Origin of the sequence: Streptomyces cucumeris, from assembly GCF_024295805.1 — a bacterium.
GTDB classification, from domain to species: domain Bacteria; phylum Actinomycetota; class Actinomycetes; order Streptomycetales; family Streptomycetaceae; genus Streptomyces; species Streptomyces cucumeris.
Genome location: NZ_JANCLX010000035.1, coordinates 1 through 57,065, shown reverse-complemented (window position 1 = coordinate 57,065; position 57,065 = coordinate 1). Strand labels below are relative to the sequence as shown.

General features: G+C 72.1%; 50 protein-coding genes (1 of these 50 running past the window's edge). 21 read left to right on the top strand and 29 right to left on the bottom strand.

Annotated features, from left to right (window positions below; all coding sequences use genetic code 11):
• On the bottom strand, positions 1-874 hold the 5' portion of the coding sequence (locus tag NMK44_RS34535; RefSeq protein ID WP_254750614.1) for an ABC transporter substrate-binding protein. The gene continues 407 nt to the left of window position 1, outside the view; only the first 874 of its 1,281 coding nucleotides appear in the window; the start codon lies at positions 872-874; its stop codon lies off the left edge, out of view.
• A 174-nt stretch (positions 875-1,048) separates the two neighbouring features.
• On the opposite strand from NMK44_RS34535, the gene NMK44_RS34530 reads away from it, so the two are divergent.
• The 3 genes from NMK44_RS34530 to NMK44_RS34520 are packed head-to-tail and all read left to right on the top strand — an operon-like array spanning position 1,049 to position 4,676.
• A complete protein-coding gene (locus tag NMK44_RS34530; RefSeq protein WP_254750612.1) occupies positions 1,049-1,567 on the top strand; it encodes a PadR family transcriptional regulator in 519 nt (172 codons plus the stop codon).
• Positions 1,564-2,361: an ABC transporter ATP-binding protein gene (locus NMK44_RS34525; protein ID WP_254750610.1), complete on the top strand. Its 798-nt coding sequence runs from the start codon at positions 1,564-1,566 to the stop codon at positions 2,359-2,361. Before NMK44_RS34530 ends, NMK44_RS34525 begins: the two co-directional genes overlap by 4 nt.
• Before the next feature lie 5 nt (positions 2,362-2,366).
• Positions 2,367-4,676, top strand: coding sequence for an ABC transporter permease (locus NMK44_RS34520; protein WP_254750608.1), 2,310 nt, complete (start codon positions 2,367-2,369; stop codon positions 4,674-4,676).
• Positions 4,677-4,860: 184 nt separating this feature from the next.
• On the opposite strand, the gene ygfZ is transcribed toward NMK44_RS34520, so the two are convergent.
• From ygfZ to NMK44_RS34505, 3 genes are read right to left on the bottom strand one after another with little or no spacing between them, the layout of a single operon-like run.
• Complete coding sequence (gene ygfZ / locus NMK44_RS34515) at positions 4,861-5,826, bottom strand: CAF17-like 4Fe-4S cluster assembly/insertion protein YgfZ (protein ID WP_254750606.1); 966 nt, start codon at positions 5,824-5,826, stop codon at positions 4,861-4,863.
• 9 nt (positions 5,827-5,835) lie between these two features.
• Complete coding sequence (locus NMK44_RS34510) at positions 5,836-6,333, bottom strand: Fur family transcriptional regulator (RefSeq protein WP_254750605.1); 498 nt, start codon at positions 6,331-6,333, stop codon at positions 5,836-5,838.
• A 31-nt stretch (positions 6,334-6,364) separates the two neighbouring features.
• Entirely contained in the window at positions 6,365-6,928 is a 564-nt protein-coding gene (locus NMK44_RS34505; protein WP_254750603.1) for a heme-binding beta-barrel domain-containing protein, read from the bottom strand.
• A 294-nt stretch (positions 6,929-7,222) separates the two neighbouring features.
• Between NMK44_RS34505 and NMK44_RS34500 the strand changes: the two genes are divergently transcribed.
• Positions 7,223-7,588, top strand: a complete 366-nt coding sequence (locus NMK44_RS34500; protein ID WP_254750601.1) for a DsrE family protein — start codon at positions 7,223-7,225, stop codon at positions 7,586-7,588.
• A gap of 21 nt (positions 7,589-7,609) precedes the next feature.
• Here NMK44_RS34500 and NMK44_RS34495 read toward each other — a convergent pair whose 3' ends face one another.
• The 7 genes from NMK44_RS34495 to NMK44_RS34470 form a co-directional block, all read right to left on the bottom strand.
• Positions 7,610-7,867 (bottom strand): DUF3099 domain-containing protein, encoded by a 258-nt coding sequence (locus NMK44_RS34495; RefSeq protein WP_176181506.1) that lies wholly within the window; start codon positions 7,865-7,867, stop codon positions 7,610-7,612.
• Between the two features lie 149 nt (positions 7,868-8,016).
• Entirely contained in the window at positions 8,017-8,304 is a 288-nt protein-coding gene (locus NMK44_RS34490; protein ID WP_201881375.1) for a DUF1416 domain-containing protein, read from the bottom strand.
• Between the two features lie 32 nt (positions 8,305-8,336).
• Positions 8,337-9,176 (bottom strand): sulfurtransferase, encoded by an 840-nt coding sequence (locus NMK44_RS34485; protein ID WP_254750599.1) that lies wholly within the window; start codon positions 9,174-9,176, stop codon positions 8,337-8,339.
• A gap of 158 nt (positions 9,177-9,334) precedes the next feature.
• Positions 9,335-9,415: a putative leader peptide gene (locus NMK44_RS42810; protein ID WP_362448143.1), complete on the bottom strand. Its 81-nt coding sequence runs from the start codon at positions 9,413-9,415 to the stop codon at positions 9,335-9,337.
• Between the two features lie 252 nt (positions 9,416-9,667).
• Positions 9,668-10,354 (bottom strand): LmeA family phospholipid-binding protein, encoded by a 687-nt coding sequence (locus tag NMK44_RS34480; RefSeq protein ID WP_254750597.1) that lies wholly within the window; start codon positions 10,352-10,354, stop codon positions 9,668-9,670.
• An 84-nt stretch (positions 10,355-10,438) separates the two neighbouring features.
• Positions 10,439-11,935 (bottom strand): hypothetical protein, encoded by a 1,497-nt coding sequence (locus NMK44_RS34475; RefSeq protein ID WP_254750595.1) that lies wholly within the window; start codon positions 11,933-11,935, stop codon positions 10,439-10,441.
• Between the two features lie 10 nt (positions 11,936-11,945).
• Positions 11,946-12,221 (bottom strand): MoaD/ThiS family protein, encoded by a 276-nt coding sequence (locus NMK44_RS34470; RefSeq protein ID WP_254750593.1) that lies wholly within the window; start codon positions 12,219-12,221, stop codon positions 11,946-11,948.
• Positions 12,222-12,341: 120 nt separating this feature from the next.
• Between NMK44_RS34470 and NMK44_RS34465 the strand changes: the two genes are divergently transcribed.
• Positions 12,342-14,084 (top strand): ABC transporter ATP-binding protein, encoded by a 1,743-nt coding sequence (locus tag NMK44_RS34465; RefSeq protein ID WP_254750591.1) that lies wholly within the window; start codon positions 12,342-12,344, stop codon positions 14,082-14,084.
• Positions 14,085-14,157: 73 nt separating this feature from the next.
• The gene (locus tag NMK44_RS34460; protein ID WP_302888964.1) at positions 14,158-16,113 is read left to right on the top strand and encodes an ABC transporter ATP-binding protein; all 1,956 of its coding nucleotides are present in this window, start codon (positions 14,158-14,160) and stop codon (positions 16,111-16,113) included.
• 34 nt (positions 16,114-16,147) lie between these two features.
• Here the strand turns inward: NMK44_RS34460 and NMK44_RS34455 are convergent, their stop codons facing one another.
• Positions 16,148-17,029: an alpha/beta hydrolase gene (locus NMK44_RS34455; RefSeq protein ID WP_254750585.1), complete on the bottom strand. Its 882-nt coding sequence runs from the start codon at positions 17,027-17,029 to the stop codon at positions 16,148-16,150.
• A 268-nt stretch (positions 17,030-17,297) separates the two neighbouring features.
• Between NMK44_RS34455 and NMK44_RS34450 the strand changes: the two genes are divergently transcribed.
• The 5 genes from NMK44_RS34450 (at position 17,298) to NMK44_RS34430 (ending at position 22,664) form a co-directional block, all read left to right on the top strand.
• Positions 17,298-18,092: a response regulator transcription factor gene (locus tag NMK44_RS34450; RefSeq protein WP_254750583.1), complete on the top strand. Its 795-nt coding sequence runs from the start codon at positions 17,298-17,300 to the stop codon at positions 18,090-18,092.
• A gap of 24 nt (positions 18,093-18,116) precedes the next feature.
• Entirely contained in the window at positions 18,117-19,136 is a 1,020-nt protein-coding gene (locus NMK44_RS34445) for a LacI family DNA-binding transcriptional regulator (protein ID WP_254750581.1), read from the top strand.
• A 137-nt stretch (positions 19,137-19,273) separates the two neighbouring features.
• Positions 19,274-20,377 (top strand): S1C family serine protease, encoded by a 1,104-nt coding sequence (locus NMK44_RS34440; protein WP_254750579.1) that lies wholly within the window; start codon positions 19,274-19,276, stop codon positions 20,375-20,377.
• Between the two features lie 119 nt (positions 20,378-20,496).
• Positions 20,497-21,237 carry a response regulator transcription factor gene (locus NMK44_RS34435; protein WP_254750577.1) on the top strand — a complete coding sequence of 247 codons (741 nt, stop codon included), beginning with the start codon at positions 20,497-20,499 and terminating at the stop codon, positions 21,235-21,237.
• Positions 21,234-22,664, top strand: a complete 1,431-nt coding sequence (locus NMK44_RS34430) for a sensor histidine kinase (protein WP_254750575.1) — start codon at positions 21,234-21,236, stop codon at positions 22,662-22,664. Before NMK44_RS34435 ends, NMK44_RS34430 begins: the two co-directional genes overlap by 4 nt.
• Before the next feature lie 5 nt (positions 22,665-22,669).
• On the opposite strand, the gene NMK44_RS34425 is transcribed toward NMK44_RS34430, so the two are convergent.
• The 3 genes from NMK44_RS34425 to NMK44_RS34415 all read right to left on the bottom strand — a co-directional run bounded on the left by NMK44_RS34425 (position 22,670) and on the right by NMK44_RS34415 (position 25,326).
• Positions 22,670-23,980, bottom strand: a complete 1,311-nt coding sequence (locus NMK44_RS34425; RefSeq protein ID WP_254750573.1) for an LmeA family phospholipid-binding protein — start codon at positions 23,978-23,980, stop codon at positions 22,670-22,672.
• Positions 23,981-24,118: 138 nt separating this feature from the next.
• Entirely contained in the window at positions 24,119-24,379 is a 261-nt protein-coding gene (locus NMK44_RS34420; protein WP_254750571.1) for an RNA recognition motif domain-containing protein, read from the bottom strand.
• Positions 24,380-24,495: 116 nt separating this feature from the next.
• Positions 24,496-25,326, bottom strand: coding sequence for a class I SAM-dependent methyltransferase (locus NMK44_RS34415; protein ID WP_254750569.1), 831 nt, complete (start codon positions 25,324-25,326; stop codon positions 24,496-24,498).
• Between the two features lie 422 nt (positions 25,327-25,748).
• On the opposite strand from NMK44_RS34415, the gene NMK44_RS34410 reads away from it, so the two are divergent.
• Positions 25,749-26,438, top strand: a complete 690-nt coding sequence (locus NMK44_RS34410) for a M23 family metallopeptidase (protein WP_254750567.1) — start codon at positions 25,749-25,751, stop codon at positions 26,436-26,438.
• Here NMK44_RS34410 and NMK44_RS34405 read toward each other — a convergent pair.
• On the bottom strand, positions 26,432-27,025 hold the full coding sequence (locus NMK44_RS34405) for a TetR/AcrR family transcriptional regulator (RefSeq protein ID WP_254750565.1): 594 nt from the start codon (positions 27,023-27,025) through the stop codon (positions 26,432-26,434). The genes NMK44_RS34410 and NMK44_RS34405 overlap by 7 nt on opposite strands.
• A gap of 161 nt (positions 27,026-27,186) precedes the next feature.
• Here NMK44_RS34405 and NMK44_RS34400 point away from each other — a divergent pair, with 161 nt between their 5' ends.
• Positions 27,187-28,791 (top strand): MDR family MFS transporter, encoded by a 1,605-nt coding sequence (locus NMK44_RS34400; RefSeq protein ID WP_374215383.1) that lies wholly within the window; start codon positions 27,187-27,189, stop codon positions 28,789-28,791.
• An 88-nt stretch (positions 28,792-28,879) separates the two neighbouring features.
• Here NMK44_RS34400 and cseC read toward each other — a convergent pair whose 3' ends face one another.
• The 5 genes from cseC to NMK44_RS34375 all read right to left on the bottom strand — a co-directional run bounded on the left by cseC (position 28,880) and on the right by NMK44_RS34375 (position 33,364).
• Complete coding sequence (gene cseC, locus NMK44_RS34395) at positions 28,880-30,178, bottom strand: two-component system sensor histidine kinase CseC (RefSeq protein ID WP_254750563.1); 1,299 nt, start codon at positions 30,176-30,178, stop codon at positions 28,880-28,882.
• A 3-nt stretch (positions 30,179-30,181) separates the two neighbouring features.
• Positions 30,182-30,889: a two-component system response regulator CseB gene (gene cseB / locus NMK44_RS34390; RefSeq protein WP_254750561.1), complete on the bottom strand. Its 708-nt coding sequence runs from the start codon at positions 30,887-30,889 to the stop codon at positions 30,182-30,184.
• Between the two features lie 9 nt (positions 30,890-30,898).
• The gene (locus tag NMK44_RS34385; RefSeq protein WP_254750559.1) at positions 30,899-31,519 is read right to left on the bottom strand and encodes a hypothetical protein; all 621 of its coding nucleotides are present in this window, start codon (positions 31,517-31,519) and stop codon (positions 30,899-30,901) included.
• Positions 31,520-31,593: 74 nt separating this feature from the next.
• Positions 31,594-32,205: a SigE family RNA polymerase sigma factor gene (locus NMK44_RS34380; RefSeq protein ID WP_254750557.1), complete on the bottom strand. Its 612-nt coding sequence runs from the start codon at positions 32,203-32,205 to the stop codon at positions 31,594-31,596.
• A gap of 235 nt (positions 32,206-32,440) precedes the next feature.
• Positions 32,441-33,364, bottom strand: a complete 924-nt coding sequence (locus tag NMK44_RS34375; RefSeq protein ID WP_254750555.1) for an HhH-GPD family protein — start codon at positions 33,362-33,364, stop codon at positions 32,441-32,443.
• A 239-nt stretch (positions 33,365-33,603) separates the two neighbouring features.
• Between NMK44_RS34375 and NMK44_RS34370 the strand changes: the two genes are divergently transcribed.
• Positions 33,604-34,440: a hypothetical protein gene (locus NMK44_RS34370; protein WP_254750553.1), complete on the top strand. Its 837-nt coding sequence runs from the start codon at positions 33,604-33,606 to the stop codon at positions 34,438-34,440.
• A gap of 67 nt (positions 34,441-34,507) precedes the next feature.
• On the opposite strand, the gene disA is transcribed toward NMK44_RS34370, so the two are convergent.
• Together disA and radA are read right to left on the bottom strand one after the other, a co-directional pair.
• Positions 34,508-35,566 carry a DNA integrity scanning diadenylate cyclase DisA gene (gene disA, locus NMK44_RS34365; protein WP_254750691.1) on the bottom strand — a complete coding sequence of 353 codons (1,059 nt, stop codon included), beginning with the start codon at positions 35,564-35,566 and terminating at the stop codon, positions 34,508-34,510.
• A 248-nt stretch (positions 35,567-35,814) separates the two neighbouring features.
• Positions 35,815-37,239: a DNA repair protein RadA gene (gene radA, locus NMK44_RS34360; protein ID WP_254750551.1), complete on the bottom strand. Its 1,425-nt coding sequence runs from the start codon at positions 37,237-37,239 to the stop codon at positions 35,815-35,817.
• Positions 37,240-37,451: 212 nt separating this feature from the next.
• Between radA and NMK44_RS34355 the strand changes: the two genes are divergently transcribed.
• Entirely contained in the window at positions 37,452-39,257 is a 1,806-nt protein-coding gene (locus NMK44_RS34355; protein WP_254750549.1) for a BACON domain-containing protein, read from the top strand.
• Positions 39,258-39,318: 61 nt separating this feature from the next.
• On the opposite strand, the gene NMK44_RS34350 is transcribed toward NMK44_RS34355, so the two are convergent.
• A complete protein-coding gene (locus NMK44_RS34350) occupies positions 39,319-40,170 on the bottom strand; it encodes a DUF3109 family protein (RefSeq protein ID WP_254750547.1) in 852 nt (283 codons plus the stop codon).
• A gap of 83 nt (positions 40,171-40,253) precedes the next feature.
• On the opposite strand from NMK44_RS34350, the gene NMK44_RS34345 reads away from it, so the two are divergent.
• From NMK44_RS34345 to ilvD, 4 genes are all read left to right on the top strand, one after another.
• Positions 40,254-41,183, top strand: a complete 930-nt coding sequence (locus tag NMK44_RS34345) for a Ppx/GppA family phosphatase (protein ID WP_254750545.1) — start codon at positions 40,254-40,256, stop codon at positions 41,181-41,183.
• A 162-nt stretch (positions 41,184-41,345) separates the two neighbouring features.
• On the top strand, positions 41,346-42,191 hold the full coding sequence (locus NMK44_RS34340; protein ID WP_254750543.1) for a sugar phosphate isomerase/epimerase family protein: 846 nt from the start codon (positions 41,346-41,348) through the stop codon (positions 42,189-42,191).
• On the top strand, positions 42,188-42,808 hold the full coding sequence (locus NMK44_RS34335) for a TetR/AcrR family transcriptional regulator (RefSeq protein WP_254750541.1): 621 nt from the start codon (positions 42,188-42,190) through the stop codon (positions 42,806-42,808). The genes NMK44_RS34340 and NMK44_RS34335 overlap by 4 nt, the downstream gene beginning before the upstream one ends.
• A gap of 186 nt (positions 42,809-42,994) precedes the next feature.
• Positions 42,995-44,845, top strand: a complete 1,851-nt coding sequence (gene ilvD / locus NMK44_RS34330) for a dihydroxy-acid dehydratase (protein WP_254750539.1) — start codon at positions 42,995-42,997, stop codon at positions 44,843-44,845.
• Between the two features lie 36 nt (positions 44,846-44,881).
• On the opposite strand, the gene NMK44_RS34325 is transcribed toward ilvD, so the two are convergent.
• Both NMK44_RS34325 and NMK44_RS34320 read right to left on the bottom strand, forming a co-directional pair.
• Positions 44,882-47,044 (bottom strand): serine/threonine-protein kinase, encoded by a 2,163-nt coding sequence (locus NMK44_RS34325; protein ID WP_254750537.1) that lies wholly within the window; start codon positions 47,042-47,044, stop codon positions 44,882-44,884.
• Between the two features lie 79 nt (positions 47,045-47,123).
• On the bottom strand, positions 47,124-49,400 hold the full coding sequence (locus tag NMK44_RS34320) for a serine/threonine-protein kinase (protein WP_254750535.1): 2,277 nt from the start codon (positions 49,398-49,400) through the stop codon (positions 47,124-47,126).
• Between the two features lie 146 nt (positions 49,401-49,546).
• On the opposite strand from NMK44_RS34320, the gene NMK44_RS34315 reads away from it, so the two are divergent.
• On the top strand, positions 49,547-49,861 hold the full coding sequence (locus NMK44_RS34315; RefSeq protein WP_254750533.1) for an SH3 domain-containing protein: 315 nt from the start codon (positions 49,547-49,549) through the stop codon (positions 49,859-49,861).
• Positions 49,862-49,883: 22 nt separating this feature from the next.
• Here NMK44_RS34315 and NMK44_RS34310 read toward each other — a convergent pair whose 3' ends face one another.
• Both NMK44_RS34310 and NMK44_RS34305 read right to left on the bottom strand, forming a co-directional pair.
• On the bottom strand, positions 49,884-52,148 hold the full coding sequence (locus NMK44_RS34310; protein WP_428849369.1) for a serine/threonine-protein kinase: 2,265 nt from the start codon (positions 52,146-52,148) through the stop codon (positions 49,884-49,886).
• Between the two features lie 210 nt (positions 52,149-52,358).
• Entirely contained in the window at positions 52,359-53,939 is a 1,581-nt protein-coding gene (locus tag NMK44_RS34305; protein ID WP_254750529.1) for a SulP family inorganic anion transporter, read from the bottom strand.
• A gap of 894 nt (positions 53,940-54,833) precedes the next feature.
• Here NMK44_RS34305 and proC point away from each other — a divergent pair.
• The gene (gene proC, locus NMK44_RS34300; protein ID WP_254750527.1) at positions 54,834-55,643 is read left to right on the top strand and encodes a pyrroline-5-carboxylate reductase; all 810 of its coding nucleotides are present in this window, start codon (positions 54,834-54,836) and stop codon (positions 55,641-55,643) included.
• A gap of 1 nt (position 55,644) precedes the next feature.
• Here proC and trpS read toward each other — a convergent pair whose 3' ends face one another.
• The gene (trpS, locus tag NMK44_RS34295) at positions 55,645-56,664 is read right to left on the bottom strand and encodes a tryptophan--tRNA ligase (protein ID WP_254750689.1); all 1,020 of its coding nucleotides are present in this window, start codon (positions 56,662-56,664) and stop codon (positions 55,645-55,647) included.
• Positions 56,665-57,065 lie beyond the last annotated feature (401 nt).

Here is a 57,065-nt window from a genome sequence, read left to right as displayed (position 1 = left end):
TCCCGGCGACGGGCGAGGACGGGGCGTTGGCCAGTGAGTACACATAGGGCCAGTTGCGCAGGAACAGCAGCCGGCCGTTCTGGAACGCCCGCCGCGACTCCTCCTCCTTGTAGCGGAGGGCCTCCTTGGGTATCCAGCCGTCCCGCACCCCGCCGGTCAGGAAGTCCAGCGCCCGGCGGGTGGCCGCGGAGTCCACGGTGACCTTGGCGCCCTCGTCGCCGAGGATCGTGCCGCCCGCCGACTGCACCGCCTCGGTGACATTGGTGGTCAGCCCCTCGTACGGCAGGAACTGGCCCGCGTAGCCGTCCAGCCCGTGGGCCGGGGCGGCGGTCTTGGCCAGGCGTCTGAGCTCGGCCCAGGTCCGGGGCGGTTTCTCATGCTCCTGGGCGAGCACGTCCTTGCGGTAGTAGAGCAGCGCCGCGTTGGTCACATACGGCACCGCGCGCAGCCGCCCGCCGAAGGTGGCGGTGTCCACCACCGGGGGCAGGAAGCGGTCCAGCGGGAAGCGGTCGGCGTTCAGCGGGGAGATCCAGCCCGCCGCGGCGAACTCCGAGGTCCACGCCACGTCGATGTTGAGCACATCGAAGCGGTCGCTCCCGGAGCGCAGCCCGCTGACCATCTGCGCGCGCACCTCGTCGGCGGCGTCCGGCAGCTCGATCAGCGTGACCTTCTCCGCCGGGTGCTTGCGGTTCCAGCCGTCCAGCACACCGCGCAGATAGCTGGTGAGATCACCGCCGGTGACCAGGGTGATCGGTCCGCGGCCGCCCCCGTCGGCGGCCGTCGGCGCTCCGCCGGGACCCCGCGCGCCCGCCTGTCCGGCCACCAGCAGGGCGGTGACGAGGAGGGTTCTGCCGGCGGCGTGTGTCCACCGCATCGGTCCCTCCTTGCGCGCGCGTAACCGGTCGGATCCGGAGACCGGCATCCGGCCACCTGTATACCTGTTAGGCATGCGGGATACTAGACGTTGCAGGAAGATACAAGGGCGATCCGGCACACAGTCGGAAATGGTCCCTAACGGACATGTACGGCACGGCTGAGGAGGGCAGGGGTGCGGCTCCCTCTGCTGGCGCTACTCTCGCGCGGACCGGCCCACGGCTACGAGCTCAAGCAGGCCCTTGAGAAGCTCCTGGGCTCGGCGTACCCTCAGCCCAACATCGGACAAATCTACGTCACTCTCAACCGGCTCCAGAAGTCCGGTCTGATCGAGGGCGAGGATGTTGCCCAGTCGACCCGGCCCAACAAGCGCATCTACCGGCTCACCGACGCCGGACGCGAAGCGTTGGCCCTATGGTTCGAGGAGCCGACGGATGAGCCGCGGGTACGGGACGAGTTCTTCATGAAGCTCGCCCTCGCCCCCCAGACCGGGGACGTCGACCAGATCGGCCTGATCAACAAGCAGCGCCGGCACTATCTGAATGCCATGCGCGACCTGTCCAAACTGGCCGCGGCCGAGGAACGGGACAACAGGATCCCCCAGCTCCTCATAGAGGGAGCCATGCTGCACCTCCAGGCCGACCTCGACTGGCTGGAGCGCTGCCAGGAGGACCTGGAGGAGGAGCAGAGATGAGCCGCGAGCAGTCGAGCCGCGAGGAGTCCCCGCGCGCGGCCGGGCCGTCCGCGGACTCGATCGTGCGGGCCGAGGGCCTGGTCAAGACCTACCGCACCGAGGGCGCCGCACCCGTCGAAGCGGTCCGCGGGGTCGACCTCCATGTCGAGCGCGGTGAGTTCGTCGCGGTCACCGGCCCCTCCGGAGCGGGCAAGTCCACCCTGCTCCATCTGCTCGGCGGCCTCGACCGCCCCGACGGCGGCTCGCTCTGGCTGGACGGGAAGCAGGTCGACTCCTACAGCGAGGCCCGCTGGGCGGTGCTGCGCCGTAAGAAGATCGGCATCGTCTTCCAGTTCTTCAACCTGGTCTCCAACCTCACCGTCGCCGACAACGTGGAGCTGCCCGCGCTGCTGGCCGGGTCCACCCCGCGGCAGGCCAGGGCGGGCCGGGAGGAGCTGCTCGCCGAGCTGGGCCTGGCGGGCAAGGAGCAGAGCATGCCCGCCGAGCTGTCCGGCGGTGAGCAGCAGCGGGTCGCCCTGGCCCGGGCCCTGGTCAACACCCCGAGCGTGCTGCTCGCCGACGAGCCCGCGGGCAGCCTCGACAGCAAGGGCACCCGCGAGGTGCTGCGGCTGCTGTCCCGCTTCCACCAGCGTGGCCAGACGATCGTGCTGGTCACCCATGACGCCCGGATGGCCAGTGCCGCGGACCGCGTGATCAGCTTCTTCGACGGCCAGGTCGTCGACGACGTGGCGCTCCAGGGCGGCGGCGGACGCCGTGGCGGCGGGGTGGCCGACGTCCTCGAGCTGAAAGGCTGACCGGGGTGCGGGCCACCCTGCGCTGGGCACACGCCGATCTGCGGGCACACCGCGGCGCGGCCCTGTTCACCGTGCTCGCCACCGCCGGGATCATCGTCTCGCTGCTGCTCGCCAGCGCCTTCTTCGCCTATGCCGCCAACCCCTGGCAGCGGGTGTTCACCCAGTCCTCCGGCGCCCATGTGTGGATCCACACCCGGGCCACCGCCGACGCCGGTTCACTGGCCGGTCTCGACGGGGTCGAGGCCGCGTCCGGGCCCTTCCGCACCGCTCGCGCCACCCTCGAACACGGCGGTGCCCGCGCCTCGCTGGAGCTGCGCGCCGCCGGACCCGAGGAGCCGGACACCGCCCGGCCGCTGATCACCGGTGGCCGCTGGCTCTCCTCGGACGCGCGGGACGGCATCGTGCTGGAGAGCTCGGTCGCCCACGCCCTGTGGGCCGAGCCCGGTGACGCGCTCACCGTCCGCGCCCCCGGCGGCAAGGCCCGTACGCTGCGGGTCGCGGGGGTCGCCGAGTCCGCGGAACCGCGCTACGACCCCGGTGAGACCCCCGGCGTGGGCTGGGTGCTGCCCGGCGCCCTCAGCTCCGTCGAGACCCGCCCGGACCACCTCGGCCAGGCCATCGGACTGCGGTTGCAGGATCCGACGGACACCGACTTCGCGGTGCAGCGGGTGGTCACCGAACTCGGCGCCGAGGAGGTCACCGGGGTCTCGCTGTGGCAGCGGGCCCGCGCCGAGGCGGTGGGCGACGACCGGCTGGTGGGCCAGTTGCTCGGCCTCTTCGGACTGGGCGCGCTGCTGGCCGCCGCGCTGGCGGTGGGCGGTGCGATCACCACCCGGGTCCGCGGTCATCTGCGGGACATCTCGGTGCTCAAGGCGATCGGCTTCGCCCCCGGCCAGGTGGTCCGGATGTTCCTGGTCCAGCACCTGGGCCTGGCGCTGCTCGGCGTGGTCTGCGGCGCGGTCCTCGCCGAGGTGCTGGGACCGCATCTGCCCGGCCGTATCGGCGAGGCGGTGGCGCTGTGGCAGGCGCTCCCGGAGCACCGCTGGGCCCCGTTCGCCGTCATGGGCGGCGCCCTCGTCTTCATCGCCGCGGCCACCTGCCTGGCCGCCTGGCGCGCGGGCCGGGTTCCGCCGGTGCCGGTTGCCCGCGCCGCCATCGACCCCGGACGCCGGATGTCCGGCACCACCCGGCGGGCCCTGGGCATGCGGCTGCCGCCCGCGCTGGTGCTCGGCTGGCGCGGCGCCTTCCAGCGTCCGGTGCGCGCGCTCGCGTCCGTCGGACGGCTGGCGCTGCCGCTGCTGCTGATCACGGTCGCGGTGGGCACCTGGACCACCCTGGACCGGTTCGAGAGCCACCCCGAGAAGATCGGTCTGGCCGCGCCGCTCGCCGCCCGCGGCGAGGGGCTCTCCGACGCCCGGATCCGCGCCCTCCTCAGCAAGGACCCCGAGGTCACCGCCGTCTACCCGGGTACCGAGACCGAGGCGCTCGTCCCCGGCCAGACCGGCATGATCACCCTCCAGGGGCTGGGCACCGACCGCCACCCCTACCCGTTCTCCGTCGCCGAGGGCCGTCCCGCCCACGGCGAGGACGAGGCGGTGGCCGGACAGGGACTGCTGGACCTGCTCGACGTCGAGGTCGGCGACTGGGTCCGGATGACGGTCGGCGGAAGCCCCCAGGTGCTCCATATCGTCGGGCGGAGCATAGAGCCCGAACAGGGCGGCCGGGTGATCTCCACCTCGGTCGACACCCTCCGCGAACGCGATCCGAAGCTGGAGCCGGACTTCTACCATCTGGCGCTGCGCCCCGGGGCCAGCCCCGAGGCGGTCAGCGCCTCGCTGGCGGACACCTCGCACGGCCGTCTGGAGGTGCGGGAGATCCCCAACCCGGCCGACCGGCTCTCCGCCGTGCGCGGGGTGAGCCTCGGCCTGATCGCGGTGCTCGGCCTCATCGGTCTGGCCGAGCTGTCGACGACGATCGGCGCCGCGGTGCGCGACCGCCGCCGCGATCTGCTCGCGCTGCGGGCGATCGGGCTGACCCCGCGCCAGATCGCGGCGGTGATCGTGGCCGGGACCGGCTTCACCGCACTGGCCGCGGCGGTGGCCGGGACGGTGATCGGGACATTCGCCTCCGGCTGGATGATCGACCTCCAGGGCCGCAGCAGCGGGATGGGCGCGGGAATCGCGGAGGCGCCGCCGCTGGGGGTGCTGCTGCTGATCGGTGCCGGGGCGGTGGCCGGAGCGGTGGCCGCGGCGGCCCTGCCCGCGGCCCGCGCCGCCCGCAGCCGACTGGCGGACACCGCAAGCGACGTCCTCTGACAGACGCCGGCCCCGCCGCACCTGCGGACGCGACGGCGCGAGGACCGCATCCGCGCGAGGACCGACACGCTCAGCCACGACACGCCCCTGTAGGGGCGCGGGGAACTGCGCGAGCAACCACGACGCGGCCGCAGCCAGAAGACGACCCCCACCGCGCTCGCCCCACCGCGCCACCGCGGACGCGCTACGGCTCGACGACCACTTCCTGCGCCGCCGCCGTCGTATCCGCCAACAGCTCCGCATCCACCGGAACGTTCCGCTTCACCAGCGCCAGCGCAATCGGCCCCAGTTCGTGGTGGCGGGCCGAGGTGGTGATGAAGCCGAGCTGACGCCCCTCCTCGCCGTCGGCGGCCAGACGTATCGGCGCACCGTGGCCGGGCAGCTTGACCTCGCTGCCGTCGAGGTGGAGGAAGACCAGCCGCCGCGGCGGTTTGCCGAGGTTGTGCACCCGGGCCACCGTCTCCTGGCCGCGGTAGCAGCCCTTCTGCAGGTGCACCGCGGTGCCGATCCAGCCCAGCTCGTGCGGAATGGTTCGGTGATCGGTCTCCAGCCCCAGCCGCGGCCGCCGCGCCTCCACGCGCAGCGCCTCGTACGCCAGCGCGCCGGCCGCCGGACCCGCGGCCGCCGCGAAGGACTCCAGCCGCTCCCGCGGCAGGAACAGATCACGGCCGTGGGCGGTCTCCCGGACCACGGTGTCCTCGGGGGCCTCGGTGATGCTCCCGGCCGGGAGGTGGACCACCGCGTACGCGTCGGTGCGGTCGGCGATCTCGACCCGGTAGAAGAACTTCATGCTCTCCAGGTAGGTGATCAGATCGCCCTGGCTCCCGGGCTCCACATGGGCCCAGGTGGTCTCACCGTCGTCGACGAGGTAGAGCGCATGCTCGATATGGCCGTGCGCGGAGAGGATCAGGGCTTCGGTGGCCTGGCCCGCCGGGAGTTCCTGGACGTGCTGGGTGAGCAGCAGATGCAGCCAGCTCAGCCGGTCGGAGCCGGTGACCGTGACCACCCCGCGGTGCGAGAGGTCCACGAAACCGGATCCGTCGGCGAGTGTGCGCTGCTCGCGGAACAGGTCGCCGTAGTGGGCGGCGACGCCTTCGTCGGGGCCCTCGCCGGGGACGGCGCCGGGCAGCGACAGCAAAGGGCTCTTCATGCGCTCAGCCTACGACTTGGCCACTCGGCCCTTGGCGGAGTCACCGGAGCCCGGCCCGGAGCCCGGCCCGGAGCCCGGTCCGGGGCGCTGCTTGGCGGTGCAGTCGGCGCACCGGCCGAAGATCGCGAAATGCTTCATATCGGTGTCGAAACCGAAATCGCTCCGCAGCCGCCGGGTGAACGCCTCGGCCACCGACACATCGGCCTCGATCACCTCCGTGCAGTCCCGGCAGACCATGTGGATGTGATGGTGCCGGTCGGCGAGGTGGTACGTGGGGGCGCCATGGCCCAGATGGGCATGGCTGACCAGGCCCAGCTCCTCCAGCAGCTCCAGCGTGCGGTAGACCGTGGAGATGTTGACGCCGCTCGCGGTACGGCGCACCTCGGTGAGGATGTCGTCCGGAGTGGCGTGCTCCAGGTGATCGACTGCTTCCAGCACGAGCTGACGCTGCGGGGTGAGCCGGTAGCCGCGCTCCCGCAGATCGGTCTTCCAGTCGGTGGTCGCCACGAGCCCAGTGTAGGCGGGGCCCGGTGGAGGCTCAGCGGAAGAAGGCGATCCCGTCGTCGGGCAGGTCCTTGAGGTCCTTGGCCCACTCGCGCGGGTCGACGACCTTCTTCAGGTGCGCCGACATGTACGGCCGCAGCTCGACCTCGGGGGTGGCCTTCTCGCCCACCCACATCAGATCGCTGTTGACGTAGCCGTAGAGCCGCTTGCCGCCCGCGTAGGGCCCGGCGGCGGCGGTGCGCGCCACGGCGTCGGTGGCCAGGTCGATCTGCGGCTTGCCGTCGGCCAGCTCGCCGTACCAGACCTCGACGATGCCCTGGTCACGGCACATCACGACCTCGACCTTGCGGTCCTTGTCGATCCGCCAGTAGCCGGACTCGGACTCCAGCGGACGGACCTTCTTGCCCTCGGAGTCCAGCACCCAGGTGTGCGAGACGTACTCGATGAAGTCGCGCCCGTCGTGGGTGAAGGTCGCCTCCTGGCCGAAGTTGCACTTCTCGGCGCCCGGGAAGTCCGAGACACCGGCGCCTTCCCAGTTGCCCAGGAGGAAGACGAGCGGCACCAGGTCGGGGTGGAGGTCGGACGGAATCTCGATCATGGGCTCAGGCGATCTTTCGAGGGCGGTCGGTGACGGTGGTGCGGAGAGCGCGGATCAGCGCTGGCCCTGGAACAGCTTCTTCCAGGTGAGTGCGCAGAAGCCAAGGGTGGCGACGGCGACCAGGATCATCAGCGTGGTGAAGACTGCCTCAAGCACGGGCGCGCTCCTCGAACGGCGTGTGTCCCCCGGCTCCGCGGGCGGCGGAGGGACGGCGGAACGGATGACGGACCGGTGCCGAGTCTAGTCGGCGGTCCGGCGGCGGGCGTCGCGAGGCCCCGAGCCTAGGCTTGCCGTATGGCGAAGAAGCTGGTGATCAAGGTGACGGCGGGCGCGGACGCGCCCGAGCGGTGCTCCCAGGCGTTCACGGTGGCGGCGGTGGCCGTGGCGAGCGGGGTGGAGGTCTCGCTGTGGCTGACCGGTGAGTCCGCGTGGTTCGCGCTGCCGGGGCGGGCGGCGGAGTTCGAGCTGCCGCACGCGGCGCCGCTGCCGGAGCTGATCGAGGGGGTCCTCGCGGGCGGCGGCACCCTCACGGTGTGCACGCAGTGCGCGGCCCGCCGGGACATCGAGGAGAAGGACCTGATCGAGGGGGCGCGGATCGCGGGCTCCCAGGTCTTCGTGAGCGAGATCATGCCCGACGGAGTGCAGGCGCTCGTCTACTGAGCCGGTCAGCCGGTCAGCCGGTCAGTGGCGGTGGTTGTGCTCGTCCAGCTCCCGCCACCACCGGTCGGACTCCTCGTCCCCCGACTCGTCCCACCAGCGGTCGTCGGGTCCCCGGCGGTTGGCGACGATGGCCGCGAACGGGGGGATCACCATGGCGACGATGCACATCACGACGGCCGCCGGAACCGACCACAGGCGCACGAAGGCCCACGCCGAGATGAAGAGCGTCAGACACGCGCCCATCAGGAAGAAATATGCGTGGCGGCGTCGCGCGTACATGGTTCCAGGATACGTCCGGGGGTGCGGCGGGGGCAGCTCCTGGACCGCGCCCGCGGGCCCGGCTCGACGGACGGGAGGGCCGTACCCCGCCGAGGCGTCCAACCCCGGGGTACGGCCCTCCCGCCGTGCGTATGACGCGCGGTGTGGCGTCAGACGGTGATGGCGACCTCCGCCAGACCGCCCTTCTGGGCGACGACCGTGCGGTCCGCGGTGGCGCCGGGGACCAGGGCGCGCAGCGTCCAGGTGCCCTCGGCGGCGTAGAAGCGGAACTGTCCGGTCGCGGAGGTGGGGACCTCGGCGGTGAACTCGCCGGTGCTGTCCAGGAGGCGGACGTAGCCGGTCACCGGCTCGCCGTCCCGGGTCACCGACCCCTGGATCGTGGTCTCACCGGGCTTGATCGTCGAGGCGTCGGGACCGCCGGCCTGGGCTCCACACATGGATGTCTGTCCTTACGTCGGGGGTGAGGGGGTCAGCTGTTGGCGCCGAGCTCGATCGGCACGCCGACGAGGGAGCCGTACTCGGTCCAGGAACCGTCGTAGTTCTTGACGTTGGACTGGCCGAGCAGCTCGTGCAGGACGAACCAGGTGTGGGCGGAGCGCTCGCCGATGCGGCAGTAGGCGATGGTGTCCTTGGACAGGTCCACGCCCTCGCCCTCGTAGAGCTCCTTGAGCTCCGCGTCGGACTTGAAGGTGCCGTCGTCGTTGGCCGACTTCGACCACGGGATGTTGCGCGCGCTCGGGACGTGGCCCGGACGCTGCGACTGCTCCTGCGGGAGGTGGGCCGGGGCGAGCAGCTTGCCGGAGAACTCGTCGGGGGAGCGGACGTCCACCAGGTTGAGCGAGCCGATGGCGGCCACGACGTCATCGCGGAACGCGCGGATCGAGGCGTCCTGCGGCTTGGCCTTGTACTGGGTGGCCGGGCGGTCCGGGACCTCGGCGACCAGGTCGCGGGAGTCCAGCTCCCACTTCTTGCGGCCGCCGTCGAGCAGCTTCACGTCCTGGTGGCCGTAGAGCTTGAAGTACCAGTAGGCGTAGGACGCGAACCAGTTGTTGTTGCCGCCGTAGAGGACGACCGTGTCGTCGTTGGCGATGCCCTTCTCCGACAGCAGCTTCTCGAAACCGGCCTGGTCGACGAAGTCACGGCGCACCGGGTCCTGGAGGTCCTGCTTCCAGTCGATCCGGATGGCGTTCGTGATGTGGTTCTTGTCGTAGGCCGAGGTGTCCTCGTCGACCTCGACGATGACCGTCTTGGGGTCATCGATGCGGGCCTGTACCCAGTCGGCGTCCACCAGGACGTCACTGCGGCTCATGTGTCTCTCCTCCGGGGCAGTTGCGGCGGTGGTCATACGCTCGGACGGCCCGAGGCGGGCTCGGTTGCGAGCGTACGAGCGGAGTGCGGGAAGATCCGGCTGACGGGCCGAGGAGGGGCGGGCCGGGGGCATCTCGTCGGCGGCCACGCGTCCTCGTCTCAGACGGCGTGACAGAGCATGGCGGCGACGCGGCACAGGTCGACTGCCCGCCGCTTCGTGAGATCCGCCTGTCGCTTCATGCGTCCGATCGTAGGGACGGACCGGTGGGCGTGTCACCGGCGTGTCGGATGGTGAGACGTGATTGTCCACTATTCGGGACGGGGGCGGAGGAGTGCCTCGTGGGGGCGGTCGCGGAGCCGCGCGGCGACCCCGCGCACCCGCTGCCGCGGACGAGGCGTCTCACTGCATGGGACCACCTGGTCCGCGGGCGGCCCCGGCCGGGGGTGCCGGGGTGGCCCGTGGGGTGGCCGGTGGCGCTTCGTCCGCCGGACTCAGCCCGCCAGTTCGACGTTCTGCCCCGTGACCGAGATGTCCATGCCGTCCTTGTCGGTCTTCACCGTGTCCAGCCGCATCCCCTTCGGCAGCCCTTCCACCTGGCGCTCCATATCGGTGCGCTGCCGGACCTTCTCCTCCCAGCCCGGGACGGAGCCTCCGGGGACGGACTCGGCGTGCAGCTTGATGGTGTCGCCGTCGACCACGGTGATGGTGGAGCGCGCGGTGAGGGAGAAGCCCATCAGACTGCCGGTGATCTTGACCCGGTTGGTACCGGACGGGTCGTAGGCGACCGTGATTCCCGGACCCGCCGCGCGCGAGAGGTCCGCGTAGCTGATGTGGGCCGTACCGGTGGCGCGGTCGGCGGTGGCGGACGAGAAGTCGCCCGAGATGCCCACCGTGTGGAGCTGGGCGTCGAGTTCGGAGACCCGCACGCTGCGGCCGTTGCCCGCGTCCGTGGTCAGCCCCTCCATGCTGATGTCGACCTCGTCCAGCTCCTTGCCCGCGACCTGGGTGAGGAACGGGAAGCCCTTGATCGAGACATCGGGGGTGCCGGTCAGCCCCTGCGAGGTCTTGATCTTGTCCGCGGCCTTGGACTCGGCGATGCTCACCGCGATGCGGTCCGCGGCGACGAAGAGAACGCCGAGTATCACGGCGACGATCAGTGTGATGCGTAGTGCGCGCATGTGCGGTGGGTCCCCCCGGCTCTCGGTCAGGCGCTCGCCTGAGGTTGTGAGCCTAACCGGAGCGATGAGCCAGGGGGCCGGGGATCAGATCAGTGCGCGGCCGATCACATAGACGACGGGAGCGGCGGCGGCCAGCGGCAGCGCCACCCCGGCGGTCATATGGACAAAACGGGACGGGTAGTCGTAGCTCGCCACCCGGTGGCCGATCAGCGCGCACGCCCCGGCCGCCAGCCCCAGCAGCGCGGCGTCCGTGGTGCCGGTGCCGGTGAGCTGTCCGGCCCCGGCGCCCGCGCCCGCGGCGGCGAGCAGCGCCACCACCACGGAGGCGGCGATCGGCAGCGGCACCGCGCGGACCAGCACGGCCCCCGCCACTCCGGCCGCGCCGATCACCACGGCGTCGGTGGATTCGGCGGCCGTGGCCAGATACCCGGCCGCGATCACGGCGAGGGCGGTGGAGGCCACGGTGGCGGTCAGCCCGTAGAGCCGCTCGTCCGGTGAACTGTGGCTGCGCAGCTGGAGTACGAGCACCAGCAGCAGCCAGACCCCGAGCGTGCCGATGACCACGGTCGGGGCGTGTGTCCGCTCGGTGGCGAGCAGCCCGGCGGTCGCGGCCAGCCCGCCCGCGAAGGCGAGCGCGATGCCCTGCCGGGCGGGCCACATCCCGTTCAGCCGGAACCAGCCCGCCGCCGTGACCGCCTGGAGCAGCGCCACCACGACGGCGACCGCGGGACGGCCCAGCGGGGCGGCCCCCGCGAGGGCGGCGGCGATGACGGAGGTCAGGGCGGCCGGGACCAGTCCGGGGTGGAGGATCTGCGGACGGCCCTCGGCACGGGCCTTCTCGGCGGCGGTGAGCGGCCGGGACGTCTCCTCGGGCGCGGCGGGCGCCGTGGCGGAGGGGTGCTCCGGCCCGGCGGGGTCCGCCATGGCCGTCGGGGCGGCGGTGACGGGCGCGGGTCCCTGGGGGCCGTGCGCCGCGAACGCGGCGGCGGGCTGCGGCTGGTGTTGCTGGTCCCAGCCGGGGGAGTACGGCTGCTGCGGGTGGCCTTGCTGCTGCGGGGGGCTCTGCGGCTGCTGGTGGCCTTGCGGCGCGTGGCCCTGCGACTGCGCGTGTCCCTGCTGCTGGTGGCCCTGCGGCGCGGCGGCGTACGGGTTCTGAGCCGGGTACGCCTGCGCGTACGGGTCGGGCTGGCCGTACGCCTGCTGCGGGGCGTACCCCGGGTGCGGGGCGTGCTGGGCCTGTCGGCCCGGGGCGGGCTGGGTGTACTGGCCGGGGTGCCCCGGGTGCTGCCCGCCGTACTCCTGACCCTGCTGCGGCTGGTGCGCGGCCTGGCCGTGGCCCTGCTGGGGGTGCTGGTCCGGTGTGCCGTAGCCCGGGTGCGGGGCGTGGCCGCCGTACTCCTGACCCTGCTGCGGCTGCTGTCCCGCCTGGCCGTAGCCCTGGTCGTACCCGCCCTGGTCCCAGCTCCCGTACGGGTCGGCGGGCGGCTGCTGTCCCCCGTACGGCGTCTCCGGGGACCCGTACGGACCATGCGGCTCGTACGGGTTCTGCGGATGCTGCGGGTCGTGCGGCTGGTTGCTCATGACCTCGGGGTCACCCTCCTGCGAACGGCGGGAGCACCTCGACCGTGCCGCCCTCGGCCAGTTGGATCGTCGTGTGGTCGCGGGTGCCGACGGGCGTGCCGTCGACCAGGAACGAACAGCGCATCAGCACCCGCGCGAACTCCGGATGCCCGGTGTGCCGCCGCCGGGCCGCGTCGAGCGCCTCGGCCAGCGTCGCCGCCGCGTACGGCTCCTCCTGCGTACCGGCCGCGGCGCGGGCCGCGGCCCAGTACCGGATGGTGCCGGCGGGCGCGTTCTTCATCGCCATCGCGATCCCTTCCCGTCTACTGCCGCCTCCATGATGACGGGTGCGGGCAGCGGTCCGGACCACCGGCGGTCCGAGGGAAATGAGAGGCCCGCTGTCGGTGTCCTCGCTTACTGTTTCGGTGTGCTGGTCCGACTCATACGGGGGTATCTCAGGCCCCACGCCCGAACGATCGCGCTGATCGTGCTGTTGCAGCTGGTGCAGACGCTGGCCACGCTCTATCTGCCCTCGCTCAACGCCGACATCATCGACGGCGGCGTGGTGGAGGGGGACACCGGTTACATCCTGCGTATCGGCGGTTTCATGATCGCCGTCACGCTGGCGCAGATCGTGTGCGCCATCGGCGCCGTCTACTTCAGCGCCCGCACCGCCATGGCGCTCGGCCGGGACGTCCGGGCCGCGGTCTTCGACCGGGTGCAGTCCTTCTCCTCCCGGGAAATGGGCCATTTCGGGGCGCCCTCACTGATCACCCGCACCACCAATGACGTCCAGCAGGTGCAGATGCTGTGCCTGATGGGCTTCACGCTGATGGTCTCGGCGCCGATCATGTGCGTCGGCGGAGTGATCATGGCTCTCAACCAGGACGTCCCGCTCTCCGGACTGCTGCTGCTGATCGTCCCGGTGCTCGGTGTCATCGTCACCCTGATCGTCCGCCGGATGCGCCCGCTGTTCCGCGGCGTCCAGGAGCGCATCGACACCGTCAACCGGGTGCTGCGCGAGCAGATCACCGGGATCCGGGTCATCCGCGCCTTCGTCCGGGACGGCCATGAGCGCGACCGCTTCACCGGGGCCAACGGCGAGCTGATGGACGTCTCGCTGCGCGCCGGGCGGCTGATGGCGCTGATGTTCCCCGCGGTGATGCTGGTGGTGAATGTCTCCAGCGTCGCCGTGGTCTGGTTCGGCGGACACCGGATCGACAGTGGCGGTATGCAGATCGGCGCGCTGACCGCGTTCATCAGCTATCTGATGCAGATCCTGATGGCCGTCATGATGGCCACCTTCATGTTCATGATGGTGCCGCGTGCCGAGGTCTGCGCCGAGCGCGTCCAGGAGGTGCTGGACACCCGGACCAGTGTGGTTCCGCCGCTGGTGCCCGTCCCGCCCGCGCCCACCGGCGGTGGACGGGGTCTGCTGGAGCTGCGTGGTGTGGAGTTCCGCTATCCCGGCGCCGAGGAGCCCGTGCTGCGCGAGATCTCGCTGATCGCCCGGCCCGGCCGGACCACCGCCGTGATCGGCTCGACCGGCAGTGGCAAGTCCACCCTGCTGGGGCTGGTGCCCCGGCTGTTCGACGCCACCGACGGCAGCGTCCATATCGACGGAGTGGACGTCCGCGATCTCGACACCGAGATCATGTCGCAGTCCATCGGGCTCGTACCGCAGAAGCCGTACCTCTTCTCCGGCACCGTCGGCTCCAACCTGCGCTACGGCAAACCGGACGCCACCGACGAGGAGCTGTGGCAGGCCCTGGAGACCGCCCAGGCGCGGGATTTCGTGGAAGCCATGGAGGGCGGGCTCGAGGCCCCGATCGCCCAGGGCGGCTCCAATGTCTCCGGCGGCCAGCGGCAGCGGCTGGCCATCGCCCGCGCCCTGGTCCGCAGACCCTCGGTCTACCTCTTCGACGACTCCTTCTCGGCGCTCGACTACGCCACCGACGCCCGGCTGCGGGCGGCGCTGACGGACCAGACGCGGGACGCCACCGTCGTCATCGTCGCCCAGCGGGTCTCCACCATCCGCGGCGCCGACCAGATCGTCGTCCTCGACGCGGGGCGGGTCGTGGGCACCGGTACCCACACCGAGCTGATGGCGGACAACGAGACCTACCGCGAGATCGTGCTCTCCCAGCTCACCGAGCAGGAAGCCGCATGAGCGGCCCGCCGCCCGGCCTGCGCCGCCGCCCCTGCCGCCCGTCGTTCCCGTCCGCGCCCCCGAAGGACCGCCCATGAGTACCCCGGCGCCCCGCAGGGGCCCGGCTCCCGCCGCCGGGCCCGCCCGCTTCATGGGCGGCCAGCCCACCGAGCGGTCCATGGACTTCCGCGGCTCCGGCCGCCGGCTGCTGGGCAGACTGCGCCCCGAGCGCGGCATCGTGCTGGTCGTGCTGGCCCTGTGCGCGGTCAGCGTCGCGCTGTCGGTGCTGGGTCCGCTGATTCTCGGCAGGGCGACCGACCTGATCTTCGCGGGGATCATCGGGCGTGAGCTGCCGGACGGCGTCACCAAGGAGCAGGCCGTCGAGCGGCTGCACCGGGACGGCGAGGACACGCTGGCCGACATGGTCGCCTCCATGGACGTCCACCCCGGCCAGGGCATCGACTTCGGCGCGGTCGGCGATGTGCTGCTGTGGGTGCTGGCGATCTACGTCTTCGCCTCGCTGCTGGGCCTGGTCCAGGCGCGGGTGGCCACGGTGGTGGTCCAGCGGGTGGTCTTCCGGCTGCGTGAGGACGTCGAACACAAGCTGGCGCGGCTGCCGTTGGCGTACTTCGACCGCCAGCCGCGCGGTGAGGTGCTCTCCCGCGCCACCAACGACATCGACAACATCCAGCAGACGTTCCAGCAGACCCTGAGCCAGATCATGGCCTCGCTGCTGACGATCATCGGGGTGCTGGCGATGATGTTCTGGATCTCGCCGCTGCTGGCACTGGTCGCGCTGGTGACCGTCCCGGTGTCGGTGGTGGTCGCCACCAAGATCGGCAAGCGGGCGCAGCCGCAGTTCGTCAGCCAGTGGAAGACCACGGGCACGCTCAACGCCCATATCGAGGAGATGTACACCGGCCACTCGCTGGTGAAGGTCTTCGGGCGGGAGAAGGAGTCCGCGGAGCTGTTCCGCGAGCAGAACGAGAAGCTGTACGAGGCGGGCTTCCGGGCCCAGTTCATCTCCGGGCTGATCCAGCCCGCGATGATGTTCATCGGCAACCTCAACTACGTACTGGTCGCGGTCGTCGGCGGGCTGCGGGTGGCCAGTGGCGCGCTGTCCATCGGTGATGTGCAGGCGTTCGTGCAGTACTCCCGGCAGTTCAGCCAGCCGCTGACCCAGGTCGCCTCGATGGCCAATCTGGTGCAGTCCGGGGTGGCGTCGGCCGAGCGGGTCTTCGAGCTGCTGGACGCCGAGGAGCAGAGCCCGGACCCCGAGGGCGCGCAGCGGCCGGGGACCGTGCGCGGCCAGGTGGAGTTCGAGGAGGTCTCCTTCCGCTACCAGCCGGAGAGGCCGCTGATCGACGGCCTCACGCTCTCGGTGCGGCCCGGCCAGACCGTGGCCATCGTCGGGCCGACCGGCGCCGGGAAGACCACCCTGGTCAATCTGCTGATGCGGTTCTACGAGGTCAGCGGTGGACGGATCACCCTGGACGGGGCGGATATCGCCGCGATGTCACGGGAGGATCTGCGCTCCCACATCGGCATGGTGCTCCAGGACACCTGGCTGTTCGGCGGCACCATCGCGGAGAACATCGCGTACGGCGCGGAGGGCGCGAGCTTCGAGCGGATCGTGGCGGCCGCGAAGGCCACCTACGTCGACCGCTTCGTACGGACCCTGCCCGACGGCTACGACACGGTGATCGACGAGGAGGGCTCCAACGTCAGCGTCGGTGAGAAGCAGCTCATCACCATCGCCCGCGCGTTCCTCTCCGAGCCGTCGATCCTGGTGCTGGACGAGGCGACCAGTTCGGTGGACACCCGCACCGAGGTGCTGATCCAGCGGGCGATGGCCTCACTGCGGACCGGCCGGACCAGCTTTGTGATCGCGCACCGGCTGTCCACCATCCGCGACGCCGACGTGATCCTGGTGATGGAGAACGGGCGGATCGTGGAACAGGGCACGCATGACGCGCTGCTGGCCGCGGAGGGTGCGTACGCCCGGCTGTACACGGCGCAGTTCGCGGAGGCGGCGGTCGAGGCGGAGTAGGGACGGTCCCGGGACCGCTGGGAGCCGGTGCCGGTCAGGCGCGGGCCAGCGCCCAGTCCGCCACCCGCTCCAGCAGGGCGTCCGGCGCCGCCGTCTCGGCGTGGCCGAAGCCCGGCTCGATCCACAGCTCTGTGGACGACGGATCGGCCGCGCCCGCCAGCATCCGTGGATGGTCCAGCGGGAAGTACGGGTCCCGGTCGCCGTGCACCAGCAGCAGCGGGGTCGGTGCGATCAGCGGTACCGCGGCCACCGGCGGCAGCGGTTCGGGGTCCCAGCCACGGCCGTCGATCCGGGTGCCCAGCCCGTAGCGGGAGACCAGCCGTCCGGCCGGGCGGGTGATCGCCCAGTGCACCCGGCGCATCGGAGCGGTTCCCCGGTAGTACCAGCGGGCGGGGGCGCTCACGGAGATCACAGCATCGGCGCGCGCGCCCATGCGCCCCCCGTGCTCCTCGCTCACGGTTCCCTCGGACGGCTGATTTTCGATGTCCGCTCCCTGGAGCGCGGCCTGCCGGAGCACCACCGAGCCGCCCATCGAGAAACCGACCGTGGCGACCCGCCGATGGCCGAGCCGCCGGGCCCAGCGCACCGCCTCGGCCAGGTCCAGTACCTCCCGGTCGCCCACCGTGGACCGTCCGCCGGACCGTCCATGCCCCCGGAAGGAGAACGTGATCACGGCCGTGTGCTGGGCGAACGCCCGCGCCACCCGCCGCAGTGCCGGGCGCTCCAGCGCACCGGTGAACCCATGCGCGACGACCAGCGCGAGGCCGTCCCCGTCCGCCGCGGCGGACGGCGGGGGCGGCTCGTAACGGGCCTCGATCGGCACCCCGTCGGCCGTCAGCAGGGTGGCCCTGTGGTCGCGCGCAGTGACCGACGGCACGGAACGGCGAGCAGATCGAGCCTCTCCTCCGGGTGTCATGTGGGTTATTCTGCTGTGAAGAGGATCCGGGCAGCGTTGCCCCCGGGTCCTTTTGTGCTTTCAGGGGCACGGTGTGCGCATGAGCGGGCACAAGCCTTCGAGGGCGCGGACCGCAGAGACGGAAGAAGTAGCCGGAGAAGTAGCCGCAGACTCCCCCAGGCGCTGCCTGGGAGGTGCCCCCTCTCGCAAGGGACCGAGGAGGAACCGAGGTAATGGGCGAGCGAAGCGTGCTCAATGTCAGGACCACGACCGAGGCGGGTGGTGGACGATGAGTTCCCTCCTGCTGCTGACCAACGCACTCCAGCCCTCGACGGAGGTGCTCCCCGCCCTCGGCCTGCTGCTGCACAACGTGCGGGTCGCCCCGGCGGAGGGCCCGGCCCTGGTGGACACCCCGGGCGCCGACGTCATCCTGATCGACGGCCGCCGCGATCTGCCGCAGGTGCGCAGCCTGTGCCAGCTCCTGCGGTCCACCGGCCCCGGCTGCCCGCTGGTCCTGGTGGTGACCGAGGGCGGCCTCGCCGCCGTCACCGCGGACTGGGGCATCGACGACGTCCTGCTGGACACCGCGGGTCCGGCCGAGGTGGAGGCCCGGCTGCGGCTGGCCATGGGCCGCCAGCAGATCACCACCGACGACAGCCCCATGGAGATCCGCAACGGTGATCTCTCGGTCGACGAGGCCACCTACAGCGCCAAGCTCAAGGGGCGTGTGCTCGATCTCACATTCAAGGAGTTCGAGCTGCTGAAGTACCTGGCCCAGCACCCCGGCCGCGTCTTCACCCGCGCCCAGCTCCTCCAGGAGGTCTGGGGCTACGACTACTTCGGCGGCACCCGTACCGTCGACGTCCACGTCCGGCGGCTGCGGGCCAAGCTGGGTCCGGAGCACGAGTCCCTCATCGGGACCGTCCGGAACGTCGGTTACCGGTTCGTCGTGCCCGAGAAGGTCGAGCGTGCCGCCGAGGAGGCCAGGGCCAAGGCGTCGGCGCCGAAGTCCACCCGCGAGGCCCCCGGGGGCGGTGCGCGGACCGCGGCCGAAGCGGCCGGGGCACGACCGGCCAATACCTAGCTGGACCCGCGTAGACTGCCGCGCGTGGCCAAGGTGACGCGGGATGATGTGGCAAGACTGGCGGGGACCTCGACCGCGGTCGTCAGCTACGTCATCAATAACGGACCAAGGCCGGTCGCCCCGGCCACGCGCGAGCGGGTGCTTGCCGCGATCAAGGAGCTCGGCTACCGGCCGGACCGCGTCGCGCAGGCGATGGCGAGCCGCCGTACCGACCTCATAGGGCTGATCGTCCCGGACGCCCGGCAGCCGTTCTTCGCGGAGATGGCACACGCCGTCGAGCAGGCGGCGGCCGAGCGCGGAAAGATGGTCCTGGTCGGCAACTCGGACTACCTCGACGACCGCGAAGTGCACTATCTGCGCGCCTTCCTGGGGATGCGGGTGTCCGGGCTGATCCTGATCAGCCAGGGCCCCAGCGAGAACGCCGCCGCCGAGATCGAGGCGTGGGACGCCCGGGTGGTGCTGCTCCACGAGCGCCCCGAGGCCATCGACGACGTGGCCGTGGTGCTGGACGACATCGGCGGCGCCCAGCTCGCGGTGCGCCATCTGCTGGAGCACGGCCACCCGTACGTCGCCTGTCTGGGCGGCACCGAGATAACGCCCACCGTCGGCGACCCGGTGACCGACCACGTCGAGGGCTGGCGCCGGGCCATGCAGGAGGCCGGACGGTCCACCGAGGGACGGCTCTTCCACGCTCCGTACAACCGCTACGACGCCTACCGGGTCGCACTGGACCTGCTGGCCGGCCCCGACCGGCCCCCCGCGATCTTCTGCGCCACCGACGACCAGGCGTTCGGTGTGCTGCGGGCGGCGCGCGAACTGCGTATCGACGTCCCCGGCGAGCTGGCGGTCGCGGGCTTCGACGATGTGAAGGAGGCCGGGCTCACCGATCCGCCGCTGACCACGGTCGGTTCCGACCGCCCGGCGATGGCGCGGGCCGCGGTGGACCTGGTGCTGGACGACGGCGTACGGGGCGGTTCGCGCCGGGAGCGGGTCAAGCAGTTCCCGTCGGCGCTGGTGATCCGGCGCTCCTGCGGCTGCGCCTGACCCCGAGCCGGAACGGGCCCGCGGCCGGGCGGTCGTGACGGCCGGGACCGGCCTCCTTATCCCGGGCATACCGGTTTCTGCCGGGCTTCTCAGCGGCTCCTCACGCTGTTCTCATCCGGCCGAGACACCGTCGAACCATGACGGACAGCATGCGCCACAGCCGCGACGACGAGCCCCAGCCCTTCTCCTACGGCGGGACGCCGGGCCACCCGGTGCCGCCCGCGTACCCGCCCGCGCAGCCGGTCATCACGCCCTCCGGGGCCACCGTGTGGCCGGGTCCGGGCGGGGCGGGCGGTGCGGACGGCGGCGGGGGCACCACCGCCGCCCTCCCGGACGGTCCGCCGTCCGGCGGCCGTCGCGCCCGGCGCCGCGCACCGCGCTCCCTGGCGCTGATCGCGGCGGTGGCGGTGGCCGCCGCGCTGGTCGGCGGCGGGGCGTCGGCGCTGGTCGTCCGGGCCGCGGACAAGCCCGCCACCGAGATCTCCACCCCGGTCGTCAACACCGGCTCCGGCGGCGACAGCGGGGTCTCGGCGGTGGCCGCGGCGGTGAGCCCGAGCATCGTCGAGATCAGCGCCTCCTCGACGGCCGGCAAGTCCACCGGCTCCGGTGTGGTGCTCACCCGGGACGGCGAGATCATCACCAACAACCATGTGATCTCCGGCGCGGACTCGGTCAAGGTGTCCGCACCGGACGGCAGCACCAGGAGCGCGTCGGTCATCGGCACCGACAGCGGCAAGGACCTCGCGCTGATCAAGGTGAAGGACGCCGACGGGCTCAAGCCCGCCACCCTCGGCGACTCCAGCAAGGTCCAGGTGGGCGACCAGGTGGTGGCCATCGGCTCGCCCGAGGGGCTGACCGGCACCGTCACCAGCGGCATCGTCTCCGCGCTCGACCGCAAGGTCACCGTCTCCACGGGGGAGGGCCAGGACCAGGGCCGGGGAGGGGACGGCGGCCGGTGGCCCTTCGAGTTCGGCGGCGGCGAGTACAACGGCGACGTCGGCTCCTCCACCACCTCCTACAAGGCCATCCAGACCGATGCCTCGCTCAACCCCGGCAACTCCGGCGGTGCCCTGATCAATATGAAGGGCCAGGTCATCGGCATCAACTCGGCGATGTACTCATCGGCTTCGGAGCGTGCCTCCGGCGGCTCCGCGGGCAGCGTAGGCCTCGGCTTCTCCATCCCGGTCAACACCCTCAAGGCCGATCTCGACACCCTGCGCGACGGCGGCACCGACTCCTGACCACCGCCGCCGCGGCGCCCGCCGTGCGAGGCTGGCAGCGACGCCCGCCACCGTCCGGGGCGGAGCGGCCCCGCCGGCGGGGCGCACCGCCCCACCGTCATCTGTGAGGAAACCGGCCCATGACCCCCGCCGACCAGGGCGATCAGCCCGCCCGCATCCTGATCGTCGACGACGAGCCGGCCGTCCGCGAAGCCCTGCGCCGCAGTCTGGTCTTCGAGGGCTACACGACCGAGGTCGCCGTCGACGGTCTGGACGCGCTGGAGAAGGCCGCGAGCTGGGCCCCCGAGCTGATCGTCCTCGATGTGCTGATGCCCCGGATGGACGGGCTGACGGCCGCCCGGCGGCTGCGCGCGTCCGGGGTGACCGTCCCGGTGCTGATGCTCACCGCGCGGGACACCGTCGGCGACCGGGTCACCGGGCTGGACGCGGGCGCCGACGACTACCTCGTCAAACCCTTCGAACTCGATGAGCTGCTCGCCCGGATCCGTGCCCTGCTGCGCCGCAGCTCCTACGCCGCGGCCGCGCACGAGGCGGTCACCGAGGACGACGCGCTCACCTTCGGCGACCTGCGGATGGACCTGGCCACCCGCGAGGTGACGCGCGGCGCGCGGCGGGTGGAGCTGACCCGGACCGAGTTCACCCTGCTGGAGATGTTCCTCGCCCACCCCCGCCAGGTGCTCACCCGTGAGCAGATCCTCAAGGCGGTGTGGGGCTTCGACTTCGAGCCCTCGTCCAACTCGCTCGATGTGTACGTGATGTACCTGCGCCGCAAGACGGAGGCGGGCGGTGAACCGCGGCTGGTGCACACCGTCCGCGGAGTCGGCTACGTCCTGCGCCCCGGGGACGGCGATCCCTCGTGACCGGGGGCGGTCCGCTGCGCGCACGGCTGCCGCTGCGCTCCCGGCTGGCGCTGCTGACCGCGGTCGCGGTGGCGGTCGCGGTGGCGCTGTCCGCGTTCGCCTGCTGGTTCGTCACCCGGGAGCAGCTCACGGGCGCGCTGGACGACAAGCTCCACGATGTCTCCGGCGTCTACGTCCGCGATCTGGTGGAGGCGCAGAGCACCTGCTCGCCCCAGTCCCAGCCGGGCGCCGGATCCCGGCCCGGCGCGTCCGACGTACAGCTCGTGCTCTCCGACGGGGACCGGTGCGTCGCCCGTGGCTCCCGCGCCGTGAAGGTGACCGGGGACGACATCGCGGTGGCCCGGGGGCGGCTCAACGACGTCACCCACGACGGCAGGGCGGCGGACGGCACCCGGATGCGGGTGTACACCTTCGTCACCTCATCGCAGGGCGGTATCCCGCCGTTGACGGTGTCCGTCTCCCGGCCGCTGAGCGAGGTCACCGAACCGCTGGGCACCCTCGCCCTGGTGATGCTGGTGGTCGCGGGTGTCGGTGTGCTCGGCGCCGGGGCGGCGGGGCTGTGGATCGCCCGTACCGGGCTCAAACCGGTGGACCGGCTGGCGGAGACGGTCGAGCATGTGGCCCGCACCGAGGACCTGGCGGTGCGCATCCCGGCCGAGGGCGACGACGAGATCGCCCGGCTGTCCCGGTCCTTCAACGCCATGGCGGCCGCTCTGGCCTCCTCACGCGACCGCCAGCAGCAGCTCATCGCGGACGCCGGACATGAGCTGCGCACCCCGCTCACCTCGCTGCGCACCAATGTGGAGCTGCTGGTGCGCAGCGAGCAGACCGGCCGCGCACTGCCGCCCGCCGACCGGGACGCGCTGATGGCGAGCGTGAAGGCGCAGGTCACCGAATTGGCCGCGCTGATCGGCGATCTCCAGGAGCTGGCCCGGCCGGACGCGCTGCCCGGCAGCGGACCACTCCAGGTGGTCGCGCTGCACGAGGTGGCGCTGGCCGCGGTGGAGCGGGCCCGGCTGCGCGGGGTGGGGCTGACCGTCGACGCGGCGCTGGACCCCTGGTACGTCCGCGGGGAACCGGCGGCCCTGGAGCGGGCGTTGGTCAACCTCCTGGACAACGCCGTGAAGTTCAGCCCTGCGGGGGGTGCGGTCGATGTCGCGCTCAGCGGCGGGGAGCTGACCGTACGGGACCGGGGGCCGGGTGTCGCGGACGATGAACTGCCGCATGTCTTCGAGCGGTTCTGGCGTTCCCCGTCCGCCCGCAGCCTCCCCGGCTCCGGTCTGGGGCTGTCGATCGTGGCCCGTGCCGTCCAGCGGTCCGGCGGCGAGGTGGGGCTGCGGCCCGCGGCGGGCGGCGGCACCGTCGCCTGGATCCGGCTCCCGGGAGCGCCGACGGCCCCGCCCGGGGAGGCGGGGCCGTCGGGCTGAGGCTCTCAGCGGGTCTTGCCCAGGTGCAGTTCGGTGCCGACCAGGTCGGCCACGATGCCTTCCGGCTTCACATGGATGTTCTGGATGTGGATGCCCTTGGCCTTCTTCGGCATCTGGAAGGAGAGCGACAGCTTCTCCGACAGCTCCGGCACCTTCAGCTTGGTCAGTGCGGAGGCCACCGCCGGGTTGATCCCCAGCTTCTTGACCAACTGCGGGTGTTCGGCCACCAGATCGACGAAGTTGACCTTCATCAGCGCCGGGATGAACTTCGGCGAATTGGTGATCCGCTCCACCCGCTCGTTCTCCGGGAGCGACCGTCCCGCGGACTCCGGCTCCACCCCGAGCTGCCGCGCCACGGATCCCACCGTCAGCAGCGCCTTGGCCTTCTCGGCGTCCCGGCTGATCCGCTCCGCGGTCTTGCGGTGCAGCCGCAGTCCCTCGTCGCGGCCGGGGCGGTAGGTGGCGACCCCGGGCATGTCCAGGCGCATTCCGCTGACGCTCGTGGAGATCCCGCGGTCCCCGTCACGGCGGATCTTCGCCATGGCGTGCATGGTCACCTGCTGTCCGGCGACCGGGAGTTTGCCGTCGGCGCGCACCGACTCGGGGCCGGTGGCCCGGAACTTCACCTGGGAGGCGCCCAGTTCACGGTTGAGGTCCTCGAAGGCCAGCAGCACATCGCCCTTCATCTGGCCCGCCACGGCGCCGTGGATGGAGCTGGGCAGATCGCCGGTGAGGGTGATGTCCTCGGCCCTGGCGCTCACTTCGGCGAGCGAGACCCGGTCGGCCGCCACATCGGGCACCGTGACATCGACCCGGTCCAGATGCTTGTCCCACACCTGGGTGAGGAACGGGAAGCCGTGGATGGTCACGTTCGGCGCGGTGGCCAGCCCCATCTTCTTCTGGAGCTGTTCCTCGGCCTTCTTCTCCGCGTACATCACGGCGCAGCGGTCGGCCAGCAGCAGCAGAGCGGTTGCCACCAGGGCGCCGATCACCAGCTTCGCCGCGATCGGCACGGCCGCGAAGCGGTTGCGGGCGCGCCGGGAGCGGCGGCGGTGGTTGGGCGGTGTCCACGGCTCGTCCGCGGTGCCCTCGCCGTCGGCGCCGTCCTCGTCATCGGCCTTCAGCCCGAGACCGAGCGGGTCGTCCGGGTCGTACGGGTCGGCCAACTCGGCCAGTTCCTCATACGGGTTGCTGTAGACGGCCGGGTCGGGCGCTGGGGCGGCGTCCTGGGCCGGGTGCTGCGCGCCGATGCGCGCGAAGTCATGGGCGCTGTCGTACGTGTCGTCGTACGCGGGGAGGTATGCGGTGTCGTTCAAATCCGTGCTGGTTACATCGGTGTGAGAATTCCGGGGACGGGGTGGAGATATGCGTGTGGGGGATCGCATCGGACCATCCCACCACGGCATACTGCACCCCTTGCAAGTCCTAGCGGTGATACGTGGCGAACGGCACGCTCACCGTCCACCGCGCGAGACGGCGCGGGCCTCGGTCACCGTCACCGTCCGCCCGTTCATCTCCTGCCCGTCGAGCTGGGACATAGCCTTCTCGGCCGCCATGTCCTCCATTTCCACGAAGCCGAACCCGCGGGAGCGGCCGCTCTCCCGGTCGGTGATGACGGTGGCGTCCAGCACCTCGCCGATCTGCCCGAACAGGGTCGCCAAGTCGTCCTTCGTCACCTGGTAGCTCAGGTTGCCCACATGCAGTCGCTTCGACATGACCGGCTCTCCTCGTTCTGGGTGCAGCGAATCGGGATAATGTTCTCAACTCCCAACAGCCCAGGCATTACGGGTGGGCCGAACCGGTCATACGGCAGCCGCCGCCGCCGGTCCGGTCAGCGGCCGCCGCCGCCCTTCACCGCGCGGAGCGAGTACATCAGCGGAATCCGCGGATGCCCTTCGGGGAACGCGTACCCGCGTGTCTCGTCGCGCTCCAGCGCCGGATAGCGCTGGAACGCCGTGGTCGGGTGCTCGTGCAGGAACTCGATCCGCAGTCCCGCCCCGGCCAGGGCGGTCACCACCTCGCCCAGCGGATGCAGCCACTGCACGGAGACGGTCCGGGTGAGCGGCGGACCGTCGGTGTAGGTGTGCGGGGAGTCGAAGGTCTCGGCCCCGGGCTGGAAGTAGTCCTCGACGACGCGGGTGCCGTCGTCGTCGAGGGTGTCGGTCAGCGGGTGGAACTCCACGAGGTACAGCGCGCCCCCGTCCACCAGCAGCTCGGACACCACCCGCGCCCAGCGGACCAGGTCGGGCAGCCAGACCAGGGAGCCGCGTCCGGTGTAGACGATGTCGAACCGCGCCCCGCCGAGGGCCTCGACGGCCGCGTACACATCCGAGACGACGAACCGGGCCCGGTCGGCGAGGCCGATGTCCCCGGCCAGACCGCGCGCGGTGCGCACGGCGGGCTCGGAGAAGTCCAGGCCGGTCACCTCCGCGCCGCGGCGGGCCCAGGAGAGGGTGTCCTGTCCCATATGGCACTGGAGGTGGGCCAGCCGTCTGCCCCGTACCTCACCGAGCTCCGCCGGTTCGAAGGGGCGCAGGGTGGAGGCTCCCGCGCGGAACCCGGCCAGATCGTAGAAGTCGCTGGCGGCGTGGACCGCGACCCGGTCGTCCCAGTTCTCCCGGTTGCGCGTCAGCCAGTCGGGGGCGTTGTCGGCGGTGGTCATGGCCGGACGGTAGCGGCTGCGGACCGGGGTGGCGAACGGATTTCCGGGGGCCGCCGGCGGGCGGGGCCTTGGTCCTGAAACGGACGGCCGTAAGTCCCGCCGGAAGGGAATTCGATCTTATGGCCCGGTGATATGCGGCACAGCCCACTACGGGCCTACTACGGGAATTAGGGGTGAGGTCGCATAGCGGGCGGTCAAGTTTTCACCCATTGATCAACTTGCTGTGAATCCCCAGCTCAGACCTGTTTTTGCGACCTCTTTAACCGGCTTGCAAGGTGATCGGGGAAGGAATCTTGACCCTTAAACCGCTACTGGTCTCCTTAGTAGAGACTTATCTTGGCGGAATCGCGGTGACGGGATACCAAGGAGCGTCTGTTCCGGCCCCCAGCCGGTACCCCTGACGTTCTGGAGGTCGTTTCTCTATGTCGCCGCGTGCCATATTCCGCCGTTCCTCTCTCCTCTCCGGCCGTCGCGCCCGCGTCGCCGTCGTCGCCGCGGGCGTGAGCGCCTCGGTCGCGCTCGGCGCCGGAGCGGCGCTCGCCGCCGAAGCCGCCAAGAGCACCGACACCCTGACGGTGAGCTCCGCCGCCTCCCTCGGGGCCTCGGTGAAGGCTCAGGCCGCCGCCGTGGAGAAGGCCGTCACCGCCGAGAAGGCGGCGGCCACCAAGGTCACCGCGGCCAAGGCCGCCGAGGACACGTGGGTGACCCCGGTCGCCAAGTACACGCTCGGCGCCACCTTCGGCCGCGCGGGCGCCCTGTGGACCAACAACCACAGCGGCCAGGACTTCGTCGTGCCGACCGGCACCTCGGTGCGCGCCGTCCACGACGGTGTGGTCGTCAAGGCGGGCCCCAACGGCGGCGGCGACGGTCCGGCGTACGGCAACGCCATCGTGATCAAGCACGACGACGGCAGCTACACCCAGTACGCCCACCTGTCGGACATCCGTGCCTGGATCGGCGAGACCGTGAAGACCGGCGAGGAGATCGCCCTCTCCGGCTCCACCGGTAACTCCACCGGCCCGCACCTGCACTTCGAGGGCCGCAGCACCCCCGACTACGGCTCGGCCTACGACACCGGCCGCTACATGAAGGACCGTGGCATCCGCTACTGACCCTGATGGGCCTGCGTCACCAGATCGAGGGCGACTTCGAGGGCAGCCTTGCGCTTGTCCTCGGGGTCGCCCTCGATCGTCTGCAGGGCGAACAGCCCCGCGTGCATGCTGAACAGCGCGGTCACACAGCGGACCTGGTCCGACAGTGAGGCGTCGTGCTCCCGGATGAGATCGGACATCGCGAACATCCGGTCCTTGAAGAGCTGGCCGATGCTGCTCAGCTCGCGCACCGTCGCCTGGTTCTCCTGCATGAAGCGGAACAGCGGGGCGGCGTTGGTCAGCGCGGCGCTGTAGCGGCGCAGCAGCTCCTGCTTGGTCTCCAGGGTGCGGGGCTGCTCCGCGCCCCAGGCGATCAGCTCGTCCAGCGGCCGCCCGAGGTCCTGGAAGAGGCTGAGGAGGATGTCCTCCTTGGTCTTGAAGTGGTAGTACAGGGCGGCCTTGGTGACCTCGAGGTGCTCGGCGATCTCCCGCAGCGAGGTCTTCTCGTAGCCGCGCTCGGCGAAGAGTTCCAGGGCGACGTCCTGGATGCGCTGGCGGGTGTCTCCCCGGCGCGCCTTCGGCTCGCCTCCGCGCGCTGTGCTGCCCATGGTCGTCTCCTGTGTCCGTGTCCGGGCCCCCGTCGGGCCGCGGCCTTGCTTACTTGACGCCCGGCTAGTTGACGTCCTACCGTCTCCACTGTACGCAACTAGCCGGTCGGCAAGTAAGTGGCCGGTTGCGACCTCAGTCAACACCAGGGGGAGTGGAGATCATGTCCCAGATCCAGCCGGGAGGCGAAGCGCCGCCCACCGCGGTGCCACCGCAGGGAAAGCCGGAACGGAAGCCGCGCAGCACCGGTGTGGTGATGCTGGCCCTGATGATCACGATGTTGCTCGCGATGCTCGACAACATGATCGTCGGTACCGCGATGCCCACCATCGTGGGAGACCTCGGAGGGCTCAACCACCTCTCCTGGGTGGTCACCGCCTATACGCTCGCGACCGCCGCCTCGACCCCCATCTGGGGCAAGCTCGGCGACATGTACGGCCGCAAGGGCATCTTCCTCACCTCGATCGTGATCTTCCTGGTGGGATCGGTGCTCTCCGGTCTGGCCCAGTCCATGGGACAGCTCATCGGCTTCCGGGCGCTCCAGGGCCTGGGCGCCGGTGGTCTGGTGGTCGGCGTGATGGCGATCATCGGTGATCTGGTGCCGCCGCGGGAGCGCGGCAAGTACCAGGGCATGATGGCCGCGGTGATGGGCATCGCCATGATCGGCGGCCCGCTGGCCGGCGGCACCCTGACCGACCACCTCGGCTGGCGCTGGATCTTCTACATCAACGTGCCGCTCGGCGCGATCGCCCTGGCCGCGGTCACCGTCGTGCTGCACCTGCCGAAGAAGCGGACCGAGGCGCGGATCGACTACCTCGGAGCCGGGCTGCTGACCGTCGGGATCACCGCGCTGGTGCTCATCACCACCTGGGGCGGCACCGAGTACGACTGGCTCTCGGTCCAGATCTTCGGTCTCGGGGCGGTCGCCGTCGCCTCCGTCACCGCCTTCCTCTACGTCGAGCGGCGGGCGGCCGAACCGGTGCTTCCGCTGCATATCTTCCGCAGCCGCAACTTCTCGGTGATCACCTTCGTCGGCTTCCTGGTCGGCTTCGTGATGTTCGGCGCGCTCACCTTCCTGCCGCTGTACCAGCAGACCGTGCAGGGCGCCTCCGCCACCAACTCCGGGCTGCTGCTGCTCCCGATGCTGCTGACCATGCTGCTGATCTCGCTGGTGGTGGGCCGTATCACCAGCGAGACCGGCAAGTACCGGATGTTCCCGATCGTCGGCGGGGTGCTGCTCACCGCCGGAATGGTGCTGCTGGGCACGATGGACACCGGCACCAGCCGGCTGACCACCGGGATCTACATGGCGGTGCTCGGCGCCGGTATGGGCTTCCTGATGCAGCTCACCATGCTGATCGCACAGAACAGCGTGGAGATGAAGGACATGGGCGTGGGCTCCTCCTCGGCCACGCTCTTCCGCACCCTCGGCGGCTCCTTCGGTGTCGCGATCCTCGGGGCGCTCTTCACCCACAAGGTGCAGGACACCATGGTCGAGCGGGCCGGGGACAAGGGGAAGGCGATGACCTCGGGCGGTGCCCAGCTGGAGCCCTCCCAGCTCGACAAGCTGCCCACCGCGGTCAGGGACGCCTACGCCCACGCCGTCTCCGACGGCACCCACCAGGTCTTCCTGTGGGGTTCGCTGGCCGCCCTGCTCGCCTTCGCCGCCTCCTGGTTCATCAAGGAGCTGCCGCTGCGCGGCGCGGAGCCCAAGGGCGGCGGTGACGGGGCCCCGGCCGACCGGGCTCCGGTCGCCGAGAGCGTCTGAGCCGGATCCGCATCCCCCGCCGGGCTGCCCGGCGCCATCTCCTCGGACCCGTATCCACGGGACGGGGAGGGCGCCGGGCAGCCCGCTGTCAGTCCGGGACCTCGATGACCGGGAAGCTGCCGGTGTTGGTGGGCGCGGACTCCGGCAGCCACAGCACCGCCACCGCGCCGTCCGCACCCTCCGCCGTCGGCTCCGCGTTCCGGAAGGTCAGCCGGGCGCCCAGCACCCGCGCCTGGCCCGCGGCGATGGTCAGCCCCAGTCCGTGCCCCTTGCCCGCCCGGTCCTTGCTGCCGGTGCGGAAACGGCTCGGCCCGTCCTTCAGCAGCGACTCGGGGAAGCCGGGACCGTGGTCGCGGACCCGCAGCACCCGCCCCTCCACGGTCACCTCGAACGGCGCCCTGCCGTGCCGGGCCGCGTTGGCCAGGAGATTGCCGAGGATCCGCTCCAGACGGCGCGGATCGGTGGACACATGGGCGTCCCGCAATACGGTGACCTCCGCGTCCGGGGCCACCACCCGCACCCGGCGGGAGATGAACTCGCCCAGTTCGATCTCCTGGAGCTCGGCGCGCTCGGCGAAGCCGTCGAGACGCGCCACCTCCAGCACATCCTCGACCAGGGTGCGCATGGCCTGCGCCCGGTCCCGGACCAGCTCGGTCGGGCGCCCCGGGGGCAGCAGCTCGGCGGCGGTGAGCAGTCCGGTGACCGGGGTGCGCAGCTCATGGGCGATATCCGCGGTGACCCGCCGCTCCGCTTCCAGCCGCTCCTGCAGCGCCTCGGCCATACCGTCGACGGCGCGGGCGAGGTCGTCGGTCTCATCGCGCACCCGGCCGCCGATCGCGTCCCGGATGCGCACCTCGGAGTCGCCCTCGGCCAGTTTGCGGGCGGCGGTGGCGGCCTTGCGCAGCCGCCGGGAGAGCTGGTCGCCGATGAGCACCCCGAGCGCGATCCCGCCCAGCACCACCGAGACCGAGCCCAGGATCAGCACCCGGTCCAGATCGTCCAGGACGGCGAACCGGTCCTTGAACTTGGTGTGCACGGACAGCACCTTGCCGTTCCGCAGCGGGACCGAGGCCCACACCTCGGGGGTGCCGGTGCCGGAGTCCTCCAGATAGGTGGCGCGCTGGCCGCGCCACGCCTCCTTCTTCAGCAGCTCGGGCAGTTCGGGGTCGTCCAGTTTGGCGCCGAAGCCCAGCACCCGGGACTGCTCGTACCAGCGCTGGGCGGTCTTCACCCGCTCGTCCATCACATTGCGGCTGTTGTCGAGCATGGAGACCCGGGCCGCGTTGTGCACCACCAGGCTCAGCGCCACGGCGACGAGCGCGCTGACGGCGGCGATGGCCAGACTGACCTTCCAGCGCAGACCGGAGCGGAGAGCGAGCTTCACCACGGGTCAGCCCTTGAGCTTGTAGCCGAAGCCACGGACCGTCTCGATGCGGTCCTGGCCTATCTTGCCGCGCAGCCGCTGCACATGGACGTCCACCACCCGGGTGTCCCCGCCCCAGCCGTACTCCCAGACCCGCTCCAGCAGCTTGTCGCGGGAGAGCACGGTGCCCGGCGCGGAGGAGAACTCCAGCAGCAGCCGCATCTCGGTCGGGGTCAGGGCGACCTGCTCACCGCCCTTGCGGACCTCCATGCCCTCGGGGTCCACCTCCAGATCGCCGAACCGCAGCACACCGCAGTCCGGCTCCTCCGGGCCGTCCTCGCCGTTCCGGCCGCCGGGGCCGCTGGCGTGGCCGAAACGGCGCAGCACCGCCCGGATCCGGGCGACCAGCACCGCGCCGTCGAAGGGCTTGGTGACGTAGTCGTCGGCACCGGCCTCCAGGCCGAGCACCACGTCGATCGCGTCGGCGCGGGCCGACAGCATGATCACGGGAACGGTGGACTCATCGCGGATCCGGCGGCACAGGCTCACCCCGTCCAGTCCCGGAACCATCACGTCCAGCAGCGCGATATCGGGCCGGTGGGCGCGGAACTGCTCCAGCCCGGTCAGCCCGTCGGGCGCGGCGGTCACCTGGAAACCGTCGCGCTCCAGCGCGAGCTGGGTGGCCTCGCGGATGACATCGTCGTCCTCGACGAAGAGCACATGGGTTTCGGCCACGGCGCGGGATCAGCCTTCCGTTCCGTCGGGAGTCGGGTTCGGTTCGTCCGTGGGCGCGCTGTAGTCGGTGTGCTTGCGGCTGACTTCCGCGAACTCCTGGCGCTGCCCCGACCAACGGTAGGTGATGAGGTCCTCGCGCGAAGGACAGCAGACGGGGTCACCGGAGGAGTAGGAGAGCCGGGTGACCTGGAGCGCGTCCTTGACGATCACGGCGTAGACGGGAGGCTGCTCGTCCTGGAAGACGTTCTGGTACTTCTCTCCGACCTTGCGGTACACATACGAGCCGATACCGAAGCCGTCGGTGCAGGCCATGACGTTGATGACCAGGTCGGGGGCAGCGGATCCGGTCAGTTTGCCCCGGGTGACGTCCACCGGATAGCCGTTGATCAGCCCGCTGCTCTTGCTCTTGGTGGGCTTCCGGCAGGGCTTGAGGTTGTCCTTCAGGTCCTCGCTGACCTGGGGGTCCTCCTTCACCAGCCGGACCGCGTCCACCTTCTGTTCCTTGGGGCCGGGCAGCGCGGAGGCCTCGCCCGACTGTTTTCCGGAGTCCGCCGCGCTGGACGCCCATGAGGTCCGGGCCGGACCCTCATTGCGCACTCCCTGGCTGGTGGAGCCGCATCCGGCCAGCATCCAGCCTCCGGCGGACGCGAGTCCTACGATCGCGCCGCCGGTGATCACCGCACTCTTGACGGAAGAGGCCCTGGTCAGGCCGCGCACCGTTCCTGCCCCCGCTCGTCGCGGCCACGGCGGAGCCGGGTGGGCTTCCGCACCGGAGCGGCGGTCCCGCCCTCCACACCGCGGCGACCGAGCGCACTGGCGTCCAGATCGCGGCTCTCCAGCTCCTGCCGCAGCCGGGCCAGCGCCCGGTGCAGCGTGCTCTTGACCGTACCGGTCGACATACCGAGCGCCTCCGCCGTCTCCTCCGTCGTCATCTGCTCCCAGTGTCGCAGCACCACGACGCTGCGCTGCTTGGGAGCCAGAACTCCGAGGATGTCGATCAAGAGGGCGCGGTCGGCGTGCTGCTCGGTGCCGTCCTCGACGCTCGCCTCCGGGAGCTGCTCGGTGGGCACCTCGTCCAGCTTGCGGGCGCGCCACCACTCGGTACGGGTGTTGATCATGACCCGGCGGAGGTAGGCGTCGGCGAGCGACTTGTCCGCTATGCCGTCCCAGCGTCCGTAGGTGCGGACGAGGGCGGTCTGCAGCAGGTCCTGTGCCTCGACGGGGTCGGGGACCAGCCGGCGGGCGCTGCGCAGCAGGGCGTCCTGCCGGTTCCGCACGTACTCTTCAAAATCCAGAACCTTGCCGCTGCCGGACATGTGCAGCCTCCATCCCGCGTGTTCCCCATCCGAGTTGCTGGCGGTCGTCCAGCACGGGAAGGACGCTACGGAGGCGCTGTTGCGGCGCCATGTGCATCAGCACCTCTGCCAGTGCACAGCTACCCATAGGTTGTGTAACAACGGAACCCGGCGCGATGGAGTGTCAGAACCGGGTCCGTGGTCTGTCACAGCTCTGTCACAGAAGGGCTGTTGGGGGTGGTCCGGGTCACGGCGATCACGTCAGCGGCAGCCGGTAGTACCCGCCGGCGAGCGGTTCCACGAGACCGTCGGCCACCAGACCGTCCAGCGCCCGCGCCCGCTGCACCGGCTCGTCCCACACCTGGTCCAGCGCCGACTGCGGAACCGGCGTGACCGCCTCCCGCAACACCGCCAGCAGCTTGCCGCGCACCTGCCGGTCGGTCCCGGCGTAGGTCTGGCCGCGCCGCGGCGGTCCGTCGTGCTCCGGTGCCCCGGCCCCCTGCCAGGCGCAGTGCGCCACGATCGGGCAGCGCACACAGGCGGGTGTACGGGCGGTGCACACCAGAGCGCCCAGCTCCATCGTGGCCGCCGCCCAGCGGGCCGCGGTGTCCTCGTCGTCGGGCAGCAGGGTGCGGGCCAGCTTGCGCTCGGCGGCGGTGGTGGCGTTCGGCGGGTACTGGGTACCGCCGACGGCCCGCGCGAACACCCGCCGCACATTGGTGTCCAGGACCGCGTGGCGCTGTCCGTACGCGAAGGACGCCACCGCCGCGGCCGTGTACTCGCCCACGCCCGGCAGCGCCAGCAGCTGGGCGTGGTCGCTGGGGACGTCACCGCCGTGCCGCTCCCTTATCGCCGCCGCCGCGCCGTGCAGCCGCAGCGCGCGCCGCGGGTAGCCGAGCCGCCCCCAGGCGCGGACCGCCTCACCGGGCGGTTCGGCGGCCAGATCGGCGGGGCGTGGCCAGCGGGCGAGCCACTGCTCGTACACCGGCAGCACCCGGCTCACCGGGGTCTGCTGGAGCATGAACTCGCTCACCATCACACCCCAGGCCCCCGCCTCCGGGCGGCGCCAGGGCAGATCGCGGGCGTGTGCGTCGAACCAGTCGATGACGGGCCGGTGGAGCGTGGCACCGTCGGTGGAGGTCGGGCTTACGGCGGCCTGGAGGGCGGGGTTGGCAGTCATCACTGTCGATCCTGGCATGCCGAGGCCCCCCGCGGAGGCGGAGGGCGCGGGCGTTCGGGTCGAGCCGCGCGGCGTCGGTAAAAAAACGTGCAATCCGGACGTCGTGGCGGGAACGGATGGCCGCTTGCCGCCCCGGGGTGCGGCCCCGGATGGCGGATCCTGTCCGATGATGAGAAAAGTAGGGGTCCGAGCGGTGATTATTGGCGGGCCACGCTCCCGATCTCTCGTAGAGTTTCCGCGTGGGATCTCTGCGCAATCCGATCGGGCCGCTTCCCTCCTCCATCTACTGGCGGCGGAGGGCCGTTGCGCTGGCCCTTCTCGGGCTGCTCGTCCTCCTCGTCATCTGGGCCTCCGGCTGGGGCGGTTCGGGCGGCGGTGGACACGACGACGGCAAGCGCCCGGGCGGCGGACCCGCGTCCACCATCACGCCGGGACCCACCTCGTCCACCCCGGTCAACAGTGAACGGCCGGGCGGGCGCGATGAGTCGGACGGCGGGGGAGGCACCGACGACGGTGACCCCGGCACCGGCGGGACCGGCGACGACGGCACCGACAGCGGCGGTACCGGCACCGGCTCCGGAGGCTCCGGATCGGGCGGCACCGGCGGTGGCGGCATCGGCACCGGCGACGGACGGACGCTCCCGGTCGGGTCCAGCCTTCCCGACTGCCGCCGCGCGGACATCGACTTGACGGTGCGCAGCGTCAAGGACGAGAAGGTCAGGAACTCCTACGGGCCGGGTGAGAAGCCCACGTTCGAGATCGTTGTGCAGAACACCTCGAACAGCTCCTGCAAGGTCGACTTCGGCCGCGACGCCGCCACGCTGACCATCACCGACGCCGACGACGAGCATGTGTGGGCCTCCGGCGACTGCCCCAAGGGCAGCGCCACCGCCCTGGTCGAGGTGCCGGGCTCCGGCGAGACCAAGCGGATCGTGGAGTGGAACCGCAAGCGCACCGCCGAGCACTGCGCCACCCCGTCCGGGCGGGCGGCGGCCAAGGCCGGTACCTACCTGGTGAAGGCGGAACTGGACGGACTGGGCACCGCGCAGGTGTCGTTCCTCCTGAAGAAGGACTGACCGTAAGCCGGAAGAGGCACTGACCGGCCGGGGCCCCTCGGGGCCCCTCGGGGCCCCTCCGCCACCGTCAGACGTAGCGCTCCAGGATCGACGACTCGGCCAGCCGGGAGAGCCCCTCGCGCACCGAGCGCGCCCGCGCCTCGCCCACACCGTCCACCATCTGCAGATCGTCCACACTCGCGGCCAGCAGCTTCTGCAGTCCGCCGAAGTGCTCCACCAGCCGCTCGATGATGGCGCCCGGCAGCCGCGGCACCTTCGCCAGCAGCCGGAAGCCGCGCGGCGAGACCGCCGCGTCCAGCGTCTCGGGCGAACCGCTGTAGCCCAGCGCCCGCGCCACGATGGGCAGTTCGAGCAGCTCGGTATGGGTCAGCCGGTCCAGCTCGGCGAGTGCGTCACCCACGGTGCGGGTGCGCTTGGCGGTCGGCTCGGGCACGTAGTCCCGCACCACGAGTTCACGCTCCGGCTCCACACCCGCGATCAGCTCGTCGAGCTGAAGGGAGAGCAGCCGGCCGTCGGTGCCCAGCTCGACCACATACTCGGCGATCTCGGTGGCGATCCGGCGGACCATCTCCAGCCGCTGCGCGACCGCGCTCACGTCCCGGACGGTGACCAGGTCCTCGATCTCCAGGGCGGAGAGGGTGCCCGCGACCTCGTCCAGCCGGAGCTTGTAGCGCTCCAGGGTGGCCAGCGCCTGGTTGGCGCGGGAGAGGATCGCCGCGGAGTCCTCCAGGACCCGCCGCTGCCCGGCCACGTACAGCGCGATCAGCCGCATCGACTGGCTGACCGAGACCACCGGGAAGCCGGTCTGGATCGAGACGCGCTGCGCGGTGCGGTGACGGGTGCCGGTCTCCTCGGTGGGGATCGACGCGTCCGGGACGAGCTGCACCCCCGCCCGCACGATCTTGGTGATGTCCTTGTCGAGGATCAGCGCGCCGTCCAGTTTGCACAGCTCGCGCAGCCGGGTCGCGGTGAACTCGACGTCCAGGACGAAGCCGCCGGTGCACAGCGACTCCACGATCCGGTCCGTCCCGAGGACGAGCAGCCCGCCCGTATTGCCGCGGAGCACCCGCTCCAGGCCGTCACGCAGCGCCGTGCCGGGCGCGACCGCGCTCAGGGTGGCGCGCATCAGACCGTCGGCTTTGCCGGGAGCCGGAGCCCGGTCGCCTGTTGCCACTGCACTCCTCCGTCGCCAGGTCTGTTCGGTGCCGCGGTCGCCCCTCCGCGCCGGTGTGCGAGGCCACGTACGGGCGAGACCAGGGCAAAGTCTACCGGCGGTCACCGGCCCCCCGTGGGGTCTCCCGGCGTACGCCCGTGGGCGGGAAGCGGAGCGCGGCACTCAGCCCTCCGCCCCCGAGGCACCGTAGCCGACCTGGCTCAGCCGCGGTCGTCCGCGGTCGCCGCCGCCCGCTCGCCCCGCTCCCGGCGCCGGGGCAGCACCCGCAGCGCGTCCCCGATGTCCGCGACCTCCAGCACCCGCATCCCGTCCGGGATCCGGCCCGGGTCGGACGGGACGAGGGCGTGGGTGAAGCCGAGCCGGGCGGCCTCGGCCAGCCGCCGCTGCACCCCGGTGACCCGGCGGACCTCGCCCGCGAGCCCCACCTCGCCGATGGCCACCAGGTTCTTCGGCAGCGGGGTGTCACTGGCGGCGCTGGCCAGCGCCAGGGCCACGGCCAGGTCGGCGGCGGGCTCGGTCAGCTTCACCCCGCCCACCGTGGCGCTGTAGATGTCGCGCTTGCCCAGCGCGTTGATCCGGCCGCGCTGCTCCAGCACCGCGAGCATCATCGACACCCGCGAGGTCTCCAGGCCCGAGGTGGTGCGCCGGGGGGAGGGGATCTGAGTGTCCACGGTGAGCGCCTGGACCTCGGCCACCAGCGGCCTGCGGCCCTCCAGGGTGACGGTCAGACAGGTGCCCGGCACCGGCTCCGCGCGGCGGGTGAGGAACAGCCCGGAGGGGTCGGCGAGACCGGTGATGCCCTCGTCGTGCAGTTCGAAGCAGCCGACCTCGTCGGTGGCCCCGTAGCGGTTCTTCACCCCGCGCACCAGCCGCAGCCGGGCGTGCCGGTCGCCCTCGAAGTGCAGCACCACATCGACCAGATGCTCCAGCAGCCGCGGGCCCGCGATCGCGCCGTCCTTGGTCACATGGCCCACCAGCAGGGTGGACATCCCGCGCTCCTTGGAGGCGCGGATGAGCGCCCCGGCCACCTCGCGGACCTGAGCCATCCCGCCGGGCGCGCCGTCGATCTCGGGGGAGGCGACGGTCTGCACCGAGTCCAGCACCAGCAGGGACGGCTTGACCGAGTCCAGATGGCCGAGGACGACGGAGAGATCGGTCTCCGCGGCGAGGTACAGATGCTCGCTGAGCGCGCCGATGCGGTCCGCGCGCAGCCGCACCTGGCTCGCCGACTCCTCCCCGGTGATGTACAGCGTGCGGTGCTCCTCACCGGCGGCCTTGGCCGAGACGTCCAGCAGCAGCGTGGACTTGCCGACCCCCGGCTCCCCGGCGAGCAGCACCACGGCACCGGGCACGAGACCGCCGCCGAGCACCCGGTCCAGCTCGTCCACCCCGGTGGAGCGGGCGGTGGCCTGGCGGCCGTCGATCTGGCCGATGGGCAGCGCGGCGGAGGTGACCCGGCCGGGCGCGGTGGTGCGCACGGCGGGCGCGCCGAACTCCTCGACCGTGCCCCACGCCTGGCACTCCGGGCAGCGGCCGAGCCACTTGGCGGTGGTCCAGCCGCATTCGGTGCAGCGGTAGGAGGGCCGGTCCTTGGCGGATGAGCGGGAGGAGCTACGGGCAGCCATGCCGTAACGCTAGCGCCGCCCGCCGACAGCGGCGGTCTCCGGTCCCGGCGGGGGGTCCGCGGGCCCGGCCGGGGGTGCCCGGGGCACATAGCAGGTTGCGGCAACCGGAGTGGGATACCTGTCCCCTTATGAGGGAGATGGTCACCCGTAAGGGTTAAAACCGCGCAAGTAACGCGAGTATGTCTGCATCATCCGCCTACCGTCACCGGGTGATGAGCAGGTCCGAGCACTCGACACAGGCCACCGGAGGACACCGGACGCATCGGCGTGCGCCCCGCTCCGGCAATACGCGCCCCCAGCGCCCGCCCGCGCGCTACGAGCCGTATCTCGACGGCCTGTTCACGTACTGCCTCTCGGTCCTGTGCGAACACGACGCGGCCGCCGCCACCCTCGGTGACGTCCTGGCGGTGGCCGAGCGGCGCCGCGGCCGGGGCCGCGGACGGGCGCCCGCCGAGGGCGATCTGTGCCGCCCCTGGCTCTACGCGGTCGCCCGCTGGGCCTGTCTGCGCAAACTGGCCGAGCTCAAGGAGCGGCGCGAATACCGCGGCATCAGGGACTGGCGGGCGGTCCGCGGCCGCGGCGACGCGGGTCCGGACACCTCGCCGGGCTCCGCCGAAACCATTGTCCCCGCCGTCGTCGACGCCGAGCTGCCCGAGCCGATCGCCGCCCAGCGCCGTCGTGAACTGGCCGCGCTCGCCTGGCCGGAGGCCGCCGGGACCACCGCCGAGCAGCGCGAGGCGCTCGAACTCGCCGTGCGTCACCAGCTCACCCATACCGAGGTGGCCGCGGCCCTCGGCAAGGAGCCGGACGCGACCCGCGCCCTGCTCGCCAGCGCCGCCTGTGAGGTGGAGCGGACCCGGGCCGCGCTCGCCGTCGTCGAGCTGGGCCACTGCCCGGTGGTCGCCCGGCTCGCGGGCGACACCCAGGTGCTGCTGTCCGCCGCGCTCCGCCGCGAGCTGGTGCGGCACGTGGACGACTGCCGCGAGTGCCGGCGGATGGCCGAGCGCGCCACGGCGGACGGCCCCTGGCCGGGGACGGCCGCGGCGCCCGCCGCCCTGCCGCTGGTGGAGGCACCCAGGGCGGCGGTGCAGGCCGCGCTGTTGTGCGCCCTCAGCGCACGTCCCGCGCGCGCCGTCGCGGGACCCCGCTTCGACCGCCGCGGCTTCCCCCTGGACCCCCAGGACCGGGCGGCGCGGCGCAGCCGGATGCGCAGCCGCGCGCTCACCACCACGGTGGTCGCCACGGTCGTGGCGGCGCCGGTGCTCGCGCTGTGGGCCGCCTACCGGAGCGCCCCGCTGGCCGGTGACGAGCACGACAGCGACTCGGTCGCCGCCGCCGATGTGGACGGCGCCCAGGAGATCCCGACCGGCCACCAGCGACTGGACGGACGCTCCTTCGAGCGCACCGGCAGCGCGCAGGACCGTTCCGGCGCCCGTGCCCGCACCGGGCACAGCCCCAAGGACCGCGCCTCGTCCACGACGGTCTCGGTCGCGGTGATCGGCCCGGACGGCACGGTGCGGCGCTACGGCCGGATCGACGGCGAGCACGGCGGGAAGAACGGCGACGGACGGCCGTCCATCCCGACCTCCTCGGACCGCGGTGACCGTCCCGGCGGCGGCTCCGGCCCGGCCCGTCCGGCGCCCGGCCCCGGACGGCTGACGGTCGAGGCCCAGCCGCAGGGCGACTCCACGCTGATCACCCTCACCGCCTCCGGTGGTTCCCCGGTCCGCTGGACCGCCTCCACCGGGGCGGACTGGCTCCGGATGAACCAGACCACGGGGGTGCTCCGCCCCGGCCAGACCACCCGGGTCACGGTCTGGGTGGACCGCGAGCGCGAGCCGTCCGGCCGCTGGAGCGCCCGGGTCACCATTGGGCCCTCGGGCGCGGTCGTGGTGATCGAGGGGAACGGCGCGCCGCCGGAGCCGACCCCGGGGCCCAGCCAGTCCTCCGGCACCCCGAGCCCGTCCCCGCACGATCCGTCCCCCGCCCCCTCGGGCACGGCGACGGCGAAGGACTGAGCGCCCCGCGGCCGCGCCGACCCGCGGCCCGGCCGGTGCACGGCCGGGGCGACGGCGGCGGTCAGTCGGTGGCGGCCCGCTCGGCCGGATCGGCCGGGTGCGGAGCCAGCAGCGGCAGTGTGGACGCCAGCCGGGCCTCGCAGAGCTCGGCCAGCCGGTCGTACCCCTCCTTGCCCATCAGCTCCGTGAGCTCCGGCCGGTAGGAGACGTACACCGGTTGCCCGGCGCCGTGCGCCGAGGTCGCCGAGGTGCACCACCAGTGCAGGTCATGGCCGCCGGGGCCCCAGCCGCGCCGGTCGTACTCGCCGATGGTGACCTGGAGCACCCGGGTGTCGTCGGGCCGGTCGATCCAGTCGTAGGTCCGGCGGACCGGCAGCTGCCAGCACACGTCCGGTTTGGTCTCCAGCGGTTCGCGCCCCTCGCGCAGCGCCAGGATGTGCAGTGCGCAGCCCGCGCCGCCGGTGAATCCGGGGCGGTTCTGGAAGATGCACGAGCCCTGGTGGCGACGGGTCTGACGGTCGCCGTCCTCGTCCTCCTGCACCCAGCCCCGGGCGTGCCCCTCGTCGTGGAACTGCCAGATCTCCGGAGTGAGCCGCGCCATATGGCGCCCGACGCGCTCCTCGTCCTCCTCGTCCGAGAAGTGCGCGCCCAGCGTGCAGCAGCCGTCGCTCGCGCGACCCGCCTGGATGCCCTGGCAGCCCTGGCCGAAAACACAGGTCCAGCGGGAGGTCAACCAGGTCAGATCGCACCGGAAGACCTGTTCGTCGTCGGCCGGGTCGGGGAATTCGACCCACGCGCGGGCGAAGTCGAGGCCGACCTCGTCCCCGGCCGGGGGCGCGGTCGATTCCTCGGCCCTCCGCTCCGGGGCACGCTTCTGGCCTTTGTCCTGCTTCGCCTTTTTCGTCTTTGCCACGGTGCAAGCGTATGCCCCCCGGCCGGAAGCGGAGGGCGGGGACCCGTACGTGCGGACGCACACCGCGCAGTAGCGTTCTGGCCATGAGACTCGGTGTCCTCGATGTGGGTTCGAATACCGTCCACCTCCTCGTGGTGGACGCCCACCCCGGCGCGTGCCCGCTGCCCGCGCATTCGCACAAGGCGGAGCTGCGGCTGGCCGAACTCCTCGACGGCGACGGCGCCATCGGCCCCGAGGGGGTGGAGCGCCTGGTCACGGTGGTCCAGGAGGCCCTCCAGGCGGCCGAGGACAAGGGTGTGGAGGACGTCCTGCCGTTCGCCACCTCCGCCGTCCGCGAGGCCGCCAACGCCGATGACGTGCTCGCGCGGGTCGCCGAGGAGACCGGGGTCCGGCTCCAGGTGCTCAGCGGTGCCGACGAGGCCCGGCTCACCTTCCTGGCCGCCCGCCGCTGGTACGGCTGGTCGGCCGGGAAGCTGCTGGTCCTGGACATCGGCGGCGGTTCGCTGGAGATCGCCTACGGAATCGACGAGGACCCCGACGCGGCGGTCTCGCTGCCGCTGGGCGCGGGCCGGCTCACCGCCTCCTGGCTGCCCGGCGACCCGCCCGACCCGGCCGACGTACGGGCGCTGCGGCGCCATGTGCGGGCCGAGATCGCCCGGACCGTCGGCGACTTCAGCCGGCACGGCGCCCCGGACCATGTGGTGGCCACCTCCAAGACCTTCAAGCAGCTCGCCAGGATCGCGGGCGCGGCCCGGTCCGGTGACGGCCTGTACGTCCAGCGCCAGCTGACCCGCAAGGCGCTGGAGGAGTGGGTGCCCAAACTGGCCGCCATGCCCGCGGCGGACCGCGCCGGGCTGCCGGGTGTCTCCGAGGCGCGGGCGGGGCAGCTGCTGGCCGGGGCGCTGGTCGCGGAGGGCGCCATGGACCTCTTCGGGGTCGAGGAGCTGGAGATCTGCCCCTGGGCGCTGCGCGAGGGCGTCATCCTGCGCCGTCTGGACCATCTGCCGGCGTGACGCTCACCACGGTCCGGTGCGGCCGGGGCGGGGCCCGGGGAACTCTCCGGCCCGCCGCGATGTCGCCATGGTCCGGCCATGACCCGTTTGTGACCGCGCCATGACGGCGTGCTCCCCACCCGTATCGCTCGCCGCCCGACGGGCGGCCGTACGCTGTCCCTCGTGACAGAGCCAGTGGTGCGCATCCCGGATGCGAAGGTCGCGCTGTCCACAGCCTCGGTCTATCCGGAGTCGACGGCGACGGCCTTCGAGATCGCCGCCCGCCTGGGGTACGACGGGGTCGAGGTCATGGTGTGGACCGATCCGGTCAGCCAGGACATCGAGGCCCTGCGGCGGCTCTCGGACTACCACCAGGTGCCGATCCTCGCCGTGCACGCGCCGTGTCTGCTGATCACCCAGCGGGTGTGGTCCACCGACCCCTGGGTGAAGCTCCAGCGGGCGAGATCGGCGGCGGAGAAGCTGGGCGCCTCCACCGTGGTCGTCCACCCGCCCTTCCGCTGGCAGCGCTCCTACGCCCGGGAGTTCGTCCGCGGAATCTGGCGGATGGCCGGCGAGACCGATGTGCGCTTCGCTGTCGAGAACATGTACCCGTGGCGCTACCGCGACCGGGAGATGCTCGCCTACGCGCCGGACTGGGACGTCACCAAGGACGACTACCGGCACTTCACGATCGACCTGTCGCACACCGCCACCGCGCGCACCGACGCGCTCGGCATGGTGGACCGCATGGGCGACCGGCTGGGCCATGTCCACCTCGCCGACGGCCACGGCTCCAACAAGGACGAGCACCTGGTGCCGGGGCGCGGTTCGCAGCCCTGCGCCGAGCTGCTGGAACGTCTCGCCGCACGCGGGTTCGACGGCCATGTGGTGGTGGAGGTCAACACCCGGCGCGCGATGTCCACCACCGAGCGTGAGGCCGATCTCGCGGAGGCGCTGGCCTTCACCCGCCTCCATCTGGCCTCGCCCACCCCGAAGTCCCCCTCCGGCAAGGCGGTGCCCGGCGCATGACCACCCCCGCGACCCCGCGCAAGCGCGGCCGTCCGGCCCGTTCCAGCGCCGGTGCCGAGCCCGCCGCGCGGGACCGGATCCTGGCCGCCGCGCGGAACGAGTTCGCCGAGCACGGCTACGACAAGACCTCGATCCGCGGTATCGCCAAGGCGGCCGAGGTGGACCCCGCGCTGGTGCACCACTACTTCGGCTCCAAGGAGAAGGTCTTCGGCGCCGCCATCGAACTGATCCTGGCGCCCGCGATGGCCGTGCCCGACGCCGTCCACGGCGGCGGCAGCCGGGAGGGCGCGGGCGAGCGGATGGCCCGCTCCATCATGGGCATCTGGGAGAACCCGGTCGCCCGGCTGCCGCTGCTGGCCGTGATGCGCTCCGCGCTGACCAACGAGTCCGCGGCCGAGGTACTGCGGGAGCTGATCCAGCGCCGGGTGCTGCTGCGGATGGCCGGTGACCTGGACGTTCCCAACCCGGAGCTGAGGGCCCAGCTCGCCGCCTCGCATATGATCGGGATCTCGATGCTGCGCTATGTGATCAAGATGGAGCCGGTCGCGTCCGCCGATCCCGAGGAGATCATCGCCATGGTGGGGCCGACCCTCCAGCGCTATCTCACCGAGGAGTGAGCCCCGGGCGTGAGCCCCCCCTGCGCGCCCCCGCGGCACCGGCCGGACCCTTCCGAGGAGTGAGCCATCCGTCCCGCGATCCGGACACACGGTCCGGATCGCGGATATGAGGCGTAGGCTCAGAAGACTCCGATCCATGCGATCCGCACCACGATCGCCACCCGTATGACGAGGGAGCCGAGTACCGTGCCCGAGCTGAGGTCCCGCACCGTCACCCACGGCCGCAACATGGCGGGCGCCCGCGCCCTGATGCAGGCGTCCGGCGTAGCGCGCGAGGACTTCGGCAAGCCCATCGTGGCCGTGGCCAACAGCTTCACCGAGTTCGTGCCCGGCCACACCCACCTCCAGCCGGTCGGCCGGATCGTCAGCGAGGCGGTCCACGCGGCGGGCGGCATCCCCCGCGAGTTCAACACGATCGCGGTGGACGACGGCATCGCCATGGGCCACGGCGGGATGCTCTACTCGCTGCCCTCCCGCGACCTGATCGCCGACTCCGTCGAGTACATGGTCGAGGCGCACTGCGCGGACGCGCTGATCTGCATCTCCAACTGCGACAAGATCACGCCCGGGATGCTGATGGCCGCCATGCGGCTCAACATCCCGACCGTCTTCGTCTCCGGCGGTCCCATGGAGGCGGGCCGGGCGACGCTGGTCGACGGCACCGTCCGCAAACTGGACCTGATCAACGCGATCTCCGACGCGGTCAATGAGAACGTCTCGGACGAGGACATCCTCCGCATCGAGCAGAACGCCTGTCCGACCTGCGGCTCCTGTTCCGGCATGTTCACCGCCAACTCGATGAACTGCCTCACCGAGGCGATGGGTCTGGCCCTCCCCGGCAATGGCTCGGTGCTGGCCACCCACACCGCCCGCAAGGCGCTGTACGAGACCGCCGGCCGCACCGTCGTGGAGATCACCAAGCGCCACTACGAGCAGGACGACCACACCGTGCTGCCGCGCTCCATCGGCTCCCGCGCCGCGTTCGAGAACGCCATGGCGCTGGACATCGCCATGGGCGGCTCGACCAACACGATCCTGCACCTGCTGGCCGCCGCCCAGGAGGCCGGTCTCGACTACGACCTGGGCGATATCGACGAGGTCTCCCGGCGGGTGCCCTGCCTGGCCAAGGTCGCCCCGAACGTCGCCCCCGGCGGCACGTACTACATGGAGGACGTGCACCGCGCGGGCGGCATCCCGGCGATCCTGGGCGAGCTGTTCCGCGGCGGGCTGCTGAACGAGGACGTCACGTCCGTGCACAGCTCCTCGCTCGCCGACTGGCTCAAGACCTGGGATGTGCGCGGCGGTTCACCGTCGGCCGAGGCCGTCGAGATGTGGCACGCGGCCCCCGGCTGCCGGCGCTCCGCCACCGCCTTCTCGCAGTCCGAGCGCTGGGACTCGCTGGACACCGACGCCGCGGGCGGCTGCATCCGCGACATGGAGCACGCCTACTCCCAGGACGGCGGACTCGCCGTCCTCAAGGGCAATCTGGCCGTCGACGGCTGTGTGGTGAAGACCGCGGGCGTCGATGAGTCGATCTGGACCTTCGAGGGCCCGGCCGTGGTCTGCGAATCGCAGGACGAGGCCGTCGACAAGATCCTCAACAAGCGGGTCACCGAGGGCGACGTGGTGGTCATCCGTTACGAGGGCCCCAAGGGCGGCCCCGGGATGCAGGAGATGCTCTACCCGACCTCCTTCCTCAAGGGCCGGGGACTGGGCAAGGCCTGCGCGCTGATCACCGACGGCCGGTTCTCCGGCGGCACCTCGGGCCTGTCCATCGGCCACGCCTCGCCCGAGGCGGCGTCCGGCGGCATCATCGCGCTGGTCCAGGACGGTGACCGGATCCGGATCGACATCCCGGGCCGCACCATCGACCTCCTGGTGAGCGACGAGGAACTGACGGCCCGCCGGGAAGCTCTCGGCGGCGTCTACGCCCCGAAGGACCGTGAGCGCAAGGTGTCCACCGCACTGCGCGCCTACGCGGCGATGGCCACCAGCGCCGACAAGGGCGCGGTGCGCGACATCAGCCGCCTGGGCTGACGGCGCGGAACCCGTCACCGGCCCCGCCGCGGGGGCTCAGCTCCTGCGGCGGGCGTCCACACTCGCCACTTCCACCCGCTCGTATCCGTACACCAGGTACAGCGCGTCGCCCATCAGCAGCGTGTCCGCCGGGGGCCCGCCCGGGTCGGTACGGGGCTTCCCCCGCCACCGCACCCGGCCGTCGCCCCGGTCCAGTGCCACCACCCGGCCCGCGGCGGTCGTCAGATAGAGGGTGTCGTGGCGCTCGGAGAGCGCGGGCAGCCCCAGGAACTCCACCTGGGTCGAGCTGCGCCACCGCTGTCTGCCGTCCAGCGTGAGGGCGGTGACCTCGCCGTTGTCCCGGACGAAGTACAGGATGCCGTCCAGCAGTTCCGGGGTGACCTGGTCCCCGCGGAGCCCCGGCGGCAGCGCCACCCGGCGCGGGGCGTCCTTGCCGTCCGGGTCGACGAGCACCAGATCGGTGAAGTCGAGGGTCTTCTTCGAGCGCTGCTGGACGAAGACCAGCCGGCCCTCGTGCTCCGCGATGACCGTCCCCGGCATCCGGGCGGCGATCCGGGTGGGCGCTCCGGTGCGCGGATCGAGGGCCCACACCGACTGGTGCTCGTCGGTGTCGTCGTCCGGCGGACGGCACTGGGCGTACGGGCGCTCCGCGATCACCACCCCGCTGCAGGTCAGCTCACGGCTGATCCGGTGCGACCACCGGATGGCCCCGGTGACGGCGTCCACCGCCTGGAAGGTCTCGGCGTCCCAGTTCTGGGTGAGCACGGCATGGCCCCCGCCCCGGGTGAACACCGAGTTCACGAAGGCCCTGCCCACGTCGGTGCGCCAGACGCGCTTCCCGTCGGTGCGCCGGTGGCCCTCCATCCGGCTGGTGCCGTCCGTGCGGTCGACGACGCTGATCACCTGCTTCCCGGCCAGCCCGACGATCTGGTCGGCGCGGTCGTCGGCCGCGCGGCGCCACACCTCGTGCCCGGTGGCGGTCAGCCGGGTGAGGAGGGCTCCCGGACCGCCGCAGTACAGCTCGGTCCCGGTGTGCGCGCACCGGCTGCCGGACAAGCCGTTGCCGGCGCCCAGCCCGCCCTGGCCGGACGAGGTCTCGTCGGTGGGGAGCGTACGGTGCCAGGGCCGCCAGCCGTCCGGCAGCGATCCGGCGGCGGTGGACGAGGGCCTGGGCTCGGCCCGGTGCTGCCCCGAGCCCGAGGACGACACCGCGAGACCGGCCAGGACGAGCGTTCCGGTGACGGCCGCGGCCACGCCCGCCACCACCGCGCCCCGCACCGCCCGGCGCCGCGGACGGCCGGCGGCCGGCACGGTCCCGGTGTCCTCGTGCTCCGGGCCCTCGGCGCCCTGGGCGCTCACCTCGTCCCGGGGCGCGGTGCTGACGCAGCTGTCATCGGCGGGCAGCGCCCGCAGCCGCGCCAACAGCCTGTCGAGACCGGGCCGTTCGCCGGGCTCCTTGCCCAGGCAGTCCGCGAGCGCGTCCCGCATCGGCCCCCGCAGCGAGTCCAGGTCCGGCGGTTCGTACACCACGTGGTACGCCGTCATGTACGGGCTGTCCGCGTCGAACGGGCTCTGCCCGGTGGCGGCGAACACCAGCACCGTGGCCAGCGAGAACACATCCGACTCCGGACCCACCTCGCGCGGATCGCGCAGTTGCTCCGGGGACATGTACGGCGGGGTGCCCATCACCCGGCCGGTCATCGTCAGGGTCTGGTGGTCGGCGGCCCGCGCGATACCGAAGTCGATGACGCGCGGACCCTCGTCCGACAGCACGATGTTGGCGGGTTTCAGATCGCGGTGGACCACGCCCGCCCGGTGGATGTCCCGCAGCGCCTCACCGAGCCCGATCGCCAGCAGCCGCAGCTCGGCGCCGCGCAGCGGGCCGTCCGCGGCGACCCGTTCGGCCAGGGTGCGGCCGGGCACGTAGGAGGTGGCCATCCAGGGGAGCGGGGCGTCCGGGTCGGCGTCCACGACGGGCGCGGTGAAGGCGCCGCTGACCCGGCGCGCGGCCGCGACCTCCTGCCGGAACCGCACCCGGAACTCATCGTCGTCGGCGAACTGCTGGTGGACCACCTTCAGCGCGATCCGGCGGCCCGAGGACGAACGCGCCAGATACACCGTGCCCATACCGCCCCGGCCGAGCCGCTCCTCCAGGACGTACCCGCCGATGGATTCCGGATCTCCCGCGCGCAGTGCCATCCGTCCTCCCCCTGCCGACCCTCGATGCAGCGGTCACTCTAATCGGGCGTACGGGACGGCCCGCGGGGGCACCCGGGGGTCACCAGCGTGCCGGGTGCCGCTCGTCCACTCCGAACACGGTGCCGTCGGGCGCCGCCGCGAACACCTTGCCGTCCGCCGCCACCGGTGCGGGCACCAGTTCCAGATAGCTCCGCCCGGCCCGGCCCGCGCGCGGTTCGGTCTGGCCGATCAGCGTGCCCTTCCGGGCGTCCACGGCGAGCAGTCGGCCGTCCGCCGCCGAGAAGTACAGCCGTCCGTCCGTGGCCACCAGCGGTGAGGCGTTGGCCACCGAGGTCTCCAGCCGCCAGCCCCGTTCACCCCGTCCGGTGGCCGCCGCCACCAACCCGCCGTCCGCGCACAGCAGGTACACCGTCCCGCCCCGGACGACCGCGCTCGCCGCGGACACCGGCGCGGTCAGCGCCACCCGCCGGACGCCGGACCGTCCCGGTTCGTAGCGCACCACGGCGGTGGTACGGGTCTGGCGGTCGGTCTCGGTCAGCAGCAGGGCGCCGCGCGGCCCGGTCCCGGCCGGGGTGAGCTGCCCGGAGAACGCGTGCCGCCACCGCGTCGTGCCGCGCACCGCGTCCACCGCGGTGACCAGGGTGCGCCCACCGTCGGGGGAGGTGGTGACGGCGTACGCGGTGCGGCCGTCGCCGTACGCGAAGAAGCTGGGCCGGACATGGCCGGACAGCCGGTGGCCCCACCGCTCCCGGTTGGTGGCGCCGTCGACCGCGCGGACCGTACCGTCCGCGGCGACCAGCAGCACCGTGTCACCGGCGGGGTAGACCCGGCCGCCGTACCCGGACACATCGCGGTTCCAGCGCACCCGGTGGGTCCTGGGGTCCAGCGCCTCCAGCCGGGCCCCGTCCGGCGAGACCACCCGCAGCAATCCGCCGGAGAGCGCCGGGGCGGTGGGCACCCCGTCCGCCGCGCCGCGCGCCGCGGCCGGGCGCGACCACACCACCCGGCCGTCGGACGGGTCCAGCCGCGCGGCGCCGACGCCCCGCCCGGCGCAGTACAGCGCCCCGCCCCCGTACGAGCAGAACGCGGGCCGCGCGGTGCCGGTGCCCGCCGCCCGGCCGCCGCCCAGGGTGGCCCGCCACGGGCGCCACGCCGCGGTGGCCGCGCCATCGCCCGCCTCGCGCTGCGCGGCGGCCGCCCGCGCGTCCGGGCGCGGTTCGGCGCCCTTGCGCAACGCCACGACCGTGCCCGCGGCGGCCAGCACCGCGGCCACCAGTCCGGCCGTCAGCCAGCGGCGCGCCATCCGGCGGCGCACCGGACGGGCGCCGGGCGCGGCTTCCTTGACGTGGGTGTCGATCCCCTCCGCGCCGCTGCTGCTGGCGTCCGCGCCGTCCGCCGCCGGGACCGCTCCCTCGCCGGGCGCCGGCACCGGAACCGCGGCCGCGCCCCTGCCCGGCAGCGACACCGGATCCGGGGCCCGCTGCGCCGGAACCAGCGGCACCGTGGCGCGCGGTGACGACGGCAGCGGGTCGGCCATCGCGCGCAACACCGTCATCAGGGCGTCCGGAGTGGGGCGTTCCCGGGGATCCTTGGCCAGACAGCGCTGGACCAGCGGCAGCAACTCAGCCGGCACCCCGGCGAGATCGGCCTCGTCGTGCACCACCTGGTACGCCACCAGATAGGGACTCTCGGACTCGAACGGCCCGCGTCCGGTGGCCGCGTGCACCAGCACCGACCCCAGCGCGAACACATCCGCGGCCGGACCCACCGTCCGCGGCCGCTGGAACTGCTCGGGCGCCATGAACGGCGGGGTCCCGATGAGCTGCCCGGTCTCGGTGCGCAGTTCACTGTCGGCGGGCCGGGAGATACCGAAGTCGATGACCTTCGGACCGTCCGCCGCGAGCAGCACATTGCTCGGCTTGAGATCCCGGTGCACCACGCCCGCCCGGTGGATGTCCCGCAGCGCCTCCGCCAGCCCCGCGGCCAGCCGTACCACCTCAGCCGCCCCCAACGGCCCGTTCCGCTTGACCTCTTCGGCGAGCGTGGGGGCGGGGATGTACTGGGTGGCCATCCAGGGCCGCGGATCGTCCGGGTCGGCGTCGATCACCGGTGCCGTGAAGGCGCCGCTGACCCGCCGCGCGGCCGCCACCTCCTGCCGGAACCGCGCCCGGAACTCCGGGTCCTGCGCGTACTCGGCATGCACGACCTTGACCGCGAGCTGTCGCCCCGACGCCGAGCGCGCCAGGTGCACCACCCCCATGCCACCCGAGCCGAGAGGTGCTTCGAGCCGGTACTGCCCAGCGAACTCCGGATGCTCCGTTTCCGGGTCCGACCCGGGTCTGCGCACCGGCGGCATGCCCCACCCCCGTGTTCTCGGGCCCCAGTTGCGACTCGGCGAGCCTAGTCGATGGCCTGTGCGAATCTTGCTAGCCTCCGCATGTCGTGGCAGGTCACACGACATCCACACAACTCGGAAAAGCAGTTCAACGGGGGAGGGGCCAGATGGCCGACAACGAAGCCGTCATGGGAGACACCGCGGACGAGGGCACCGTCGCGAGTGCCGCGGGGGCGGTGACCTATCCGACCGCACCCAACCACCAGGTCAACGTCCGCAGCGGACCCGGCACCCACCACAGACTCATCAAGGTGCTGCCGTACAACACCCGGGTCCCCATCCGCTGTCAGCGGCACGGCGAGAAGGTCTCCGGCCCGTACGGCACCACGGACCTCTGGGACTGCATCGCGCCCGGTCAGTACGTCTCCGACGCATATGTGAGGACCGGCAGCGACGGCATGGTCGCCGTGCCCTGCGGCTGACCGTTAACCCCGCCCCAGGGGTCTAGTGACGGGGCCACGACGTGCTCCGGGCCCCGTTCGCGGACGGGGCCGGAGTCCGCGGCGGCGCGGGGCTGTCGGCGGGTTTCGCCTCCGGCCGCAGCGGGTCCACCGAGAACAGCGTCCCGTCGCTGGCCAGCGCCACCACCGCCCCCCGCACCCGCAGCACCTGCGCCGACTCCAGCCCGCCACCGGTCCCGCTGGACGGACTGCGGGCCGCGCCCTGCCAGCGCTCCGTGCCGCTGTCCCGGTCCAGGGCCAGCAACCGCCCGCTGGAGCTGGACAGATAGACGGTGTTCTCCCGCTCCGTGAGCAACGGCGGCCCCAGCCGCTCCACGGTCGTCGGCTCGCTCCACACCTGCCGTCCGGTCCGCGCGTCGACCGCGGTGACCCGGCCGCTCTCCTGCACGAAGTAGAGCCGGCCGTCGAGCAGGGTGGCATCGCCCCGCGCGTTCTCCGGCAGCGGCATCGTCCGGGTGGCGCCGGTGCGCAGATCGACCCTGAGCACGGCGGAGTACTTCTTCTGTCCGAAGGTCTCGGCCGGGCGCGGCACCAGCAGTTCGTGTCCGGACACCCCCAGCGGATCCTCGACGTCTCTCAGCCGGACCAGCTCCTCGGAGCTGCCGTCCCGCGGGTCCAGACGCAGCACGGTGTACCGGACGTCCTCGCCCCCGTCCTCGAAGTCCTCCGCGCACAGCGCGTACGGGGCGTCGTCGTACGCCACGGCCGCGCACACCCGTCCCCGCGGCACCGGCAGCGTCCACAGCTTCTCCCCGGTGGACACCTTCCACGCGGTCAGTGAATGGTCACCGGGGTCGCTCACCAGCACTCCGTGGCCGAACAGCGCGGTGTCGGTGGTGTCGCTCGAAGGACGCGACCACTTCCGCCGGCCCGTCTCCGCGTCCAGGGCGACCACCTGGGTCTCGGTGTCGCTCGGGGTGTCATGGACGATCACGCGTCCGTCCCGCACCCCTTCCGGCTGGCTGCCGAGCGTCGCGGTGTCCCGGTCCGCCGACAGGCCCTTGGCGCGCCATACGACATGCCCGGTGGCCCCGTCCACCCGGACCGCGGGGAAGCCGTACCCCCCGCAGAACAGCGCGGTGCCGAAGCGCTCGCAGTGCCCGGAGACATCGTCGCCCACGACCGACGCGCCCTTGGCCGGATCACCCCCGGCCGCCTCGATCAGCGAGAGCTGCCACGGCCGCCAGTCCTGCGGCAGCGCGATCACCCGCTCCTGGCGCGACGGCTCCGGCTCCGCCGTGCCGCCGGTGCGCACCCCGCCACTGGGGGCGCTCACCAGCGCGACCGTACCGGCGCCGAGGGCGAGCGCGGCGGCGGCCGTCACCGCGGCGAGGACGGGCCGGCGCCGCCGGATCCCGCTGAGCGTGGTGGACCAGGTGCGCAGCGCACCGCCGCGGCCCCGCCCCCGGCGCCTGGCACCGCCCGCCACCCGGAGCGCACCGCTCGACGGCAGTCCGGCCAGCAGCCGTTCCAGCTCGGAGAGGTCCGGACGGGCGGCCGGATCCTTGGCGAGACAGCGTTCGACGATGCCCCGCAGCGGCGGCGCCACCTCCTCCAGCGCGGGCGGTTCATGCACCACCTGGTAGGCCGTCATATACGGGCTCTCGGCGTCGAACGGGCTGCTCCCGGTCGCCGCGTAGACCAGCAACGCGCCCAGCGAGAAGACGTCCGAGGCGGCGGTGACCTCGCGCGGACGGCTGAGCTGCTCGGGCGACATGAACGGCGGGGTGCCCATCACCCGCCCGGTCACCGTCAGCGCCTGGCTGTCCCCGGCCCGGGATATCCCGAAGTCGATGACGCGCGGGCCGTCGTCGGCCATCAGCACGTTGGCGGGCTTGAGGTCACGGTGCACCACCCCCACCCGGTGGATATCGCCCAGCGCCTCCACCAGCCCCAGCGCCAACCGCCGCAGCTCCCCGGCGTCGAGCGGACCACCGTCGGTCAACCGCTCGGAGAGGGTGGGCCCGGGAACGTAGAGGGTGGCCATCCACGGGCGCCGGGCGTCCGGATCGGCGTCCACGACGGGCGCGGTGAACGCACCGCTGACCTGCCGCGCGGCCGCCACCTCCTGGCGGAAGCGGGTGCGGAACTCGTCGTCCTCGGCGAACTGCGCATGCACGACCTTGACCGCGACCCGGCGGCCCGAAGCCGAACGCGCCAGGTGGACCACGCCCATTCCGCCGGAGCCGAGCCGGTCCTCCAGTGCGTAGTCGCCGATCTTCTCCGGATCGTCCGCGCCCCGTGGCACCGCCACCCCTCCCCTCCGTTCCCCGCGCGGCCGTCTGGGTCGTTTCCGTCCCACGAGTCCCATCGGCCCCATCGTCCCCCGGGGACTCAGCCTAAAGGGCCCCTGGGGCGAGGCGGCAGGGCCGTACCCGCACAGGAATCGCCGGGCCCGGACGCACCGGGGCCCCCGGCGCGCGCGGCGCCGGGGGCCCGTCGGACCGGTGCGAAGCTGCTACGCCAGGACCTTGTGCTCCTCGGGAGCCTCCGGAGCATCGGGCGAACCGGGCGTCTTGGAGCCCCGTGCGGCGGTGGAACCCGCCTCGTGGCTGACGACCGCGTTGTGCCGCTCGGTCCAGGTGGCCAGCGCCATCCCGCAGGCGTGGTCCACATGGCGCAGCCCGCTCAGATCCAGCTCCACGACCCGCTCCCGGGGCAGCGCCTCGAGCTCGTCGAGCAGCTTGGGCAGCCGCAGGAACGTGGCGTTGCCCAGCACCCGGACCCGGATCGGCTCATCGTCGTCGTCGAGCCCGCGGACCTCCACATGGACGTGCGAGGTCTCCCACGCCGTCTTGGCCACGGCCATCAGCAGGCCGATGATGACGCCCTCGAACATGTTCGTGACCACGATCGCCCCCGCAGTCACCATGAGCACCACGGCCTCACCGCGGTGCTCCCGCCACAGCGGGACCAGGTCCTTGGACGGGATCAGCTTCCAGCCCGCGTGGATCAGCACACCCGCCAGCGCCGCCACCGGGATGACGCCGAGCGCGGACGGGAACAGCACCGCGAAGACCAGCAGCCACACACCGTGCAGCACCCGGGAGGCCTTCGTCTTCGCGCCCGCCCGCACATTGGCCGAACTCCGCACGATCACCGCGGTCATCGGCAGCGCGCCCAGCACACCGCACAGCGCGTTGCCCGCGCCCTGCGCCATGAGCTCCTTGTCGTAGTCGGTCCGCGGACCGTCGTGCAGCCGGTCCACGGCGGCGGCGCTGAACAGGCTCTCGGCCGAGGCGATCAGGGTGAAGGCGAGGATGGTGCCGATGACGCCGACCTCGGCCAGCGCCGCGAACTCACTGCCGCCGGGCGGCTGGATCGCGTCCAGCAGTCCCTGGACCTCGACCCGGGCGATCGGGAGGTCGAACGCCGCCGTCGCGCCCGTCGCGAGGGCGACCGCCGCCAGCGGAGCGGGAAGGAGCTCGGCTCCCTTGCGGAAGCGCGGCCACAGAACCAGCACCGCGATCGTCGCGACGCCCACGGCCACCGCCTTCAGCGCGGTGCCGGAACCGGCCACGTCGCCGATGAGTTCGGGGATGTGGCCGATCTTGCCGAGACCGCTGCTCGGCGCCTTGGCGTCGGCGAGCGCGTAGAGCTGTGAGGCGATCAGCACCAGGCCGATGCCCGCGAGCATGCCCTGCACCACGGCGACCGAGATCGCGCGGAACCAGCGGCCCAGGCGCAGCGCGCCCATCGCCAGCTGGAGCAGTCCGGCCGCCAGGACGAGGACGCCCAGGGCGGCGAGACCGTACTTCTCGACGGCCTCGTAGACGAGGACCGTCAGCCCGGCTGCCGGGCCGCTGACCTGAAGGCTGCTGCCCGGCAGGAAGCCGGTGACCAGCCCTCCGACGATGCCGGTGATCAGGCCGAGTTCGGCCGGAACACCGGAGGCCACCGCCACGCCCACACACAGGGGCACGGCGACGAGGAAGACGACGAGGGATGCGGTGAAGTCGGCACGGAGCGTTCCGGTGCCGATTCCGGAGCCTTCCGTGGTGCCTGAGCCACCACGGAATCGGTCAAGGATCTTTCGCATGAGGTTGCCTCCAGGGCGCCCCGTCGACCTGCGCAAGGCAGGCGGGGGCACGGCATAGCGCCACGTCAGTGGGATCGATGGAATCGGTCGCTGGCGGTTGGATCGCTTGCTGAAGAGAAGCGTGAGAGCTGTGTGTCGTTGGATCGGCACCGCCGGGCTACGACGGTGTGGCTCTCAGCAGCGGAAGATCTGGAGAAGTACGGGCAGCTCGCCCGATCTCATGAGAGGAACGGTCTGCCGTTCCGGAACGGGTGTGGTGACGGCGGTGCGGGGCGCAGAGGCCACGTGGTCGCATCCGCACACACATCCGTATTTGCCGCTCGGTGTGGGAGCGGTGAACGGGGCTCGTCCGCCACGGAGACCGTGACAGTCCTCTGCCCCGGTGTCATGGTGCGAGGAGATGACCCCAAGGGCCGGCCGGGTTTCGGCGGCCACTGCCGTATGAACGGCTTCTGAGGGTTTGACCTGCGCTGACGCGCAGTCGACTGCGATGAAGAGGGCGACTAAGACGGAAACCACGGCAAGCAGTCCGCGTGCGGTGTTCCGGAGCGTCCCCACCATCGCCCCCCTCCATGTGCGTATCGACACCGACTGCCATTGTCTCCTGAAGGGCGTGACCATTTGCAAGTCGATATGTAACCGAATTGTGAACGCGGGATTATCGAACAGGAGGATCAGACTCCGTTCACCCCGGCGAGCGCTGGCGCGATCCACTTCCCCCCATGCGCCCGCTGTACAGGCAAAAATTAATTCATCGAACGATGAATAAGATGTCCGTCAGCGTGTCGCCCCATGGGAGGATGGCGGGGTACGGGCTGATGGACGGGGTACGCCCATCCGTGCCCCCTCGGCCCCACACCGCTGCCCACCGCAAGGCATGAGGAGAGCCGCACCATGACGGAGAAGGTCGCCGTGCTCGGCACGGGAAAGATCGGCGAAGCCCTTCTCGGCGGAATGATCCGGGGCGGCTGGTCGCCCTCCGATCTGCTGGTCACCGCCCGCCGTCCGGAGCGCGCGGCGGAGCTGCGGGCGCGCCACGGCGTCGAGGCCGTCTCCAACGCCGAGGCCGCCAAGTACGCCGACACCCTCATCCTCACCGTCAAACCGCAGGACATGGGGACGCTCCTCGACGAACTCGCGCCGCATGTGCCCGCCGACCGGCTGGTCATCTCCGGCGCCGCGGGCATCCCCACCTCCTTCTTCGAGGAGCGGCTGGCCGCGGGCACCCCGGTCATCCGGGTCATGACCAACACCCCCGCCCTGGTGGACGAGGCCATGTCGGTCATCTCGGCCGGCAGCCACGCCACCGAGGAGCACCTCGCCCACGCCGAGGCGATCTTCGGCGGCGTCGGCAAGACCCTCCGCGTCCCCGAGTCCCAGCAGGACGCCACCACCGCGCTCTCCGGCTCCGGCCCCGCCTACTTCTACTTCCTCGTCGAGGCCATGACGGACGCGGGCATCCTGCTGGGCCTGCCCCGCGACAAGGCCCATGACCTCATCGTCCAGGCCGCCATCGGCGCCGCGGTGATGCTCCGCGACAGCGGGGAGCACCCGGTCAAGCTGCGCGAGGCGGTGACCTCCCCGGCGGGCACCACCATCAACGCCATCCGGGAGCTGGAGAGCCACGGTGTGCGCGCCGCCCTCATCGCCGCCCTGGAGGCGGCCCGCGACCGCAGCCGCGAGCTCGCCTCCGGCAACGGCTGATTCACGCGGGCGGCAGCAGCCCCACCGCCGCGTACGCCGCGTCGACCCGGGGCCGCGCCAGCCCCCGCGCCCGCTCCGCCCCGGCCCGCAGCACCCCGTCCACATAAGAGGGGTCGGCACACAGCTCCGCGTGCCGGGCGCGGACCGGCCGCAGCAGCTCCACCACTGCCTCGGCCACCGCGCCCTTCAGCGCCCCGTACGAGGAGAACTGCCCGGCCAGCACCTCCGGCTTGTCATCGGTGCACGCGGCGAGCACATCCAGCAGATTGGCCACCCCCGGACGCTCCACCGGGTCGTACACCACGTCCGTCCCGCTGTCCGTCACCGCGCGCATCACCTTCTTGCGGACCACGTCCGTCTCATCGAGCAGATAGATGATCCCCGCCGTCTCGGCATGCGACTTCCCCATCTTCGACCGCGGGTCCTGGAGGTCCATGACCCGCGCGGCCACCTGCGGGCGCGTCGCCCGCGGCACCGTGAAGACCGGGCCGTAGCGCTGGTTGAACCGCTGTGCCAGATCCCGGGCCAGCTCCACGTGCTGTACCTGGTCGTCGCCGACCGGCACCTCGTCCGTGTCGAACGCCAGGATGTCGGCCGCCATCAGCGCGGGATAGGTGAGAAGGGACAGCCGTACGCTCCCGCCCCGCGCCTGTTCCCGCGCCGTCTTCTCCTTGTACTGGATCATCCGGCGCATCTCACCGTCGGTCGCGGTGCACTCCATCAGATAGGACAGCCGGGTGTGCGCGTCCACATGACTCTGGACGTACACGGTGCACCGCTCGGGATCGAGCCCCGAGGCCAGCAGCAGGGTGGCCGCCTGCCGGGTGAGCCGCCGCACCCGGGCGGGGTCGTGCTCCACGGTCAGCGCGTGCAGATCGACGACGCAGAACAGCGCGTCGGACCGGTGCTGGTCCTCCTGGACCCACCGGCGCACGGCCCCCAGGTAGTTGCCGAGGGTCAGATGGCCGGTCGGCTTGACCCCGCTGAAGATCCGCGGACGTGCCGTCTTCGTCTGTGCCATGTCGGTGTTCTCTCCCGCCGTCTCAAGGCCGCCGGACCTGCGGCCGGAGTACGCGGGGAAGGAGATACGCGAACGGCCGCCGGAGGGGCGGCCGTGGAAGTGCATGCGCTGGGCGGCCGCCGTCAGGCGGCCCACCACTGCTGGGTGTGCGCATGCTTCGTCATGAGCATGAGAGTACGCGCTCGGGGGGTCGGCGGCCACGGTTTGGTGGCCACGGGAGCGTCGTGTAATGTTCTGCGGGTTGTCACGGAGCCCCCAGGGGAACGGGACAGCAACTCACGCCGCACCGGCGGCACACCACTACTGCACGGCCCCTCATCGGGATGGATTTCGGCATGCCGGAATTCGGTTCGGAAGCTCGATTATGAGCCTCGGGGGAAATCCGCTAAAGTAGTGATCAC

Coding starts and splice junctions, on each gene's coding strand:
- NMK44_RS34525 (WP_254750610.1), top strand. CDS start 1,564: ATGAGCCGCGAGCAGTCGAGCCGCGAGGAGTCCCCGCGCGCGGCCGGG.
- ygfZ (WP_254750606.1), bottom strand. CDS start 5,826: ATGAAGAGCCCTTTGCTGTCGCTGCCCGGCGCCGTCCCCGGCGAGGGC.
- NMK44_RS34505 (WP_254750603.1), bottom strand. CDS start 6,928: ATGATCGAGATTCCGTCCGACCTCCACCCCGACCTGGTGCCGCTCGTC.
- NMK44_RS34500 (WP_254750601.1), top strand. CDS start 7,223: ATGGCGAAGAAGCTGGTGATCAAGGTGACGGCGGGCGCGGACGCGCCC.
- NMK44_RS34495 (WP_176181506.1), bottom strand. CDS start 7,867: ATGTACGCGCGACGCCGCCACGCATATTTCTTCCTGATGGGCGCGTGT.
- NMK44_RS34490 (WP_201881375.1), bottom strand. CDS start 8,304: ATGTGTGGAGCCCAGGCCGGCGGTCCCGACGCCTCGACGATCAAGCCC.
- NMK44_RS34485 (WP_254750599.1), bottom strand. CDS start 9,176: ATGAGCCGCAGTGACGTCCTGGTGGACGCCGACTGGGTACAGGCCCGC.
- NMK44_RS42810 (WP_362448143.1), bottom strand. CDS start 9,415: ATGAAGCGACAGGCGGATCTCACGAAGCGGCGGGCAGTCGACCTGTGC.
- NMK44_RS34480 (WP_254750597.1), bottom strand. CDS start 10,354: ATGCGCGCACTACGCATCACACTGATCGTCGCCGTGATACTCGGCGTT.
- NMK44_RS34475 (WP_254750595.1), bottom strand. CDS start 11,935: ATGAGCAACCAGCCGCACGACCCGCAGCATCCGCAGAACCCGTACGAG.
- NMK44_RS34470 (WP_254750593.1), bottom strand. CDS start 12,221: ATGGCGATGAAGAACGCGCCCGCCGGCACCATCCGGTACTGGGCCGCG.
- NMK44_RS34460 (WP_302888964.1), top strand. CDS start 14,158: ATGAGTACCCCGGCGCCCCGCAGGGGCCCGGCTCCCGCCGCCGGGCCC.
- NMK44_RS34455 (WP_254750585.1), bottom strand. CDS start 17,029: ATGACACCCGGAGGAGAGGCTCGATCTGCTCGCCGTTCCGTGCCGTCG.
- NMK44_RS34450 (WP_254750583.1), top strand. CDS start 17,298: ATGAGTTCCCTCCTGCTGCTGACCAACGCACTCCAGCCCTCGACGGAG.
- NMK44_RS34440 (WP_254750579.1), top strand. CDS start 19,274: ATGACGGACAGCATGCGCCACAGCCGCGACGACGAGCCCCAGCCCTTC.
- NMK44_RS34435 (WP_254750577.1), top strand. CDS start 20,497: ATGACCCCCGCCGACCAGGGCGATCAGCCCGCCCGCATCCTGATCGTC.
- NMK44_RS34420 (WP_254750571.1), bottom strand. CDS start 24,379: ATGTCGAAGCGACTGCATGTGGGCAACCTGAGCTACCAGGTGACGAAG.
- NMK44_RS34415 (WP_254750569.1), bottom strand. CDS start 25,326: ATGACCACCGCCGACAACGCCCCCGACTGGCTGACGCGCAACCGGGAG.
- NMK44_RS34410 (WP_254750567.1), top strand. CDS start 25,749: ATGTCGCCGCGTGCCATATTCCGCCGTTCCTCTCTCCTCTCCGGCCGT.
- NMK44_RS34405 (WP_254750565.1), bottom strand. CDS start 27,025: ATGGGCAGCACAGCGCGCGGAGGCGAGCCGAAGGCGCGCCGGGGAGAC.
- NMK44_RS34400 (WP_374215383.1), top strand. CDS start 27,187: ATGTCCCAGATCCAGCCGGGAGGCGAAGCGCCGCCCACCGCGGTGCCA.
- NMK44_RS34385 (WP_254750559.1), bottom strand. CDS start 31,519: ATGCTGGCCGGATGCGGCTCCACCAGCCAGGGAGTGCGCAATGAGGGT.
- NMK44_RS34380 (WP_254750557.1), bottom strand. CDS start 32,205: ATGTCCGGCAGCGGCAAGGTTCTGGATTTTGAAGAGTACGTGCGGAAC.
- NMK44_RS34375 (WP_254750555.1), bottom strand. CDS start 33,364: ATGACTGCCAACCCCGCCCTCCAGGCCGCCGTAAGCCCGACCTCCACC.
- disA (WP_254750691.1), bottom strand. CDS start 35,566: ATGCGCGCCACCCTGAGCGCGGTCGCGCCCGGCACGGCGCTGCGTGAC.
- radA (WP_254750551.1), bottom strand. CDS start 37,239: ATGGCTGCCCGTAGCTCCTCCCGCTCATCCGCCAAGGACCGGCCCTCC.
- NMK44_RS34355 (WP_254750549.1), top strand. CDS start 37,452: ATGAGCAGGTCCGAGCACTCGACACAGGCCACCGGAGGACACCGGACG.
- NMK44_RS34345 (WP_254750545.1), top strand. CDS start 40,254: ATGAGACTCGGTGTCCTCGATGTGGGTTCGAATACCGTCCACCTCCTC.
- NMK44_RS34335 (WP_254750541.1), top strand. CDS start 42,188: ATGACCACCCCCGCGACCCCGCGCAAGCGCGGCCGTCCGGCCCGTTCC.
- NMK44_RS34325 (WP_254750537.1), bottom strand. CDS start 47,044: ATGGCACTGCGCGCGGGAGATCCGGAATCCATCGGCGGGTACGTCCTG.
- NMK44_RS34320 (WP_254750535.1), bottom strand. CDS start 49,400: ATGCCGCCGGTGCGCAGACCCGGGTCGGACCCGGAAACGGAGCATCCG.
- NMK44_RS34315 (WP_254750533.1), top strand. CDS start 49,547: ATGGCCGACAACGAAGCCGTCATGGGAGACACCGCGGACGAGGGCACC.
- NMK44_RS34305 (WP_254750529.1), bottom strand. CDS start 53,939: ATGCGAAAGATCCTTGACCGATTCCGTGGTGGCTCAGGCACCACGGAA.
- proC (WP_254750527.1), top strand. CDS start 54,834: ATGACGGAGAAGGTCGCCGTGCTCGGCACGGGAAAGATCGGCGAAGCC.
- trpS (WP_254750689.1), bottom strand. CDS start 56,664: ATGGCACAGACGAAGACGGCACGTCCGCGGATCTTCAGCGGGGTCAAG.